Here is a 56,822-nt window from a genome sequence, read left to right on the forward strand (position 1 = left end):
GCCCCGTCGAGCTCGAGTTCACCACCGTCACCGCCTGCACCACGGACGCGAACGTCATCAACGCCACCGCGCTCAATGGACGCAAAGCAGGGAGCCGGCCTGCGCGAGACGCTGTATGGCGTTGACGATCGATCATGCCCGGTCCCCGAGTGGCGTGCCGATGCGAGAATCACCGGCACAGCGATGCTTGTAGGCGCGCTCGTTCGAATCGACCTCATCAGCCAGATTGAATCGGAATCCGAAATTATTGGCCGATGCATCGAGGTCGCAGAGCGAACTGCTATCGGCATTCTAGGAAAACTTCATCGGGAATTCACGCACCCGTGTTCGCGCCTCGATTCGCGCGATGCGCAATGAGCCTCGGCAGACGCGGCAGCGTATGCGGCCAGTGTGTCGCTTCGTGCGCGATTCGCGCGGCCATGCTGCGCAGGCTGAACTGATCCGCCGCGAGCCGCACGATGACCCTGCGCGCGATTTTCCATACATCGACATCGGGCGCGATCTCCTGTGCGACGCGCTCGATCCTTTCCGCCGCTCTCGCCAGCAACACCGCGCGCGAAGCGATGCGCCCGTGCGACGCGCTGAACATGTGCTCGGCGGGCGCCTTGCCGATCGCGCCGAACAACTGCGCGACGCCGACGCCGCGCTTCGAATGCGCCGACGCGAAGCGCTCCGCCTCACGCCGATACGTCGCCTCCACGCGCACTTCATGATGCGTCACGTTCGCCTCGGGCCGGCCGTGCTCGAGATGCGCGCGCGCGGCCGCCTTGTGATCGCCCTCCATGAGCGCATGCGACACGCCGACGATGAAGTCTTTTTCATGCGCGGCGAAGATCATCGTCGGGTTATCGGCTTCGAGGACGATCTGTCCGCGCGTTTCGCGCTCGATGCTCACGCGTGCGCCCGCCGCATCCAGCCCCGCGTGATAGAGCCCGACGCCGAGCGCCATTTCGAAGAACGCTTCGATGAAGGTCGCGAGGACATCGGCCTGATCGAGCCCGCATGACGCGAGCGTGTCGGCATCGGTCAGCGACGCCGTTTCGATCGCGCGCGTGGTCAGCACCGTATCGTTGCAATAATCCCAAAGGACTTCGGGCACGGCGAGGCGATCGTCGTCGCGCAGACGGAAGCGCAGGTAGCTCTGATCGGCCGCGCGCTGGCGCAAGTCGATCATCGCGTCGACGCTCTCGCGTGCGCGGCGCACCCATTCGACCGGATGCAACTCGCGCGCCTTCGCCGAACGCCGTTCCGCGAAACGCGCCGCCGCGAGCGCGAGATCGAGATCGTCGTCGAGTTCGGCATGCGCATCCGCGCGCAACAGCGTGACGCGCACGGGAATATCGCCGACGCGCGCCCTGTGCGTCTGCTCCGCGACGCCCGAGCGCAGCGGAACGTCGCTCAGATCCGTGAGCTCGAAACGAAGCGCGGGCGGAAATGCCGCCACGCAGGCGTCGCGAAAGCGCGCTGCATCGTAGGGCACGAAGAGTCCGTCGAGTTCGTGCAGCGCGACGCGCACCGCCGTTTCCGCGAGCGCGGGATGACGCGAGAGCGCGCCCGAAGCGTTCTCCAGCACGCGCGACAGTTGCGACAGCGCGGGCACGCCTGCCGCGAGCGGTGCGGCGCGCGCGCCGTGCGACGCGAAGAAGCGCGCGACGCGCGTCATCGCGGCGCCGTCATCGGTCAGATGGCTTTCATGAACGAACGCCCGGCCAAGCCGCCATAGCGTCGCGAGTCGTCGGACGGACAAATTCAGGCTCGCTGAAAGTGAATTGAAACCGCTGAAAGACTGCAATGCCCTCGTGCACGGCACCGTTGCTCAATTTAAACCGATTCGGCCAAACGCGCACGCGGAGAAATCGATCGAACGGTCGCGCCGGGTCTGCAATATTTACTTCGATATCCTCTGTAGTTCGCGTTTCGACTTTCGAATCAATCCGTTTCCACTCGATGCCCGCCGATTGAGACGCGTCTTACGGAATCGAAACGCCCACTCGGCTTTAATGTCGACATCACAGACAAGCCCAGACGCGAAATGAAACCTCTCCAGATAACGGTCAACGCCCAAGGCCATACGGTCATCTCTCACTCCACGTCGATCAGCGAACATTGCAAGAGCCGCGCGCGCCTGCTTTCGTCGCTCGTCAACATGGTCGCCGCGCCGGGCGGCTTCGAGCACTTCTCGGCCTTCCCCGACGAGATGAAGCGCGACATTCTGAGCCTCATGCATTCGATCGCCGAAGAGCAGTCGCCGATCATCGACGCGCTCGAGCAGCACACCGCGCAGGCGTACTACGAGCGCGGCGTGAATGCCGCGTCCGAGCATTATCGGCAGAAGGAGCCGCCGGAAACTGGCGACGTGCAGCAACCGGCTGACTACACGCAACGCTGATCCGCACACGCTTCATCGAATGAAAGCGCCCCTGCATGCGAATGCAGGGGCGCTTTGTTTTTTGCATCGGCGGAAACGCTCCGCACGACTGTATATTTTTGTCGATGCGCATTTCGGATTAATCGCAATGCGGTATCTTATAAATACCGAAGGCTACAACGTATCAATAACAAGACCGAGGCGACTTCGAGCGCCCGTGTACGAAGGCTCATAACGATAATCCAAGAGGCACCATGCAATACCCTTCCGAGCATCCGATGTCCAGGGCGATGTACATCCTTGGGCAGATCGGCGCGATCATCTGTCATGAACGCGGGCCGCGCCCGCAAACCGCGGTGCTGAACAAGATGGCATCGCGTCCGGCCGAGGGCTTCTCGATCGCCATCGCGAGCATGAACGCGCTGTGCCCGCCGCGGCGCGGACATCGACGGGCGCTGCTGCAATGGAAGCATGCAGAAATCCGGCGTCTCGCCGATATGCTGCCGGACCCGTTGCCGACCGGCGCGTCCGCGTACTCGCAAATGCCGTTCTGGGCCGGCTATTGCCAGTACTGGGAATACATGCTGAAACAGCACGTTTCGCCCGATCTCGAGTTCGACACCATTCAGCCCGAACTCGCCGATGCGTAATCGCCTTCGCCTTCGCGCATCGAGAAATAATCCCGGATCACCGCGATCATGCCGTCGAGTTCCGTCGGCTTGACGAAGTAGCCGTTGAATCCGGTGCGCTGCGCGCGCGTCAGGTCCTCCGGGTCCGTGCGGCTCGTATGCGCGATCAGCAGCATCGAGAGATCGATCGCGCGGATCGCTTCGGCGGCCTCCCAGCCGTCGCCGAGCGGCATCATCAGATCGAGCAGCACGACGCCCGGCCGCCACTTGCGCGCGAGCGACACGGCATCGAGCCCCGTGTGCACCGCGCGCACGGTGAAATCGGCGTCTTCGAATGCAAGACAGATCGCGCGCGTCGCGTCCATGTCGTCATCGGCGATGAGCACGCGCGGCTCCTCATGCCGCGTCGCCGGTAACGGAATCTGCCACAGTGCGTGCGAAGGAACAGGCTGGTAGCGTTGCATCGTCATTGGCCTCGGAATGGACGGAGATAACAGCAACGATCATTCCTTTGCAGGTGACCGGGCGTGACGCAGGCGCCATGCGAGCCGCCGACGTTACACTTCGGGAATACCCGATGGCTGTCCCGGCGCGTTGCGAGCGTCGACGATGGTGCGTCATCTCCAAACGAGAGGCTAATCGATGTTCGTCGTGTATTGGCTCGGCGGCAACCCTGATATCGAAGGCGCGGCGCGCTTCAGACGATTCGATGAAAACGCGCTCGCCGACGCGCTGCGCTTCGTGGAAGACCTTCGGCGCCGCCAGTCCGATGGCGAAGATGTCGGTTTCGTGACGCTATGCAGTGAAAACCCGCATTCGGTCGGCAAGCCGGGCGCCGCCGATCCGCCCGCCGATTACGAATGGAAAAAGCGCCGTCGCTAGCATTGTTTCCGTCGCTGCTCTTAAGCTCTCTTGTAAAAGATGCACGCTCATTCGCCGCTAAGTCTGCGCGGCGATCATGCGTCTCATCGATTCATACCGGAGACGCGCCATGTACAAGCACATTCTCGTTGCCGTAGGTACGAGCCTCAGCGAAAGCGCCCTGACGACCGCCATCACGCGCGCCCGCGACTCCAACGCGCGGCTCACTGCGCTGCATATCGTCGATCAGACGCCGTGGTGGGCGGTGCCCACCGCGGAAAGCGATCCGGACGATACGCTCGACGTCATCGACGATCACGCGCGCGCAGTCACACGCTACGCGGCGCGGCTGATCGACAGCGCGGGCATCGACGGCGTCGCGCGCAGCGTGGCGCAGCCGCTGAACGGCGTCAGCGTCGGCGAGCTGATCGCGCAGGAGGCGAAGCGAGCGGGCGCGGATCTCATCGTGCTCGGCGGCGAATCGGATACCGGCTGGCGGCACGGCGAGGCGCGTCTGCGCGACGTGGTGTGCCTGCACGCGCGCTGCGACGTGCTGATCGCCGCGCACGCGCCTGCGCCCGCGGCGTTCCACGCGGAAAAGGAAATGGAGTCGATCGAGGCGCGTTTCGCCGGTTCGCAAGGCCGGGCGAACGCGCGGGCGGCGCATCGTCAGAGCGCGCCGCGCAAGTGAGCCGCAAGCTGGACGATGCCGATCGAAATCTGCTTCTCACGTTTCGGATCGAGCCGGCCGATCGGCACGCTCGTCGATACCGCGACGCGCTTGCCCGCCGGCGTCATCCCGACATACGCCGCGAAGCACGCGAGGCCTTCGGCCACTTCCTCGCGCTCGACCGCGAGGCCGCTCGAACGAATCGCGGCGAGATCGCGTAACAGCGCCGCGCGCCGCGTGATGGTGCGCGGCGTCACCGCTTCGAGACGCTCGGGAAGACGCTCGATGACGGCTTCATCGGTCAATCCGGCGAGCAGCGCCTTACCGAGCGCGCAGCAGTGCGCGGGCAGACGCGATCCGAGATCGGACACGAGCCGCACCGGCCGATGTGCATCCTCGCGCGCCACGTACACCACCTGCACGCCGTCGAGCACGGCAAGCTGCACGACCTCGTTGTGCTTGTTGATGAACGCGCCCGCGCCTTCGCGAAACGCGGCCTGCAACTTGTCGTGGCGCACATACGCGTTGCCGAGCTCGAACAGGCCGACGCCGACCACGTAGCCATCGTCGCGCTTTTCGATCCATTGCATGCGCGCGAGCGTTTCGAGCATCAGGTAGAGCGTGCTGCGCGAAAGGCCCGTCTGTTCGGCGAGCGTCGCCGCGCGCACCGGCTTCGCGGCGATGGCAAGCGCTTCGAGAATATCGTTCGCGCGGCGCAGCGCGGGCACGTCGTAAGCTTTTTCCATACGCGTCATATTCCAACAGGTTGGATAAATAATCAACCTGATGGACACCACATGACGCGCGGGCTAGGATCGGTTTTCCTTTTTCGCCAGCCAACCGAATTCATGCAAACCGTCAACATCTCCTCCTGCCTGCCCGAAGATTTCGCCGATGCCGTGCTGATCGGCCGCGTGTGGCATCCGGCGCCGGTGAATGGTCCGTCTGTCGTCGCGGTGCGCAAGGGCGAAGTGTTCGACATCACGCGCGCCGCGCCGACCACCGCCGATCTCTTCGATCGCGACGATGCACTCGATATCGCTCGCAACGCAGAAGGCGAGCATCTCGGCAACGTTCAGGATCTGCTGCTGTCGACGCTCGACACTTCCGCCGATGGCCTGCGCCTGCTCGCGCCCTGCGACGTGCAAGCGGTGAAGGCGTGCGGCGTCACGTTCGCGGTGAGCCTGCTGGAGCGCGTGATCGAGGAGCAGGCGGGCGGCGACGCGAGCAAGGCTCAGGAAGTGCGCGACACGATCAACAAGCTGATCGGCGCGGATCTATCGAAGATCAAACCCGGCTCGGACGCCGCGATGAAGCTGAAGGCGGAACTGGAGCGGCGTGGCGCGTGGTCGCAATACATGGAAGTCGGCATCGGGCCGGATGCGGAAGTGTTCTCGAAGTCGCAACCGATGTCGTCGGTGGGTTTCGGCGCGGACGTCGGCCTGTATCCGACATCGCAATGGAACAACCCGGAGCCGGAGATCGTGCTGGCGGTGAATGCGCGCGGCGAGATCGTCGGCGCGACGCTCGGCAACGACGTGAATCTTCGCGATATCGAAGGCCGCAGCGCGCTGCTGCTCGGCAAGGCGAAGGACAACAACGCGTCGTGCGCGATCGGTCCGTTCGTGCGTCTCTTCGATGAGCGCTTCACGCTGGATTCGGTGCGCGGCACGAGCGTGTCGTTGAAGATCGAAGGCACGGACGATGGCTTCGTGCTCGAAGGCGTGAGCCACATGAGCGAAATCAGCCGCGATCCGGCCGATCTCGTGACGCAGACGCACGGCGCGCATCATCAATACCCGGACGGCTTCATGCTGTTTCTCGGGACGATGTTCTCGCCGATCAAGGATCGCGATACGAAAGGCGGCGGCTTCACGCATCATCTCGGCGATGTCGTGACCATCTCGACGCCGTCGCTCGGGGCGCTGGTCAATACGGTGCGCTTGTCGACCGAGATCGAGCCGTGGACGTTCGGCGTGCGGGCGTTGTATCGGAGTCTGGCGGCGCGGGGGGTGTTGGGGAAGGCCGACTGAGTTTGCGCTCCGGCCATCACGCAAGGTGCGCCGCAGCGCCTTACGACGCCCCGAAGCGGAACCCCTTCGCCTGTCCCTTCGTAACGAGCTGAACCGGCGTCTCCATGTACGGCGACAAATCCCCTTGCCGCCGTTTTTCCACGAGCGCCTTCACCGCCACGTCCAGACCGAACACCGCCTGCCGCGCACCGAATTGCTCGACGGTCGCAAGCAGGCGTCCATCGTCTAGCATCGGCTGCACGGCTTCGATATTGTTGTAGCCCGTCACCAGCACGCGGCCCTTCTTCCCCGCGATGCGCGCCGCATCGATCGCGCCCATCGCGATGTTGTCGTTCGCGCAGAGCAAGCCGCGCAGCGTCGGATGCGCATAGAGCATCTGCAGCGCGATGGACTTGCCGCTCGCCGACGTCCAGTCGCCGCTGTCCGAATCGGCGATGCGCACGCCCGCCGCGTTCATCGCCTCCCTGAAACCGAGCGTGCGCTGCTGCGAATTTCGATCGTTGGACGGCCCTTCGATGATGCCGACTTCGTCGCCCGCGGCGAGCTTCGACGCGAGATAAGCGCCGACGAGCTTCGCACCGCGCCGGCTGTCCGGCCCGACGAACGGAATCGTGAGGTTCGCCGCGTCCTGCGCGGCTTCGTCGAAGGGATTGTCGATCGCGATCACGATGATGCCCGCCGCAATCGCTTTCGCGGACACCGGCAGCAGCGCCTTCGAGTCCACCGGCGCGATGACGATCGCGTTCGTCTTTGCATCGATCAAGGTTTCGACGATGTGGATCTGACCGGCGACGTCGTTGTCCGTGGTCGTGCCGTGCGTCGTGAGATCGAGTTGCGACGCGTAATGCCGCTGGTAGTTGCGCGCGCCGTCGATCATCGACGCGACGAACGGATCGTTCAGCGACTTCAGCACCAGCGCGACCGTCGCCTTGTCGGATGCCGCGCGCGTATCGCGCACACGCGCGAAGCCGCACGCGCTCAGGGCGCAGGCGGCAAGCAGGCGTCGGCGGACAAGGCTCGTCATAAATCTTATTTTCGAGACGTTTGAGAACGTCTCATTGTAGACGCACGGGCCTAAGGGCCGAATGCAGCCTTCTCAGCGCGCCGCCGCTTCCACGAGCGCGGCCACGCCGCTGACGGGCTTCATCAGATCGGCGTCGAGGCCGTGACGCGCGCGCAGATAGTCCGTTGCGTTATAGGAAAGCCAGGCGCGGCCATCGGCGTCTTCCCATGCCAGAACCTTGAGCGGCAAGTCGAGCGCGGCGGTCGGCACGGCCTGCATCAGCGGCGTGCCCGCCTGCGGATTGCCGAACACGAGCAACTGGCTCGGCGGCATCGTGAGACCGGCGCGCGCGGCGTCGCCACTGAAGTCGACGCGCGCGAACAGCGTCAATCCACGCGCGCGGATCAACGCTTCGAGCTTGTCGGCGGTCGCGACCGCGCCGTGCGCGCTCGCAATCGTGACGACGCCGTTGTCCGCGGCATCGAGGCTCATTGCCTGCTCCACGCCACCGCGACGAACGCCGTGCACAGCGCTTCCATGCCGAGCGCGTCTTCATCGTCGAAGCGATTCGGCACGGGGCTATCGACGTCCCATACGCCGATCAGCGTGCCGTCGTTCGCGACGAGCGGCACGACGATCTCCGAGCGCGACGCCGAATCGCAGGCGATATGGCCGGGAAACGCATCGACATCCGGTACGACCTGCGTGCGCCGGTCGCGCGCCGCCGTGCCGCACACGCCGCGCCCGATCGCAATGCGCACACACGCCGGCTTGCCCTGAAACGGCCCGACGACGAGCTCGGTTCCATCGAAGAGATAAAAGCCCGCCCAGTTCAGATCGGGCAGCGTGTGATAAACGAGCGACGAAAAATTCGCGGCATTGGCGATGAAGTCGGTTTCATCGGCGATAAGCGCGCGGGTTTGCTGCAGCAAGTCGTCGTACTGCGCGGCCTTGCTGGCGTGCGTGGCTTGGGAGAGCGAGAACATGGCGAGGCGCGGAGGAAGGATCAAAAAGTGTCGCTGACGATAGCACAACGCTTCTTCACGCGCTTTCGCGGCAAACGCCCGCCGAAAGCGCATCGCAAGGCATCGGCATGCTTCCTGGCAATGCGGAATTCCATCGCCTAGTGTGGAAGGCGCAACGTTCACGTCGTCCTCAGCGGACGCCTAAAAACGTGCCTCGGGATTTCCCTGCTTTACTTCGTCGCGTCTTCGGTCTTAAATAAATCAACTTGATTTAATTAATACACGGCGGCAAGACCGCTTCGAAACGGAGGCAGCGCGTGAAATCTCCAAGCGGCAGAGGAAGCAACTCCGCGAACGTCCGCCGGTACAACGAGCGTGTGCTCCTGCAAGCGCTGCGCCGCGCCGAACCGGCTTCGAAGGCGGAACTCGCGCGTCACGCGAATCTGACGAGCACGGCGGTCGGCAGCATCGTCGAATCGCTGGAAAATGCGGGCCTGATCGAGTACACCGGACGGCGGCTCGACGGCCAGCGCGGCCAGCCCGCGTCGCTCATCCGGCTCGATCCGCGCGGCGCGTTCGGCATCGGCGTGCGGCTGGATCGCACGGGCATCGAGACGGTGCTCGTCAATTTCGCCGGCGATGTGCTCGCCCGCAGCGCCCTCGACGCCGTGCTGCCGCATCCGTCCGAAGTCCTGGAAATCGTGCGGCGCGATATCGAGAGCATGCTCGGCCTGCTTTCCGCGACCGAGCGCGAACGGCTGACGGGCGTGGGCATCGCGCAGCCCTTCAATCTCGGTTCGTGGCTGCGCGAACTCGGCCTTCCCGCCGAAACCTTCCGCGCCTGGGACGAAACCGATTTCGCCGGGATGCTCGGCAACGCGCTGTCGCTGCCGGTTTTCAGTGAGAACGACGGCAATGCCGCCGCCACCGCCGAACTCTTCTACGGCCACGGCCGCCGCTGCGACGACTTCGTCTATCTCTTTCTCGGCTCGGCGATCGGCGGCGGCATCGCGATCAACGGCGACTGTCTGCGCGGCGCGTCGGGCAACGCGGGCGATATCGGCGTGATTCCGGTGCCGCCGAGCCGCCTGCCGTCCGCGCCGCAGCCCTCCGGCCCGTGGGACATTCTGCTGTCGCGCGCGTCGCTGAACGCGCTCGTGCGCCATCTCAATTACAGCGGCGCGGCAGCAGACAACCGCGTCGATTTGCAGGCGTGCATCGAGCGGCGTCTTCCGGCCGTCGACGAATGGATCGACGACTGCATCGAAGCGCTCGCGCCCGCCTTGCGCGCGACGCTCTGCGTGCTCGACGTGCCGATGGTCGTGATCGATTCCGACATCGACGGCGGCCTGCTCGACAAGCTCGTCAAACGTCTTTCGGCGACGCTCGCCGCCAACGCGCCCGAAGCGCGCGGAACGCCAACGCTCGTGCGCGGCACTTTCGGCCCGGATGCGGGCGCGATCGGCGCCGCCACGCTGCCGATGTTCTTCAACTTCTCACCGCGCGCCGTCATCCGTCACGCGGGCCTCAAATCGCAGGAGGTGCACCATGCCGCATGATGTTTCGACCCGACCGCCATTGCTCGAAATGCGCGGCATCAGCAAAACCTTTCCGGGCGTGCGCGCGCTCAACGACGTGCGCCTTTCGGTCTATCCCGGCGAAGTGCATTCGCTGATGGGCGAAAACGGCGCGGGCAAGTCCACGCTGATGAAAATCCTGTCGGGCGCGTATCAGGCCGATGCGGGCGGCGAGATTCTCATCGACGGCAAGATCGTCGCCATCGACGGACCGCTTGCCGCGCGCGCGCTCGGCGTCGCCGTGATCTATCAGGAACTGAGTCTCGCGCCGAATCTTTCCGTCGCGGAAAACATTTATGCGGGGCGCGAACTGCGTCGCGGAAGACTGGTCGACCGCTCGGGTATGGAGCGCGGCTGCGAGGATGTGCTCAAGCGCCTCGGCGCTGCGTTCAAACCGCATACGCTCGTCGGCGATCTGTCGATCGCGGAGCGGCAGCTCGTCGAAATCGCGCGGGCCGTGCACGCGAAGGCGCGCATCCTCGTGATGGACGAACCGACGACGCCGCTCTCGTCGCGCGAAACCGACCGTCTGTTCGAACTCGTGCGGCAACTGCGCTCGGAAGGCATCGCGATCATCTACATCAGTCACCGCATGGCTGAGATCTACGAACTGAGCGACCGCGTATCGGTGCTGCGCGACGGCTCGTATGTCGGCACGCTGATGCGCGATGAACTGTCCGCCGAAAGCCTCGTGAAGATGATGGTCGGCCGCGATATCTCCGGCTTCTACAAGAAGGAGCACGCGCCCTACGATCCGGGCAACGTGGTGCTGTCCGTGCGCGATATCGCCGACAGCAATCGCGTCAAAGGATGCAGCCTCGATCTGCACAAGGGCGAAGTGCTCGGCATCGCGGGACTCGTCGGCGCGGGGCGCACGGAACTCGCGCGCCTGATCTTCGGCGCTGAAGAAAAGACGCGCGGCGAAGTGTCGATGCACGGCAAGCCGGTCAGGCTGCGCACGCCGCGCGACGCGATCGATGCCGGTCTCGTCTATCTGACCGAAGACCGCAAGGGACAAGGCCTCTTCCTCGACATGAGCGTGCGCGACAACATCAACATCACGATCGCCGGCCGCGACGCGAAAGCGGGCGTGATGGATCTCGCGCGCGGCAACACGCGGGCGAAGGACGCGATCGCCGCGCTCACGATCCGCGTGCCGAACATGCGCGTGAATGTCGGCGCGCTGTCGGGCGGCAATCAGCAGAAAGTGCTGCTGTCGCGCCTGCTCGAAACCAAGCCGGAAGTGCTGATCCTCGACGAACCGACGCGCGGCGTCGATATCGGCGCGAAATCGGAGATTTATCGAATCATCAACGATCTGGCGCGCTCGGGCGTCGGCGTGATCGTCATCTCGAGCGAGCTGCCGGAAGTGATCGGCGTGGCGGACCGCGTGCTCGTGATGCGCGAAGGAGAAATCGCGGGCGAACTCGGCGGCCATTCCGGCAAGCCGATTTCACAGGAAGGAATCATCGAACTGGCGACGGGCTCGAAGGTCGCGCTGGCGGCTTGACGAAAAGCATATCTGGAGAGAGACATGGCTAACACGACGAAACACCACGAAACGGGCAGCGCCCCGGTTGCAAAGGCGGAGAGCACGGCCCAACGTCAGACGCGCATCGAGCACAAGGAACGCATGCAGGTGCTGATGCGCACCGCGGGCATGCTGCCGGTGCTGATCCTGCTGTGCATCGGCTTCGGCATCGTGACCGACGGCTTTTTCAGCTTCCAGAATCTGTCGATCGTCACGCAGCAGGCATCGATCAATATCGTGCTGGCAGCGGGCATGACGTTCGTGATTCTGACGGGCGGCATCGATCTTTCGGTCGGCTCGATTCTGTCGGCGGGAGCGGTCGCGGCACTGCTTGCATCGAATATTCCGGGCTGGGGATGGCTCGGCATCCCGGCCGCGCTCGCTGTGGGTCTGGGCTTCGGCGTCATCAACGGCCTCTTGATCGCGCTGTTGAAACTGCCGCCTTTCATCGTGACGCTCGGCTCGCTCACCGCGGTGCGCGGCATCGCGCGGCTGATTGGACACGACACGACGATCTTCAATCCGCAACTGCCGTTCGCGTTCATCGGCAACGACACGCTCTTCGGCGTGCCCTGGCTCGTGATCATCGCGCTGCTGGTCGTGCTCGTGTCGTGGTTCATCCTGCGCCGCACGGTGCTCGGCCTGCGCATCTATTCGGTCGGCGGCAATCCGGAAGCGGCGCGTCTGTCGGGCATCAAGGTGTGGGGCATCGAGCTTTTCGTCTACGCGATTTCCGGTCTGCTGGCGGGTCTCGGCGCGGTAATGTCGGCGGCGCGTCTCTATGCGGCGAACGGGCTGCAACTCGGCCAGTCCTATGAACTCGACGCCATCGCCGCGGTGATTCTCGGCGGCACGAGCTTCGTCGGCGGCGTGGGCTCGATCGTCGGCACGCTGGTCGGCGCGCTCATCATCGCGGTATTGAGCAACGGCCTCGTGCTGCTCGGCGTATCGGATATCTGGCAGTACATCATCAAGGGCCTCGTGATCATCGGCGCGGTGGCGCTCGATCGTTATCGTCAACGCGGTTCGGCTCGCACGTAATCGGCTATTCGGGCGCATTCGGGTCCGCTTGCGCCCGCCCTCAAAAAAAGGACCAACCGGAGACAACAACATGCGCAAACACAATAAGCTTTTCGCCAGCGTCGCCCTCGCAATCGGGTTCACGATGTCGCTATCCGCCCACGCCGCCGACAAGCAGTTGAAGTCCATCGGCATCACGGTCGGCTCGCTCGGCAATCCGTATTTCGTGACGATCTCGAAGGGCGCGGAAGCGAAGGCCAAGTCGATCAATCCGAACGCGAAGGTCACGGCGGTATCGTCGGATTACGACATGAACAAGCAGTTCACGCAGATCGACAACTTCATCTCGGCGCACGTCGACATGATCCTCTTGAACGCCGTCGATCCGAAGGCGATCGAGCCGGCGGTGAAGAAGGCGCAGAAGGCGGGCATCGTCGTGGTGGCGGTGGACGTGGCGGCAGCGGGCGCCGACGCCACCGTGCAGACCAACAACGTGCAGGCCGGCGAAATCTCCTGCGATTTCCTGGCGAAAAAGCTCAACGGCAAAGGCAACGTGGTGATCGAGAACGGGCCGCAGGTATCGGCGGTCATCGATCGCGTGAACGGCTGCAAGAGCGTGCTCGCGAAGAATCCCGGCATCAAGGTCCTGTCCGACGATCAGGACGCCAAGGGCTCGCGCGAAGGCGGCATGAACGCGATGCAAGGTTATCTCACGCGTTTCCCGAAGCTCGACGGCGTGTTCGCGATCAACGATCCGCAAGCGATCGGCACGGACCTCGCGGCGAAGCAACTGCATCGCAACAATATCGTGATTACGTCGGTGGATGGCGCGCCGGATATCGAGACCGCGCTGAAGAGCGACACGCTGGTGCAGGCGTCCGCGAGTCAAGACCCGTGGGCGATGGCGCAGCAAGCGGTGAGCGTCGGCTACGACATCATGAACGGCAAGAAGCCGGCCAACGCGGTCATTCTGTTGCCCTCGACGCTCGTCACGCGCGAGAACGTCGGCAGCTACAAGGGCTGGTCGTCGCCGCGCTGAGCATCGTGATCGCTATTTGATCGGCAGTACGAGGAGCGCGCTCGGCTTGTCCGGCGCGCTCGACCGGTCGACGACGATGAGCCGTTTCCTCGCGACATCCACCGCGACGCCGCGCGGCGATTCCAGATCACTAGCAATGACGCTCGGCCGGCCCCGCTTCGAAATGCTGCATACGGCGTGCGCGCCGCACTTCGTGTAGAGCGTGCCGTCGGGCGACGCGGCCATCAGGTCGGGCGCGTCGATGGTCGCGAAGACATCGCTGGCGGGCACGGGCGCGTTCGCCGCGCGCGCCGCCTGCAAATCCACTTTGTAGATGCGGTTCGCGGCCTGATCGCTGATATAGAGCATGTCCGCGACCTCCGCGAGTCCGACCGGCTTCTGCAAACCGGTGACGATATCGCGCTCGATCACCTGCCGCGGGGCCGTTCCGCGCGTGATCACGCTCACGCCGCCCGTCGCAGGCGCGCTGCCTTCCTTCACGAACCAGCTCGACAGAAACGTGCCGCCATCGAGCACGAGCAGGCCCAGCCGCCGCCGCGCCGCATTCGTGTCCGACGCGAGCGCGATCTGACCGCTCGGCGCGACATCGAACACTGCGCTCGCAGCGCCGAACCCGAAGCGCTCGACGAGCAGGTGTCCGTTCGGCGCGAACGCGATCTGGCTCAAGCCCGTGCGCTCGCCTTCGGCTGCCGGAATGCGCGCGTACAGCGAAAAATCGCTGTCGCCGATATTCGACGCCATCACGATGCCGTTGGTCTTGTCGTCGGTGACGAACACCGCGCCGTCCGCATCGCGCACGGCGACACCGTTCGGCGCGCCCGCGAGCGGCGCCTTGCGGGCGCTCGTGCCCGGCGCGAGCGAGCCGCACGCCGCGAGGAACATCGACATTGCAAATGCCGCCATCAGCCGCCGCTTCATGCGCATCTCCCGTCGATAACGCTACACATCGTAATCCAGGCGCGTATACAACGCGCGCGACCTTCCTCGCGACGATGCCGACTCGAATAATTTGACGCCCTCTTGAAATCAGCCTATAACCATCCATATGGATGGTAACGGGAGGGTTAGATGGCAAAAGAGGCAGTCGATCGATCACGCGGCAGCGAGACCGAAAAAATCACGATCAACCTGGGTCCGGTGGATCTGGGCCAGATCGATCTGCTCGTGGAAGAAGGTTTTTACTCGAATCGCACGGATCTGATTCGTACGGCGATCCGCAATCAGTTGTCGGTTCACGCGCCGGCCGTCAAGGAAACGGTGACGCGCCGCGAATTCGTCCTGGGCCTTCAGCACTTTTCGAAACACGACCTCGAAGCGGCGGTCGCGGCCAACCAGCGGCTCAAGATTCAGGTGCTCGGATTGGCCAGCATTGCCACTGACGTCTCTCCCGAACTCGCGCTGGCAGCGATCGACTCGATTCTGGTTCGAGGCGCGCTCCATGCATCACCGGCGGTCAAGGCTGCGCTCGCGGATCGAATCCGTTAGCGCCCTGACTCTTTGCCCGACAACGGAACGAACATGAAACTCAACGAAGGCTTTCTGGACTCGATGAAAGAGGCGTTCGCACTCTTTCGCAACAACGATCCCGCCGCGGCAGCGGAGATCGTGAAGCGCGCCATGCGCGGCGAGCGCACGGACGTGACGACAACACGCTTCGCCGACGTCTTGCAACCGCTGCAACCCTGGCGCCAAGCACATACGACGCAAGCCGAACCCGACGTGCAGGATCGCGGGCATTTCAGCATGCGAAGCTACGCCAGCGCCGCTGGCCAGCGAAACTACAAGGTCTACGTGCCGAGTCATGACGGCAGCGATCCCTTGCCACTCATCGTCATGCTGCATGGCTGCACGCAGGACGCGGACGATTTCGCAGCCGGCACGCGAATGAACGCGCTCGCCGAGAAGCACGGCTTTATCGTCGTCTATCCGATTCAGCCTCAAGGCGCAAATACGTCGAAGTGCTGGAACTGGTTCAGGCGTGGCGATCAGCAGCGCGATCAGGGCGAGCCCGCGTTGATCGCGGGCATCACTCGCGAGGTCATGGCGAGTCATCGCGTCGATCCGAACCGTGTCTTCGTGGCTGGCCTTTCCGCCGGCGGCGCGATGGCGGCAATCGTCGCGCAGACGTATCCCGATCTGTACGCGGCGGCCGGTGTTCATTCGGGTCTGCCGGTTGGATGCGCACACGATTTGCCGTCCGCGCTGGCAGCGATGCGCGGTGGCAAGAAGGCGCGAAAGGCCGGGCGCGCGGGCACGCACGATAGCCAGACGCCCCGCTGTCCGCTGATCGTATTTCACGGGGATGCCGACGCGACCGTCCATCCCGCCAACGCCAGTGAACTCGTACAGGGATTCACCGAACGTGCATCGTCCGGTCATGCCGGCGCACGGAAGCACACGGTCCGGCACATGACGTCTCGCGCAGGCGTGGACGCCGAACTTTGGACCATCCACGGCGCGCCTCACGCGTGGGCCGGCGGCTCGTCGAGCGGAAGCTATACCGATCCATCCGGACCCGACGCCAGTGCGGAAATGGTGCGATTCTTCCTCGCACACTCTCGCCGTCATTGAGCGTTCCAGTCGGCGCTGTCACTGCGGCACAGGCGGCGCCGACGAATGCTTGACTACTTTTGTCAGAATTGATAAAGTCGCGTTTGGAAGTATCCAAGAAGTTCGATTGCTGCTCATCAATATTCCGTTCTGTCTCGCGGTATTCGTTGTCCACTCCCTCCTTGCTGCTTCTTCAGTTCCTTTGCGGAACGCACTTTCTATTCAAATTTTTTTTCAAGGATTCCAGATGGATACCGGTATCGTCAAATGGTTCAACGACACCAAGGGCTTTGGCTTCATCACGCCCGATAATGGCGGCGACGATCTTTTCGCCCACTTCTCCGAAATTCGCGCCGATGGTTTCAAGACCCTGGCCGAAAACCAGAAAGTAAGCTTCGAAACGAAGCGCGGTCCGAAGGGACTGCAAGCTGCAAACATCAAGCCGCTCTGATCGTTGCAGAACACTGGGCTCCAATCGCGGAGCCCGGTCCGTGCGGGCCCACTCGGCGCCCGCACGCCACGTGGTCGAAATCTCACCACTCTATGCGGAAAACGCTGCGCGCGTTCCCGCCGTCTCTCGCTCGAGAGCACGCCTACACAAACCAAAAAATATAATGCAAAAGACACTCTTCCAAGATTATCGCGGTTATTCCGTGCGTCCTTCGGCACACCGCCTGCCCGACGGTTATTTCTCAGCAGATCTGCTGCTTGAGCGATCCAACGCTCTCGCTGAAAAGATGCAATATCGGTTTTACTCGCTCGGCTATTTCGACAAGGAAATCGAAGCCACCAATTTCTCCCGGGAGTGGGCAGAAGACTGGATCAACAGCAAGGGATAGATCCCGGGCTTTGACGGCTCTTCGCTGCGACTCGCCAGTTATGGCGGGAAACATGTCCATCATGCGCGGACGAAGAAGCCATCGGGCGCACCGTAGTGTAGTCTCGGATATAACGCCCGATGAAGCGAGACCGACCTATGCTGCCCAGCCATGCAACCATGCCGTCACCAAGCCCAGCTATTTCCGGCCCGTGCGTCGTCATCGAGATCGGCGGCATGGTGCAACGACCGCTCACGCTGGATGTCGCCGCGTTGCGCGAATTCCCGCGCGCGAGCATCGAGCCGTTCGATCTGGTGTGCTTTTCGACGGGACGCTACATTCGCCCGATGGGAAGCTATCGCGGCGTGCAGTTGCGCGTGCTGCTCGAGGCAGCCGGCGTGCGACGTCCCGACAACACGGATTTCAAGCGCACCGTGTTCCTCGCGCATGCGCACGATGGCTATGCCGTGACCTTCTCGTGGCACGAGCTTTTCAATACGCCGATCGGCGAGAAGGTGATCGTCGCGTACGAGTGTGAGGATCGGGAACTCGGCATCGCGGATGGTTTGCCGGTGCTCGTTTCGGGCGCGGACAACGTCCACGCGCCGCGCCACATGAAGCGCCTCGTTCGCGTCGATGCCCACGTGCTCGGGCAGTCACATCGATGAACTCGACAGCGCGTGCGCTGCTGGATCGTGCGATCGATTCGAATTCGCCCGATTCCGTGCTGTTCGCGCGGCTCATAGGCGCGCGCATCGAACAGGGCGATTTGCCTTTGCTCGGGCTCGACGCCGGCGCGCTCGCCAATCTGATCGGCCGGCACTTTCCCGGCGCGACGTTCGAACATTTCCTGCATCTCACGCCACGCACGGCATTCACGCGCGATCTGCACGCGCTCCTGATGTGGCACGACCGAACGACGACGCGGCATCGCGATGACGCGCACGGTCTCGCGACGATCATTTGCGCGGCGTCGCTGCGCCCCGATCATCTGTGGCGCGATCTCGGTCTCTCCGGCCGCGACGACGTCACCGATATGCTCACACGTCACTATCCCGCGCTCGTCGCGCGCAACGTCACGAACATGCGCTGGAAGAAGTTTCTGGCGGCGGAAGTCGCGCACGCGCGCGGCGAGGCGCCGACGTGCGCGCCGGGCTGTCCCGGATGCGAGGATTACGCTTTCTGCTATCCGGGCAACCGCTGACGCGTCCGCCCGTGAGAGGAAACGTCCGACCGTTTTCGTTCGTGTATTCTCTCTGGCATGGCGACGACCCACAAAACAACGGCAAGCGCGAAGGAGACGAACGCGGCGGATACGGCAAGCCAGCCGGCCCAGGTGCGTTTTCGCATGCGCGTCACGAAAGGCGAGACCATCGCGATCGGTCCGGGCAAGATTTCGCTGCTGGAAGCGGTGCGCAAGCACGGCTCGATATCGGCGGCGGCGCGCAGCCTCGACATGTCGTACCGGCGCGCGTGGCTGCTCATCGACGAGCTCAACCGCTCGCTCGAATCGCCCGCGACGATCTCGGAGCAAGGCGGCCCAAGCGGCGGCGGCTGTGTGCTGACACCTGTCGGCGAGAGCATCATCCGGCTTTATCGCGAGGTCGAAGCGCAGGCGCAAGCCGCGTGCGCCACGCAGATCGAATCGCTCACGAAGCTGCTCAAGTCCTAGCCTCTAGCCATGCCGTAAGCAGAACGCGGACGGCGGCGGCCCGCTCACGCGCCTGTGCTGCGTGCTCGCGGTGAGCCGCGCGACGAACTCCACGAAACTCGCGACGCTCGCGGTGCGCAGCGGCGAGTACTCCACGCCGTGCCGCTCGCAGACCCGCTTCAGCATGTTCATCGAATCATGATCGATGCAGTCGACGGGAAAGAGCACGACATCCGCGTTCGGCAGCGCGGCGGCAAGCAAGCCCTTGCGATCCTCGATGCCGCCGTCATGCACGATCAGCTCGCCGCCCGCCGCGCCGACCAGCGACTTCAGCACCGCATTCGAATTCGGCCTTCCGCCGACATAGACGATCCGCCTGCCGCTCACCCATTCGACGGCACGACGACGCGCGTCAGGCTGATCGGCGGCATCGAGCGTCGCGCGTTCCAGCGCCGCGCATTCGGCCTGGACGACCTTCAGCAGCGCGTGCGCTTCGCCGAGCTTGTTGCGCAACGCCCGCGTCTCGTCCTCTTCCTGCTGCGCGCGCTGCTCGGCGGCTTCGCGGCGGCTCGTATGCAGCGCGAGGCGGCGCTCGGCATCGTCGGCTTTTTCGCGCAGGCGTTCGACTTCGGCTTCGAGTTGCGCGGTCGTCGCATCGGGCTTGCGATCGATGTGCAGCGCCTGCTCGCGAATCTGTCTGACCGACGCATCGCGCTCGCCGCTCAGTTCAACAAGACGCGCCTGCTGCCGGTCGACCTTGTCCTTGAGCGCCTGATTCTCCGCTTCGAGCGCGACCAGCCGACGGATATCCGCGCGATTCGCCGCGCCGACCAGATGCGACAGCATGTGCAACTCGCCGAACGCCGACTGGCGCACGTCGATGGTCGCGTGCGGATGCGACATCAGCGCCCAGTACGCGGGCGGGATATCGCCGGACTTCAGCGCTTCGTTCCACAGATCGAGCAGCGCCGCCGGATCGCGCGCGGCGTCGAAGCGGCGAATCGCGCCCGCGTAACGCTCGTCGAGCGCCTTGTCGAGCGCCTTCGCGCCCGCGCCGCCCGCGATCGCCAGTTCCACCGCCGCGTGGTGAATCTCCAGATCGCTCGCGTGATAGCGATCGAGGTCGGTGAACTTCGGCACGAGCTTGCGCAATTCGCCCGTCGAAAGACAGGTGCCGATGATCGAGCAATGCAGATGCGGATCCAGTTCCGCGAGACGCGCGCGGCGGCGCGACGTGCGCAAGTCGGCTTCGGTCGGCTGGCAGCATGTGTCGCGATGCGCGTGTGCGCTCGTGCGGGCGAGTTGAAACGGAGGGCTCTGCATGATGACCTCGTGCTCGATCGGCTGGCTCGTAATATACCACTGAATATAACGATACCGAAAAGCCGGATCGGCGCACGAAGCCCATGGACAGGGCGTATCCTACGACTTCGGCGCGCCGGCCGGCCGGTCAAGGCCGTCCGTCCATAAGGCGCGCTTCGCCCAACGTTTCCCGATCGTTTCCAGTCGCGAGAAATCGCTCACAAGGAGAATCTGAATGGCCAGGATTGAAGTCAAGGTTCCGCAGCTTTCCGAATCCGTCACCGAAGCGACGATGTTGCCGTGGAAGAAGAAAGCGGGCGACGCCGTGACGCAAGACGAAATCCTCGTCGAACTGGAAACGGACAAGGTGGTGCTCGAAGTGCCCGCGCCTTCCGCCGGCACACTCGCGGAAGTGGTCAAGAAGCAAGGCGATATCGTGCATGCGGACGAAGTGCTCGCGATCATCGATACGGAGGCGAAGGCGTCGGCCGCGGCGCCTGCGCCTGCTCCTGAAAAGCCTGCTGTCCAGGCCGCGCAACCTGCGGCAGCGCCATCGCCCGCTGCACAGACATCCACCGGCAAAGCCGATTTCGATGTCATCGTGATCGGCTCCGGTCCCGGCGGCTATATCGCGGCGATCCGCGCCGCGCAGCTCGGACGCAAAGTCGCGTGCGTCGAGGAATGGATCAATCACGCGGGCAAGCCGAAGCTCGGCGGCACGTGTCTGAACGTCGGCTGCATTCCGTCGAAGGCGCTGCTCGCGTCGTCGGAGAAATTCGAGAGCGCGAAGCTGCACTTCGCCGATCACGGCATCGGCGGTATCGACAACCTTTCCGTCGACGTCACCAAAATGGTCGGGCGCAAGGAAGCCATCGTCGAGAAGATCACGGGCGGCGTCGAATTCCTGTTCCGCAAGAACAAGATCACCTGGCTCAAAGGACACGGCAAGCTCGCGGGCAAGGACGGCGGCAACTTCAGGATCGATGTCAACGGCGAAACGCATACCGCGCAACACGTGATCATCGCGACGGGATCGAAGGCGCGGCATCTGCCGAATGTGCCCGTGGACAACAGAATCGTCTCCGACAACGAAGGCGCGCTCGCTTTCGATGCCGTGCCGAAGAAGCTCGCGGTGATCGGCGCGGGCGTGATCGGGCTGGAACTCGGGTCCGTGTGGCGCAGGCTCGGCGCGGAAGTGACGATTCTCGAAGCGTTGCCCGAATTTCTCGGAACGACGGATACGGCGCTGCAAAAGGAAGCCGCGAAGCTCTTCAAGAAGCAAGGCCTGACGATTCACCTCGGCGTGAAGATCGACGGCGTGAAGACGACGGATTCGAGCGTCTCTATTTCCTACCAGGACAAGGACGGCAACGCGCAGACGCTCGATGCGGATCGCCTGATCGTGTCGATCGGCCGCGTGCCGAACACGGACGATCTCGGGCTCGATTCAATCGGTCTGTCGGCGGACGAGCGCGGCTTCATTCCCGTCGACGGCCATTGCGCGACGAAAGTGCCGAATGTCTACGCGATAGGCGATGTCGTGCGCGGCCCGATGCTCGCACACAAAGCCGAGGACGAAGGCGTGCTGGTGGCGGAGATCATCGACGGGCAGAAGCCGCATATCGACTACAACTGCATTCCGTGGGTGATCTATACGCATCCGGAGATCGCGTGGGTTGGGCAGACGGAGCAGGCGCTGAAGGCCGAAGGACGCGAAGTCAGGGCCGGCCAGTTCCCGATGATGGCGAATGGCCGGGCATTGGGCATCGGCGAGACGGACGGCTTCATCAAGGTCATCGCCGACGCGAAAACCGACGAGATTCTCGGCGTGCACATCATCTCGGCGAACGCTTCCGATCTGATCGCGGAAGCCGTGGTCGCGATGGAGTTCAAGGCGGCGAGCGAGGATATCGGGCGGATCTGTCATCCGCATCCTTCGTTGTCGGAGGTGATGCGGGAGGCGGCGCTTGCGGTCGACAAGCGGGCGTTGAATATCTAAACCCGCCTCGGCATCCAGAGCCGCGACTAGCGAGCAGAGCCGATCACCATCGAGTCGATGGGAATCGGCTTGCGGCGCGGGTTGCCTTCGACTTCGTTTTGTTTAGGCTGGCCGGCTGCGCGCACGCGCAGACGTGATGTCCGCCGTTAATCACCGACCGCATCGCGCAATTGCGCCAGCGACGCGCGCTGCTTGCCATTGGCATCGAAGTTATCGTCGGCGAGCCATCGTTCGAATGCCTTGCGAATACGCGGCCAGTCCCGGTCGATGATCGCGTACCACGCCGTATCGCGATTGCGTCCCTTGTAGACGATCGCCTGCCTGAAAATGCCTTCGAATTCGAAGCCGAGCCGAAGTGCCGTCTTGCGCGACGGCGCGTTCAGGCTGTCGCATTTCCATTCGTAGCGCCGGTAGCCCAGGTCATCGAATGCGTAGCGCATCAGCAGATACTGCGCTTCCGTCGAGATGCGCGTTTGCTTGAGCAAGGGCGAGAACGTGACGCTGCCCACTTCGATGACACCATGCACAGGCTCGATGCGCATCAGCGCGAGCGTGCCGACCGCCTTGCCGCTCTCCAAATCGATGACGGTGTAATGCAGCGGATCGGCGGACGCCGCGGCCTTCGTCAGATAGTCGCGAAAGGCATCGAACTCCGTGAACGGCCCGACGAAGAGATAGGTCCAGTCGCTGCCATCCGATGCCTTGCCATAGGCTTCGAAGAGATCGGCCGCGTGGCGCTCGACATCGACCGGTTCGAGACGGCAATGCTTCCCGTCGATGCCGATGCGCGCAGGCCGCTCACGCGCTTTCCACTCGCTCACCGGCTCGCCGATGGGCTGTTGATACTCGTTGGTTCTCGTCATGCGTCACGAACTCCGTTGCGTGAGGGGCGTCGCGGCATCACACCGGATAACCGCGCGATCGAGCATACAGCACGCTCGATTGCGGATCGTTGAGCACGCTCTCATACAACTCGAGATAGGAAGCGACCATCGCATCGCGATTGAAGCGCGCGGCGTAGGCGCGCAACCGTTCGTGAACGCCCGGGTCCTCCAGCAGTGCCACCGCTTCATGCAGCTTGCCGATGATCGTAGCGGGCCGCGCCATTTCGAACACGAGATTCGTGCGCGGCTCGATCACTTCGGGAATGCCGCCAGTATCCGCCGCCACGACGGGCACGCCATGCGAGTACGCTTCCACCGTCACGCGTCCGAAGGGCTCGTTCCAGATCGACGGCACCACGAGCACATCGATCATGCGGTAGAATTCGTCGGACTTGACGCGGCCGAGATACTCGACGCGCGGATCGTCGTATCTCGCCTTGAGCGAATCGAGATAAGCCGCATCGCCCGCGCCGCCGACGGCGAGCGTCCACTGCAGGGTATCGTCGGCGAGCAGTTGTTCGAGCAGAAGCTCGAGCCCTTTCTCCTGCGACACGCGCCCGAGCACGCCGAGCCGCACGGGACCGCCCTCATAACGGCGCAAGCGTTGCGGCGGGGCCGAACCTTCGGACGGTTCGGAGCAGTTATGAATGACGGCCGTGTGCGCCGCCTGCGGGAAATAGCCGCTATCGAGATGCTTTTGCAGCGCGAAGCGGCTCACGCCCACCGCCACCGACACGCGCGACGACGCAGCGCGCTTGGGTATCGCATAGACGGAACAGACGCCGCACTGACGCGTGCATGCTTTGCCGCGCGTGTACATGAGCGCGTTGGGGCACATCAGGTAATAGTCGCGCACGGTATGCACGATCGGCACGCCGGCATTGTTCGCGAGACGCCAGATATCGATGGAGAGACAGGACAGATTGCTCGTGCTGATGACGTCGGGCTTTTCCTGCTCGATGATGCTCTGGAGCTTGCGCGACATCATCACGTTATGCACGTCGATGGCATGCCAGATCAGCTTCGCGACGCGCCCGCGTTTCTGCCGCTGATGCGGCCAATAGAGATTCACGGAGCGCAGACGATGAATCTTCACGCCATTCATTTCCTCGACGCGATCGACGCCCGTGCCGGTCGCGCAGACCACGCACACGTCCATGCCCGCCTTCACCAGTCCTTCCGCGAGCAATCGCGTCGATACCTCGGCCCCTCCGGGTTCATCCGGAAAGTAGAGTGTGTTCGCTATGAGTATCTTCACGAATTCCCCGTTTCATGCCGCGCCCCTTGCTATTGTTTCCGAAGCGGCGCGACTGGGGCGTGACAGTGCGCTGCTACGACGGCCCGTTGAAAAAACGCATATGTATACGCGCTCCAGCGATTTGCGTTGATCGCTTACCAGTCTAGAACGCGACGATAACCTTTGAAAGGCAGAGCGATAACAGCAATCTTCATACTTGACGTCTATCCGGGCGACTAACTATTTGAGACCTGCGGTTTTCATCGCACAGTTAATTGAACCACGTTCAGCAATGTTCTGGCGACACTGAAAATTGAAACAAGCGTATCTCTTTCATCGGTCAAAAATGGAGTCGATCAGGCGATTGTTTCGAATAAGTTGTTTGTGTTGGTTATCGAACAATGTACTCACCACTGCATGCTTTATTCTGTCTGACCAAATCATTCGGGTGCGACTTTGCGCCGGTCCGCAGCGCCATTTACGGCAGCGAGCAGATCGTCCGGGTGAACCATCAACTCGCGTACCTGGCGCAGCGCCGGGTACTGATCGAGCACTGCCCGCCATTGAGGCGACTGCAGCATCGCGTTCCAGACCGGTTCGAGATCTTCCACGTCCGTCAGCGTGCCGGCGTATTCGAGGCTGGCCGGCGCTGTCATGAGCCGCATGCGGCATGCGGCGCTGAGTGGACGCAACGCGGTGTCGTCGGATGCATCGCAGCAATACAGCACCGTCTGCTCCAACGCGGCATCGTCGGTGCGTAGCGCGCTCAGCGACGCGCCGCGAAGATGCACCGTGCCTTCACGCGTCTCGAACGCGTAGGCGGCATCTTCATCGGCACGAGCGAGCAGGCGCAGTCCGCGCAACAAGCGCCCGAAGTCGGTCGTGGCTGCATCGACTGAGGCCTTCGCTTCGACCAGTAGGCAAACATCCCAGGCAGGCGCCGCATCGGGCGTTTGCGCGCGCCGCAGCAGGGCCGCGTCCCATTCTGTTTTGGCACGCGCGTGACCGGCGGCAAGCGAAGCCGGCACGCGCATCGAAGTCACGACGCGGTATGACGCTGGCTGCCCGTCCTCTTCGTCGAGCCGTTGCGCCAGCGCCTCCATTGCTCGCGCCGCCGATGCCTCCGCGTCCGCGCCACGCCGCTGCGCCTCGACCCCTTGCGCCACAGCCGCCGCGCTGCCGGGACGCGGCCCGTTCCGGTCCCACAGCGACCGATAGCGCCGCACGAGTTCATCCGGTTCCAGTGCTTCGAGACGGAGCAAGTGCTCCAGCGCGGCACTGTCGCGCAATTGCGTCAAAGCGCGCAGGAATGACGCATCGCTTGTAATTTCCGGCTCATCCAGAAGACATCGGACCGTGTTGCAAATTTCGGACGCCGAGATCGAGGACGCCATAGCGAACAGCCGTGCAAACGCTTCTCGTTGCGCGACTGTTCGCATGCGTTCCTGCTTGCGCGGATGCGCGATCGCGGTAATGGCCGCACGAACCAGACGCCAGTCCTGCCCGGCCTGCGCGGACAACGCCGCATACTCGCCCACCTGCGCTGCCTGCTGCCGAAGCACCACGGCCTGAAACGCCGGATCGCCGGCATCCGGGCGCATCGCGTCCCGGATCATGCGCGCGAGCGCTTCGATGAAGCGGCGCTTCAACGCGTCATCGGGTGCATCTCCGCTTTCGATTACCTTGCGAGTCTCTTCGATCACGAGCGCGAGCGCCGTTGGCGCACTGACGTCCTGCGTCCGCGCGACGATGGCGTCGAGCGACGGCAAGCGATAGCGGCGCCCGACGGCGCGCAGCGTGTCCGCGAGCAGCCGCGACGAGGGCATAGACATTACGTTTTCCTGTCGATCGAGTCCGTGTATTTCCTGCAACGATAGCTTGCGAACGGACGTCGACTTTAATACGTCGTTTAATGATCTCGCAAAGAGCGAGTTGACCGACGAATTGTCAGCCGTTCTCCGATAACCACTGCGGGTCCATAGCAACATGCGCGTGCGGGCGAGAAGAAGATTCATTTACCTGACAGCGGCCGCATGCGTGGCCGGCGCGGCAAGCGCGGCGGGCGTGTTTGCATCGCGCGCGCGTGAGCATGAAGGCGAAGCGGCCGACGGCGTCGCCTATGGAAAGTTGCCCCGTCAACGGCTCGATGTCTATGCGCCCGCATCGCATGACGCGGCGAATCGCCCTGTCGTCGTGTATTTCTACGGCGGCGCATGGCAAAGCGGTCATCGCACGGATGCGCGCGGCGTCGCGCAAGCGCTGGCCGCGCGCGGCATCGTGACGGTCGTGCCGGATTACCGCATCTATCCGGAGACCGTGTTCCCCGGCTTTCTCGACGACGCCGCCGCCGCCGTGTACTGGACGCGTCTGCACGCGCGCGAATTCGGCGGCAATCCGCGGCGCATCTTCGTGATGGGACATTCATCCGGCGCGCACATCGCGGCCATGCTCGCGACCGATCCGCGCTATCTGGCCGCGCGGGGCATGTCGAAGACTTCGCTCTCGGGCATGATCGGCCTCGCGGGCCCCTACGCCGCCTTCCAGACGACCGACCCGCACATGGACGAGATCTTTCCGGCGGCATTGCGCTCGCAAGCGCTGCCTCTCACGTTTCTGAGCGGAGACGAGCCGCCGATGCTGCTAGCCGCCGGCACCGCCGATACTGATGTCGATCCGCGCAACAGCGTGCGTTTCGCCGATGCCTTGCGTGCGCATCACGATAGCGTCGTGCTGAAAAGCTATGCGGGTTATGGGCACGGCACGATCGTCGAGTCGTTCTCGGCGAAGCAGTCTGCGTCCTCGCCCGTTCTCGCCGACGTCACCGCTTTCATCAATGCACACGGAGCGCGCTGAACGGGCTCATATAATGAAGCCCTCTGCCCGTTGCCCGTTTCTTTCATGCTCGTTCGTGCGCTCACTCGTGAAGACGCTCAGGCGTTCCAGTCGCTTCGGCTTTCGGCGCTGACGCTGTCGCCTGCTTCGTTCGCGTCGAGTTACGAGGACGAAAAGCATCGCTCTCCCGATGATGTCATCGACAGAGTGATACAGACGGAAAATCAGGCGGTCTTCGGCGCGTTTGCGGAAGATCAGTTAGTTGGCGTCGTGGGCGTGCGTCGCGATCTTTTTCCGCAGCATCGGCACAAGGCCCACGTCTGGGGCATGTACGTTGCGCCGGGCTATCGCGGAGCGGGCGTGAGCAAGATGCTGATGAGCGAAGCCATCGGCTTCGCGAAGAACATGCAGGGTGTCACGCAGGTGCATCTCGCCGTTGCGGCCGCCAACGACGTTGCCATCCGGCTCTACCGATCGTTAGGCTTCGAAGAATCCGGCCTCGCCGACGACACGTTCGACGATGATCTGTGCATGTGCCTGCGCTTCACACACTCGGGCTGATCAGGCAGCTACTATCTTGTGCACGTTGGCCGCATAGACCCATTCACGCGCCTGACGCTCGATGAGATCCGTGAAAGCAGGCGGACCGCTGCAATAGATCTGCGTGTCGGCGCGAGCGGGACTCATGGCGTGCGCGCTTTTTTCAGCGAACAGATCGTGCGACAGGTCGAAATAGTGATAGACCTTTCCGTGCCTTCGAAGCGCGTCGATTTCATCGCGCAGCGTTTCGCGATCTGCCAGTCGCGCGAAATTATGCACTTCGAATCTTTGTCCAGCCGATGCAAGACGTTGCGCGATTCCGACGATCGATGCCGCCCCTGTCGCATCCGCGAAAAGAATGGATCGCGCGCTGCGCTCGCGCATCGTCCGTGGGTTTTTTAGCGAGCTGAAGCGGCTTTCGTCTCGTTCATTCACGATGACGGGAATCGGGTTGTCGCGCATGTCTTCTCCAATGAAACGTGCATCTTCTGCAATCGGAAGATGTATCGATGAACTGATCGGAAAGTCGGCTTAGTTCGAGAGTAGGGTGGACTGAAATCGCGGGCAAGGCACTGGCGCCGAATACCAGTCATATAGTCGTGCCGATATTCCCGGCGTATCCATGACAATCATTTGATTGTATTCAGCGATCGGCCTTACGATAGTTCCACGGCTCAGTTGAACCGAGCGAGGAGAGGATCGTGAATGATTTTCTGATTGCTTTCGGCACGCTCTGGGTAGTCATCTGCGCGTACGCCATTCTGGCGTACAACATCAAGGCAGGCGACGCCGACGCAGAAAGCCCGATGCCTTCATACGTATCGTCCGCGTCGTTGAATCCTCATCCGCGCGAAGAGAGGCGAAACTCGCGGCATCGATTACATCGGTGTGCGAGGCGATCGCCAGCGGTCAGCCGTTCTTCGCGCAGATGATGGCCTACGATTGCCCTTGTTCGCGCACGATGTATTCGGCGTACCAATCCGGCCAGTTCTCATCGTGCTTGCCGGTCAGCTTCTCGTGCTCGCCATGCGCGGCGGCGGCACGTCGAAGTGCGCCTGCGAGTTCTATCGGCGAGCTGAATGTCGTTTGATGGCTGTCGACTCTTCCGGGAAACCGCGTAGTCACTTCCTGAAAAACCCATTCGTTTCCATCGGGATCGTTGAACGCGGCGAAGGAAGCGTAGGTCGCCCGATCCGGATGCGGCCCGCTCACGCGTCCCTCTTCGTCCGCGTGATGGAAGACCCCGCCGATGTCATGAAAAACTTCGCTCACGGCGACGTCACGCTCGATGAGCGCGGCGCGCGCCGCCACCACATCGGAGACGATGAGATGCAGGCCCTTCGCCGTGCCGGGCTCCTGCGACGTGACGCCCGTGCCGAACAGCACGGAGCAATGCGAGCCCGGCGGCGTGAAATGCACGACGCGAAACTTGTCGTCCTTTGCGATATCGACATCGAGCCGCCAGCCCAGTTGCGCATAGAACTGCTTCGCGCGATCGACGTCCGCCACGGGAACGACGACCACCTCCAGCTTCATGTCGACCGTTTGCGCTTTTCCCTCTTCCGATTGTCCAGTGCTCATCGCGGGCTCCTTTCGAAAGTTGCCTCATCTAGTCTCGGAAACGCAGTTGTCGTCGTCAAGGTAAACGACAGGTAACGGCCCGCACGGGCGGCGAAAGCGCTCTTTACGGCGGTTGCTTAAAAATAGATCACTCAGCACAGCCCGAAGCTCGATCAGATTTCCCTCACACCCATCTCAAAATAAACATACCGCCCGGTCGGTTTATTAATAGAATGGCTGCTCCCTGACAGTCTCACGCTCCGATGCAACGCGTGAACGACCCGTCGAAAAGACAAGAAGAATTCGCAGCGACTATCCATCCTTTCCGGAGACACATGCATGGACGAACAGCAATTGGAGACGCTTCGCCACCACCCCGACTTCAGACGCCTGGTCGCAACAAAAACGCGGCTCGCCTGGACGCTCACCGCCGTCATGCTGACGGCCTATTTCAGCTTCGTGCTTCTTCTCGCGTTTTCTCCCTCGACACTCGCGCTGCGCATCGGCGCGGGCACCGTGACGCTCGGTATTCCGGTGGCCGTCGCGTTCATCCTGCTCGCGTTCGCCCTGACCGCCGTCTACGTGCTGAGGGCCAACGGCTCCATCGACGCGCTGAACGATTCCCTGAAGGAGCATCACGCATGAAGAAGCAACTTTCGATGATTCCCGCCGCGCTCGCGGCGCTCGTCCTTTCGCTCGAGCCGGCCCTCGCCGCCGATGCGATTCAGGGTCCGGTCACCGCGCGCCCGCTCAACTGGAGCGCGATCTCGATGTTCTTCGTCTTCGTTCTCCTGACGCTGTGCATCACGCGCTGGGCCGCGAAGCGCACCCGCTCCGCCTCCGACTTCTATGCGGCGGGCGGCGGACTGACGGGCTTCCAGAACGGTCTCGCGATCGCGGGCGACATGGTGTCAGCGGCGTCGTTTCTCGGCATCTCCGCGATGATCTTCGACAAGGGTTACGACGGCATGATCTACGCGCTCGGCGTCGTGGCGGGCTGGCCGATCATCCTCTTTCTCATCGCCGAACGGCTGCGCAATCTCGGAAAATACACCTTCGCCGATGTCGTGTCGTACCGGCTCGCGCAACGCCCGGTGCGCATCGCCGCCGCGTGCGGCACGCTAACCGTGGCGATCATGTACCTCGTCGCGCAGATGGTGGGCGCGGGCAAGCTCATCCAGCTTCTCTTCGGCACGAGCTATATGTCGGCCGTCATGCTGGTGGGCTGTCTCATGGTGCTGTACGTGATGTTCGGCGGCATGCTCGCGACGACCTGGGTGCAGATCATCAAGGCCGCGCTGCTGCTCGGCGGCGCGACCTTCATGGCGATCATGGTGCTCGCGTATTTCGGCTTCGATCTGGAAGCGCTCTTCTCGGGCGCGGTCAACGCGCATGCGAAAGGCCAGTCGATCATGGCGCCGGGCGGCCTCGTCTCGAATCCGGTGGATGCCGTCTCGCTCGCGGTCGGCATGATGTTCGGCACGGCCGGCCTGCCGCACATCCTGATGCGCTTCTTCACCGTCGCCAACGCGAAAGAGGCGCGCAAGTCGGTACTCTACGCGACGGGCTTCATCGGCTATTTCTATCTGCTGATTCTGCTGCTCGGCTTCGGCGCGATCGTGATCGTCGGCACCAACGGAAATTTCCACGACACGGCCGGCAAGATCATCGGCGGCAGCAACATGGTCGCCGTGCATCTCGCGGGCGCGGTGGGCGGCAACCTGTTCCTCGGCTTCATTTCGGCAGTGGCTTTCGCGACAGTGCTCGCGGTCGTGGCCGGCCTCGCGCTCTCGGGTGCGTCGGCGGTTTCGCACGACCTGTACGCGAACGCATTCCGCAAGGGCGACGTCACCGAAGCGCAGGAGATCCGCGTCTCGAAGCTCGCCACGCTCGTGATCGGCGTGCTGGCGATTCTGCTCGGCGTCATCTTCGAGCATCAGAACATCGCGTTCCTGTCGGGCCTCGTGCTGGCGATCGCGGCATCGGCGAACTTTCCGGTGCTGTTCCTTTCGATGTTCTGGAAGGGGCTCACGACGCGCGGCGCGGTGGCGGGCATGCTCACCGGGCTCTTGTCCGCGATCGTGCTGCTCGTGCTCGGGCCGACCGTCTGGATGCAGATCCTCAAGCACGATCACGCGATTTTCCCGTACGCGAATCCCGCTCTCTTCTCGATGACGCTGGCGTTCGCTTCCGCATGGCTGTTCTCGGTGCTCGATTCGTCGGCGCGGGGACAGCGCGAGAAGCAACTCTATCTCGGTCAGTTCATCCGATCGATGACCGGCATCGGCGCGGCTGGCGCGACCAGCAAGCACTGAACCGGCGCTCGTTGCACTCGCCGCAGGCACGCTCGCCGCAGCGTGCCTGCGGCATTTTTTTTGGCTGTGCGATGCACGCGCCGCCCCATTCAAGTTCCCGCATTTCCTGCCGACATAAGCACGGAGGGCACGTCACTCGATGACGCCGCCATCGACGTCGAAATCGCCCGCGCCCGCGCGTCCATGCTCATGTCACTTTCATCCCGGCAGGATCTTCCATCGAATCGCGTGCGCGGAAACGCCGGGCGCAATGCGGACGCGAACCGTGCGCGCGCGCTGGCGGAACCCGTCGCGCTCGGCATCCTCTGCTATCTGCTCGCGCGGCCGGTCGCGCATCTGGAAAGCGCCGAAACGCTCGCCGCGATTGCGTGGCCGGCGCCGGCGATCGCCATCGCGATCCTCTGGCCGATGGCGCCGCGACGCTGGCCCTTTCATCTGCTCGCGGTGTTCATCGCGATTGCCTGCACCGGCGATTTCAGCGCCGCGTCGTGGCGCAGCGATCTCGGCTTTTGCGTCCTGAACGTGCTCGAAGTGGCGCTTTGCGCGTGGCTCGGCCGGCGCTACGTCGACGCGGGCGGCACTATCGTCACGACCGCGAGCCTGATGCGCTTTCTCTTGCTGCTGCCGCTCGCCGCCATCGGCACGACATCGATGCTCGGCGCGACGCTCGCCAGCGATCTGAGTCACGACGGCTGGTGGCGCGAATGGAGCACGCTTTTCGTTGGCAACGGCGTCGCGGTGCTAGTGCTCGTGCCCGCCGTGCTCGCGTGGCGCACACGCGCGTCGGAGAGCGCGGGCACGACGCGCCATGCAGAGCCGCTGATCGCGCTCGCGTGCAGCGTCGCGGTCGCCGCGCTGCTGGCCGCGGCCGCGGCGCTGCATGTGTCGGAGCAGGTGCAGCGCGCGGTGGTCTCGCTGTTGCTCGCGGCCATCGCGATTCATGGCGGCCTCGCCGCCGCCGCGACGACCGTCGGCACCGCCGCCGTGTTCGGCGTCGCCCTGACGCTGATGAAGCTCGGGCCGTATCGCTACGAAAACGCAGAAAGCGCGTGGCACTTGCAGATCGACATGGCCGGGCTCGCGATCCTCACGTTCTTCGTCGCGGTCGCCGTGCGCGAACGCAGGCAGTTCGCGCTGCGGCTCGAACGGGCGCGCCGCATGGAATCGCTCGGGCTGCTCGCGGGCGGCGTCGCGCACGACTTCAAGAACATCCTCGCCGCCGTCGATGGCTACGCCGAAATCGCGCACGACCGTCTCGCCGACGATTCCGCCGCGCGCAGGCCGCTGCGCGAAGTGCGGGCCGCATCGGCGCGCGGCTATGAGCTGACCGAGGAAATCCTGCTGGCCGCGCGCCGCGGCGACCGGGTGCGCGAAACGCTCGATCTGATGTCGATCGTGCGCGAAAGCGTGGCGCTCGCGCGTCCGCTGTGCCGCAACGGAGTGGTCATCGAACTGGAAGCGGCCGATTCGCGTCTGCTCGTCGCGGCGCACGGCGGCCAGCTCGTGCGGGCCGTGCTGAACCTGTCGAGCAATGCGAGCCTCGCTGCGCGCTCGCGCGTGGTGCTGCGCGCCGGCAGCGCGGCGTCGCTGGACGAGCCGCTCGCCATCGGCGACGCACCGCCGGGCGCCATCGCATGGGTCGGTGTCGAAGACGACGGCCCCGGCATTCCCGCCGAACATCTCCAGCATCTCTTCGAGCCGTTTTTCTCCGCACGCGCGAAAGGCGGCGGATCGGGCCTCGGCCTCGCCATCGTCGCGGGCGTGGCCTGCGAGCATCAGGGCGGCATCGCGATCCGCACCGGCCCGGAGGGCACGCGCTTTCGTCTCGTGCTGCCGCTGGTGTCGAAGGCGGCGGCAGCGCCGGGCGAACCGCTGGAACCCGCGCAACCGATCGGCGACGGCGAGCACGTCATGCTTATCGACGCCGACGCCGCATCGCGCGAACGCTGCGAGGACTGGCTCGCCGAACTGGGCTTCGAGCCGCTCGGCTACGCCGACGCGCACGAAGCGCTCGACGATGCCGCCCGCATCGGCGACGACCTCGCGCTCGTTCTCGCCGACCCCGCCAGCCTCCCGGCGGACCACGCCCAGTTCACCGCGCGCCTGCGCGAACATGCGCCGCGCGCACGCGTCGTCGCGCTGTCCCGACCATTCGATCGTGAGGCCGTCGCATCGGCCCTGAAGGACTCGTCATGACTTTGCAGCCGCAACACAGCATCCTCGTCGTCGACGACGACCACTCGATGCGCATCCTGCTGATCGAATATCTCTCCGGGCACGGCTATCACGCCGACGGCGCCGCGAGCGCGCAGGAAGCCATCGGCGTATTCGCCGCGAAACGCTACGACCTCGTGCTGCTCGATCTGGGCCTGCCCGATGGCGACGGCACCGAGCTCGCGCGGCGCTGGCGCGAGGAGGCGCAGGTGCCGATCATGTACATCACGGGCCGCAAGGACGAAGCCGATCTCGTGATGGGGCTGGAACTCGGCGCCGATGACTACATCGTCAAGCCGTTCTCGCTGCGCGAAGTGCTCGCGCGCATGCGCGCCGTGATGCGCCGCGTGGGCGCGACCTCGGCCGCGCCGCTCACGCGCGGCAAGCTGCCGAACGCGTATCGCTTCGCGGGCTGGACGCTGAATCTGAATACGCGCCGCCTCTCGTCGGCGGAACAGTCGGCGGTGCCGCTCACCAATTCGGAGTTCAATCTGCTGGTCACGTTCCTGAGTTCGCCGGGGCGTATCATCACGCGCGAAAAGCTGCTCGAAAGCACGCGCGCGTTCGATGACATCTATGATCGCGCCATCGACGTGCAGATTCTGCGGCTGCGTCGCAAGATCGAGATCGATCCGAAGAAGCCGACGCTGCTGCGCACCGAGCGCGGCGCGGGCTATATCTTCGACACCGATATCGAACATCTGTGGACCTGAGCGCGTCCCCCCTACTTTCAAGCCAGCAAAGACACGCCGTGAACGATTTCAAGAGCCTTGGTACGCAACCCATCAGCGAGGCGCAGCCCTGCGGCGCCGACGTCCGCGACGATCCCGACTTCGAGCTGCTGCAAAACGAAATCGCCAAGCTGACCAATCCTGCCGCGAGCGGTTCGCCGGACTGGGAGCAGGTCGTGCGATTGTCGTCGGCGTTGCTGGCGAACAAGGGCAAGGACATGCTCGTCGCGAGTTATCTGACGGGCGCGCTGCTGATCACGCGCGGGCTCGCGGGCCTGAACGACGGCGCGCAAATGCTCGACGGCTTGCTCGCGACGCACTGGGAGCAGCTTTATCCGCCGGTCGCGCGGCTGCGGGCGCGGCGCAATGCGATTCAATGGCTGATCGATCGCGTGCGCGCGCACGGCGAGGAGCACGACTGGTCGAGCTGGCCGCCTCAGGACGCCGCGCTCGTCGATGGCTTGCGCGCGGCGCTCGCGGGCATCGATAGCGTGCTTGCCGAAAAGGACGACGACGCGCCTTCGATGCAGCCGTTGCGCGCGTTGTTGGGAACGGTGCAGGTTGCGGAGCCTGTCGTTGTCGAGCCTGTTATTCCCGAGCCTTCGGTTGAGCCGGAACCGGTCGCGGCGTCAACGCCGACGCCAGTGCCTAAGCCTGCATCGGCACCCGCGCCCGCGCTACAAACCGAAGCCGTCGATTCATCCGATACCGCCAGCCGCGCCACCGACGAAGCGCTCGAACGCCTCGCCGCCATCGGCAACTGGTACGCGCAGAACGAACCGTCGAGCGCGCTCGGCTTCCGGCTGAGGCGCGTGGGCGTCTGGGCGGGGATCGAGCGCGCGCCGTTCGCCAACGGTTCCGACACACAGCTTCCCGGTCCGATCCCGCAACTCGCGGACGCGCTGCGCGCGTTGCAATCGCGCGCGGCGAGTGCGGACATCGTCGCGTTTGCCGAGACGCAAGTGCTGACGTATCCGTTCTGGCTCGATCTGAATCACGCCGCCGCGACGGCGCTCGCGCAACTCGGCGATGCGTGGAGCGGCGCGCGCCGCGAGGTCTGCAACGAGACCGCGAAGTTCGTGTCGCGCATGGAAGGCATCGAGCGATTGAAGTTCGCCAACGGCGTGCCGTTCGCGAATGCCGACACCGTGCAATGGCTCGGCACGCTGGCATCGTCCGGTGGCGATGCCGGCGCGGCCGCCGCCGCGCCCGATCCGCTCGCCGCGGTGCTCGCGCGTGCGCGGGCATTGGCAGCCGACAACGACCTGCGCGCCGCCGCGCAATGTCTGCAGGACGCCATCGGCAAAACCGCCGCTGTCGGCGCGCGCCTGCGTTTGCGCACCGCTTTGTGCGACCTGCTGCTGGAGCACCGTCCGGGCGCGCGCCTCGATGCGTTCGCGCGCGCGCTGGTGGAAGAAATCGACCGCTACGGCGTGGCGGCGTGGGACCCGGACTTGACCGCCGACGCGCTGCGCGCCGCCTACGCGATTCTGAGCCGCAACGATCAGAACGAAGCGGAAACGGCCGCGCTGCTGGCGAGAATCGCACCGCTGGACGTGGCCATCGCGGTGCGGCTGATTACCTGATCAGAGGCCGGTCATCATCATCGGCGATGACTGGCCGCGCCAGCATGCGCCGATCGTCGCCGGCAAGCCCAGTTCGGCGAGGCTCACCGGATTGCCCGCGACCGTCGGGATGATGGCAGGCAGCGGCGGCATGCCGGGCGTCATCACCGCGAGCTGATCGACGATATTCATCTGCTGACGCTGCGCCTGCGCGTCCTGAATCTGCTGCTTCTGCTGCGCGGTCGTCTTTTGCAACGTCTCGTAGGATTCGATGCTGCGCGCGGCGCCGGTCACCTGATCGCCGCCCGTCACCGAGAAGCTCACGGTCAGCGACGTCACATTGAGCGCCTTCAACGCGGACTCGCTCGCCGGAAAATCGGCGGGCGTGAACTGGCGCTGGCCATCCGCGAAATCCTGCAGGAAAGACGCGACGCCGAGCGGCCCCGCGTAGTTGCGGTTCAAGGTCAGATTGCCGATCTTGATTGACAGACGCGCATCGCCGCATTGTCCCGCCGCCCACGCGAAGCTCGTGCTGACCGGGAAGTTGTAGTTGTTCAGCGTCTGCACGCCCGCCGCGCATTGCACCGTGAGAATGGTCGCGTAGGGCTTCGCCTGCGCATCGGCGTTGACGTTGGTCGGCTGCGCGGTGAGCGTCAGCGGCACGGTCAGCGCGCGGGCGGCATCGGCTTGCTGCTTGGCCATCGCGAGCGTGCGATCGAGCTGGTCGAGCTGCTGTTGCGCGTCGAGTTGCGCCTTTTGCGCCTGAAGCTGCTGCGCCTGCTTTTCGGCGGCACTGCGCGCGGCCGATTGCTGTTGCGCGAGCTGGCGTCCGAACGCGCCGTTGAGCATCGGCACGAAGGTCGATGTGAACGGCACGCTGAAGCCCTGCGTCTCGACGATGTCATAGCGGCTCGCATTGCGCGCGAGGAACGGCTTGGCCGCGCCATCGGCGAACGCCCACACCGCGCCCTTCGCGCCGAAGAGTTGATCGATGGCCGCGCCCTTGTCGGTCGCGCCTTGCAGCGGAAACACGACGCCCGATTCCCAGCCGCGCTGCAAATCGCACGATGCCTGCTGCTCGATGTACGCCGCGAGAAAATCGAACGGACCGCGGATCAGACGCCACGTGAGCGCGTCGGAGCCATCGCCGGTGCCGATCAGCGTGCGCAGCTTCGAGAACGGCTGCAGCGCGTTCATCATCTCGGAAGGCTGCGGCTGCGCGCTCGTCGCGAACTGCGCGAAATCCGCCGCGAGCTGATAGTTCTTGCCGCTGCCCGCGCTGCTGTCGACGGCGAGCTTGTTCAGGCCGGCGAGATAGAGCGTGAGCGCATCGACGGCGCCGAGGTTGTTGGTCACCGCCTGGCTGCCGCGCTGCGGCGCACCCGAGAGCACGTCCTTGATCGCCGTTGCGCCGACCGCATTGATCGCGCCCGCCATCTTGACGGCCTGATTGGCCGCGCCCATGCGCGTCGCCTGCTCGCGCACCTGCTGGAACTGCCGTGCAAGCGCGATCCAGCCGGGCAGCGCCGCATCGGCACGCTCGCCGCCGAATTCCTCGTCGATGCGCGCAATCAGCCGGAAATACGGGCTCGCCGGCCCGCTGACGATGCCGAGCGCCGAGCGCCAGCCCGCTTCGCCCGAGTACGGCGCGGCATTGCCCGCGAACGCCTCGACGAAGTTCTGCCACGCGATCACGCGCTGGCCGCGATACCAGTCGTCGAAGGCGGCGCGTCGATTGTCGAATTGCGCCCGGTCGCTGACGGCGGCGCGAATCTGTTTCGTGAGATCGTCGAGCGCCTTGCGGCCGGGAATCGTGTACACCGCGGGAACGGTCGCGCCCGTCGCGCTCACAGCGCTCGCGCCCGTCACGCTGCCGTTGGCCGTCTGCATGCTGGCATTCGCCGCCTGCGCGCTGCCGCCCCAGAAATCAGAGGCGCGCACCGGCGCGACATCGCCGCCATCGGGCACGAGTCCGACGAGCCAGGTCATCTGCGGATCGGCGGCGACGGCCTGATCGAGCAGCGCGCGCTGGTTCTTCAGACGCTCCTGCAGATAGCCCGCATCCTGCGGCGACCACGCGAGATACGAGATCGTGAGCGGATTGAGCTGATCGTTCAGTTGCGCGGGATAGAGCGTCGTCGCGACCGGTTGCGGCATCGCTTCGAGTGTCGCGCGATCCGCCCCGCCGATGCGCGCACGCAGCAATGCAATCGAACGCGCGAGATTCAGGATATGCCCCGCCTGCCCCGACGATGCCGCCAGCGCCATTTGCTGGCTCTGGTCCGCGGCGGGCTGAATCGCCTGCCTGTACTGCTGCAGGAAAACGTCATGCAGACGCGCTTCGAGCGTCGCGAGCCCCGCGCCGTTGCCGAGCAGTCCCGACATCCAGCGCCGGTCGTTTTGCGCGACCTGCGTCAGCACGTCGTTGGAATAGGTGAGCGCGGCGGCGTCGTGGAACAGGTTGCCGTTCAGCGCGATCTTGTCGGGACGCGCGCTCTGCACGAGTGCGAGCGTCTGCCGGTTGCCCGCGAACGACACCGACAGCAGGATGCCGAACATCGCGAGCAGCAGCACCCACGCGACGACGCCCACGCTCTGCGTGACGCGCCGCCAGTGATGCACGAGCACGGTCGGCTTCGCCGCGTTGCGGTCCTGCGGCAGGATGCGGCCGAAGAAGTCATGCAGGAACACGCCTGCCGTATCCCCCGCATGCGCCGGCGACGGCGGCAGGAGCGTGCTCATCAGCGCGGACATCGCGCCGCCTTCCTGTTGTCCGCTGCTGAAGAAGATACCGCGCAACAGCGGGCGTTCGAGATACGGGCTGTCGGCGAGACAGGTGCCGAGGAACATCGCGAGGCCGCTGCGCAACTGTTCCAGTTCGTTCGGGAACATCAGCAGTTCGGGCGATGGCTGCGCATCGCGCGAGACGAGCGCGAGCCGCAGCGCCTGCAAGCGTGCGCCGATGGAATCGAACGCACGCGCGACGAATGCGCTCTCACCCGTTTCGCTCTCTTCGGCGAGATAGCCCATCGCCTGACCGAGCGCATCGGCGGGCAGCGTCTTCGCCCATTCCTCGAAGCCGTAGAGACGGTCGCACTTCGTGACCAGCACGTACACCGGAAAGCGCTTGCCGAACATGCGGATCAACTGCTCGATGCGCGCCCGCACGATACGGCCTTCATCGGTGAACGTATCGGCGTTCGGGGCCATGAGCCGGTCGGCGCTGACCGCGAGCACGAGCCCGTCGAGCCCTTCGCGCGGCCGATAGCGTCCCAGCAGATCGAGGCCCACTTCCCATTCGCGCCGATCCTGCTCGATGTCTTCCGCCTGCACATAGCGTCCCGCGCAATCGATCACCACGGCGCGGTCGAAATACCACCAGTCGCAATTGGCCGTCTGCCCGATGTTCGCCTGCTGGCTGATCTTCTGGATCGGCGACGACAGCCGCGCGCGCGTGAGCGCCGTGGTCTTGCCGGTGCCCGATTGCCCGATCACCATGAACCACGGCAGCGCGTAGAGCGGATCGCCCTGGCTGCGCAGATTCGACTGGCGCAGCGTGGCGACGGCGGCCTTCCACTTGCGCTTCAAAAGCGTTTCCGCCGATGCGACCGGCGCTTCGACATGCAGCGCCGCGCTCTGCGCCGCGAGGCGGCTGCGCGATCGCATCATCACGATCATGCGGCGCGCGAACGCGACGAAGCAATACAGCGCGAACACGCCGACGAAAATCGCGAGCGCGACCCACAGCGGCCAGCCGAAATAGAGGACGACGCCCCAGCTGATCAGTCCGACGACGATCAGGGTCAACAGCCACAGCAATGCGATGCCCAGCGTTTTCATAGATGGATCTGCGCGAGAAGCGACTCGACGGACTGCGCGACGACGGTGTGATACACGCCGTAGAGCAGCGCCAGCAGGAACAGCGGCAACACGATGGCGGTCAGCTTGCCGCGCGTGAAGCGCGTCGTGAAGCGCGCGCGTGCGGTTTGCGTGCGCGCGGCGGTTTCATCGCCTGCCGTGTGATAGCCGTCCGGAAACAGGAACGCGCGCGCCGACGCGCCGAGCTGATCGGCGTCGGGCAGCAGCATCGCGAGATTGGTGCGGCGGATGTCGGTGAGCGTCTTCTGGTTGCGGTCGTACGCATAGCGCCCGCCGAAGCCGAGCGCGAGACACAGATAGAACACCTCGCGCACCTGCAATTGCGCGGGCGTCAACTGCGCGAGACGGTCGTAGAACACCACGCCCGCGTTGCTCACGTTCGAATAGCGCCGCTGCAAAAGATGCCGCTGCCATTGCGCCGCGCCTTCCCATTGCGTCGTGAGCAGAAGTTCGTCGGCCCATGCGTTGAAGGCGAACAGCGCTTCGTCGATATCGGCTTGCGGGATGCCCGCGTCGTGCGCGCGCAGCCGCGCGGCCGCGATCGCGCTGTCGAGTTGCGCGGTGAGGCTCGCGGCATCGCCCGAAGGCGAGCGGGCAAACGCGCGGACCTGCGCGAAGAGCGGAATGAGGGTATCGGCGAGTGTCATGCTATCTCCGCAGCACGACGATTTCGGCGCGCAGATCTTGCGGCGCGTCCGGCCATTGCAGCGCGATATTCTCGTCGCGCTCGACCGCATCCCACAGCTCGCTCACCTGCTCGATCCGGAAATAGTTCGACGACGCGCGCCGCGGCATGCCTTGCGGCGCGTTCGCCATGTGAATGAGTTCGAGGCCCGGCAGCGCGTGCGCGACGAGCCGCGTGACATCGGCGGCATTGGCGAGACGCGCCTCGTGCAGCGCGCCGTCGACGACCTGCGCCGCCGTCTGCTCCGTGCGCAGCACGAGATAGAAGCGATTGCGCCGGTCGAAGAATGCGCGCGGCAGATCGCCCGCGTACATGCCGTCGCGATAATCGAGCACCGCGAGATGCTCCGGCCCGATCGCGATCTCGCCGAGCAGAAAGCCGATCAGCGCCTGCGCGCGCGAAAAGCACTCGTAGAGCGCGGTGTGATCGTAGGCGGGCAGTCCCGGCGTGCCGTCGGCGGCCTCGCCGAGCATGTCGAAACGCTCCGAAAACGCGCTCAATTCGCCGACGAGACTGCGCAATTCGCCATAGACATGCCACGGATGCACGGTCGGCGTCTGCGTCAGATGCACGAGCCGGGGCGCAGCGCGCGACAGCGTGCGCATCGCGAGCAGCAGCATCATGTAGCCGGGATCGAACTCGGCTTTTTGCAGCTCGCGCGGATTCTTGAATTCCTGCAGATGATGCGCGCGGCCGACGACATCGTCGCGAATCTCGCGCACGATGCGCAGCAGCGTGTCGGAGCCGGCGAGCGCGTAGCCCGGCGCAATGAAGCGCTCCGACAGCGTCACCGTGTCGCCGATGCGCGTGAGCTGCGCAATCGGAATCAGATCGTACTGGCCGAGATTGGCCGTCTCGCCTTCGAAGAACACCTTCAGCACATGCAGCAGCGTATGCACCGGCGCGGCGGGGCCGTTCGAATGCAGATCGGGGACTTCGGCGGGGCGTTCGAGCGTCGCGTAGCGGGTCGATGCGGCGGCGGCGTCATCGGCCGATGCGCACAGCGACACGTTATTGCCTTCCGCGGCGAACTTGCGCACGCCGAGATAGACCGTGAGGGCGCGGCCATCGCCGATGGAACCCGCATCGAACGAACGCGGCGCGAGCACCGCGTTGCCGGGAAATTCCACATACGTGCGGTCGGGAAACACCAGCTTCGCCGAACGCACTTCGATGGTCTGGCTCGCGATGGCGCCCGTCGCGATATCGAGCGCGCCCGCGCCCCAGAAATGCGGCAGGCCGGCCTCCACGACGGGCTTTTCGCGGAACTGCTCGTGCAGCGACGCCAGCTGAAAGTGCTGGGGCTGCATGAACATGCCCTGATGCCAGTAAATGCCCTTGTTGTGTTCCATACGATGCGGATCGATGTGCTGGGTTGGCGCTTAATTGGCGAGCTTGCGCAAGGGCGTGTCCTGCGGACTGGCCGCGCTGACGACACCGCTCGTGGCGCCCGATCCGTTCGGGTTCGCCGCCGCGTTGCCGCTCAGACGGACTTCCTTGCCGCCGCCTTCGAGCTGCTGCGCGCGCGCGAGCGTGGCGGCATCGGGGGCGCCGGGCTGCACTTCGGCGTTCAGAATGCCCTGCGCGCCGAGGTTGAGCTTCACGACGAGCGGTCCGGGTAGCTTGGTGTGCGTGCGGAAGATGAAGCCCGAGGTCTTCGTGACGACGGGCACGTCGAACTGGCGCGCCGCATTGGCCACGCCGAACTGCGCGTAGCCCGCGACCATGCCGATCGAACGTGTGTTCTGCGCGCGATCGAGGATCAGATACGAATGCTGGCCGGGCGCCACCACATAGCGCGAGAACTGCGCGAAGGTTTGCGGCACTTTGCCCGTCGCCATCGTTTCGGCGAGCGCGTTAGGATCGGCGGCGAGATTGCGAAAGGCCTGCGCATCGCCGGTTTCGTAGATGCCGAGCAACAGCGTGTGCGACTGGCCGTCGTATTGATTGAGGCCCGCGTCGGCGGTGATTTCGAAGATCACCGCATCGGTGGCGTAGCTCCAGGCGACATCGGCGAGCGGGTCTTTCGGCGGTGCGCTGCCGCAGGCCGACAACGCCAGCGCCAGCGCGGACGCCAACGTGAGGCACGCGAGCGAGCGCCAGCGCGTCACGCGCGCACGAGTTTCGATGCATTTCGCTACAGCCATTGCCGGTGCCTCATTCGGTTGCCGTCGAGTCTTTTGCTCCTGTGGCACATTGTCCGGACTTTGCGGCAGGCTCATACGGCGAACAGCGGTGATTTCCCGGCCTTATTCGAGGTCTGCGGCTGCGTCAGATCAACGGCAGAATCGTCGCGCTGGCTTCGCTGCCTTCGGTGTACGGCATGAAGAGAATCGATTCGGGCGTGCCCCTGACGCGCGCGTAGTAGGTCTCGTCCGCGCCGAGCGGGTTGCGCACCGCCCATGCGGTGAATTCGCGCTCGCCGACCTGCAGCGTCAGTCCTTCCTGCGCGTACTCGAGCACGGTTTTCTCGGGCAGCTTGCCGCGCGGGCCGACCGCCTGAAAATCGATCTTCGCGTTGCCGCCATGCACGCCGAACACGACGCCGCTCCACTCGCCCTCGCGCGGTCCGATCGCGAACCACTGGCCGAGCTGCTCCTCGCCGACCACTTCGAAGCGATAGTCCTGCGGCTCGCCCGCCTTCGCGAGATTCGCGCGCGCGACGATCTTCGCCGGCCACGCCGGATTGTTTTCGACGAGCACGGTCGCATTCCCGAGCAACGCCGGCATGCCGTCGACACCCGCCGCGCCCGACAGCACGACCGGGAAGCCCAGCCCGCGCGCCTCGCGCAGACTCGTCGCGAACGCCGACAGCCCGTAGCGCACGGACGTTTTCGCGAGCGCGGCGTCATCGGCGAGGATGAGCCAGAGATCGGCGCGCGCGGCGTTCAGCGCATCGAGACCGGCGCGCCATGCGAGCTTTTCGGGTTCATCGACCCAGAAATGGCCTTGCGTCGCCAGGCCGTAGCGTTTGAGCAGTTGCGACAACGCGGTGACGCGCGCGGCGTCCTTGTCCTTGTCGAACGCGGTGATCCAGACAGTTTTCATGACGATCGTTCCTTTCGTTTCAGCTCATGACCATCACGATGGCCTGACTCGGCGCGAGCACCGCGCCGACCATGTTGCCCTCGTTGTGCTGGGTCGGATCGGAGAGCCGCACGGCGGGCGCGCCTTCGAGCTTGACGGTGAGGCTGCCCATCATGAACTGGACCTTGCCCATCATCTTTCCCGACACCACACCGCCCGCGACGCCCGCCTCGTCGCCCGACGACAACGGAATCTCCGACGACTTCGTGAGCGCGGGCATGCCGCCGATCAGCACTTTGATCGTCGCGGGATTGCCCATCGGCGGCATGCCGATGTTCGGATACGGAATCGGAATCGGCGGCGCGGGGGGCGCGGGCGTCTTGCATACGTCGGGCATCGCCATGCACTGGCCGCCCGCTTTGGTCACTGCGAACATGTCGGCTCCTATCCGAGATCGATCTTGTCGGCGTCGATCTTCACCTGGCCCTCGGCCAGAATCGTCGCGTGGCGCGCGGACAGGTGCATGCGCTCTTCCACCTGCATGCGCACGCGGCCGGCGCGCGTTTCGTCGGCGTTGTCGATCCAGCGGACGCTGTCGCGCGCGCGCTGGATCAGGCGTCCGACCGTGCTCGTCATCTGCTGCGCGACCGTGCTGATCGTGCCGAAACCGGCGTGCACGTGCTGGATCGCCGCTTCCACGCGCTGAAATTTCATCTCGCCGCGCACGCCCGTCATCGCGATTTCGGCGGCGTGCATCGTCAGGCTGCGTTCGGCTTTCAGGTCGACGCTCGCGGCTTCGACGCGCAACGCGCCGTCGTCCGTGTGCAGGGAAACATCGCCCGGCAGCACGAGCGCCGCGCCCGAGCGCTGCGCGCGCGCGAGCACCGCGAGCACGTACGAAATCGCATTCGGCCCGCCCGCCGCGACGAGCACGGTGTCGCCGCATTCCGGCTCGATCAGGCAGCTTTCGGCGCGCAACGCACGCAGCGGCGCGCGGCCGGCGGCGTCGAAGAGAAACCAGCGATCGGCGCGGCCGGTGACGGTCGCATAGGCGAGGTCGATGGCCGGATCGTCGCCGGGACGGGCGATCGTGACGAGCGTGCGGTTCATGGCCGTGTTTCCTTGGATGTTGTTCATGTCAGATGCGCGGCTGCCATTGTTCGGCGCGCGCGAGAACGGGATCGGTGCGGCGCGCGCCATCGAACGATGCGCCGCTCAATTGCGCGCCCTGCTCGATCAGCGCGTGGAGATTCGAGCCGCCGAAGTCGACGCGCGTGCAATCGGCGGCGGTGAGATCGGCGTGCGAAAGATCGCAGAACGTGAAGCGCGCGGTCTTCAGCGACGCGCGCTGCCACGCGCTCGCCGTCAGCACCGACTGATTCCAGCCCGATTGATCGGCGCGCGCCGCCCCGAAGTTCGCTTCGCTCGCGTTGACCATTTCGCAGATCGCGCCGGTCAGATCCGCGCGCTCGAAACTCGCGTTCAGGAAAGCCGCGAACGTCGCGCGAACGCCGCGCAACGACGCGTCCTTCAATTGCGCGCCGATGAAACTCGTTCGATCGACCGCGACGCCGGACAGATCGGCCTTGCAGAGCGATGCGCCGTCGAGAATCGTCATCGCGAGATTGCAGGTGCGCAAATCCTGGCCGCTCAGGTCGCAGCCGCAAAGATAAGCCTGCGCCAGCGATGCGCCCGCGATACGCGCGGTCTTCAGGTCGGCGTCGATGGCGGTGAAGCGTTGCAGGTTCGCGCCGCTGAAATCGGTGTTGGCGTACAGGCAGCCGTGCGCGTCGGCGCGCTGGAAGCTCGCGTGCGCGAACGACGCGCCGCCGAAGTCGCAGCGATCGAACGCCGCGAACGCGCAATCCGCCTGACGCGCGCTCGCGCCGGTGAAGTCGACGTTGGAAAAGCGCGTCTTTTGCGCTTTCAGACCGTCGAGCTTCGCGCCCGCGAACGATACGTCCTGCAGATCGGCATCGGCGAAGTTGGCGCGTTCGAGATTCGCGCCTTCGAGCGCGACGTTTTGCAGCCGGCACCCGGCCCAGTCGATGTCCGGCAAATGTGCGCCGGACAGATCGGCGTCGGCGAGCACGCGGGTCGCGGCGAGCGTCGCGCGGGCGTCGTCGGCGCTCATGCGCGCGCGGTGGGCGGAAGTCGTCGTGCTCATAGGACGGGCGGCCTGAATTGAAGAATAGTGCGATCGATGTTCGAGCCTTCGAGACTCGCGATAGTCGGCTGCGTGCCGTCGAAATCGACGCCGTAGAGGTTCGCGTGACGCAGGCGCGTGCCCTTCAGGTTCGCCTGACGCAACGAGCCGGTGAACAGGTTGACGGCATCGAGATCGGCGCCGGCGAGGTCGGCCTTGTCGAAGCGCGCGCCCTTCGCCGACGATGCGCCGAAACGCGCCGCCTGAGCCTGTGCATGGCTGAAATCGGCATGATCGAGGACCGCGCGTTCGAAGTTCGCGCGACGAATCTGCACGCCATCCCACGCGGCGCGATTCAGGCGCGCGCGCGTGAAGCGGGCGTCGTCGAAAGACGTTTTCGCGTCGGCGCGGGCGTGGCTCAGGTCGGCGTCGGTGAAGTTCGTTTGTTGCGCCTGCGCGCCATAGAACTCCGCCTGCGCACAGGCCGACGCGGTGAAATCGCTGCCCGCGAGAACGCTGCCGCTGAAGCTCGCCGCGACGAGTTCCGCGCCGTTGAATTTTGCGCCGGTCAGGTCGGCATCGGTGAAACTGGCGCGCGTGGCGCGGCACGACGAGGCATCCATGCTGGCGAGCTTCGCCTGATCGAAGATCGCGCCGCGAAGATCAGCATTGCTCAATTTCGACGCCGAAAAGTCCGCGCCCGTGAAGTCGCCTTCGACGAGCTGCGCGCCGCGCAAGTCGGCTTTGGCGAACGTGCTCGCCGCCGCGCTCGACTTCGTGAACTGGGCGCGCTGCAAGTCGGCATCGCTGAAATCGGCGGCGGGCAGCAGTGCTTTCGAGAAGTTCGCGTCGGCGAGACGGCTGCCCGCGAACGACGTTTTGTCGAGAATCGCGCCGGAGAAATCCGCGCCGCTCAAATCGAGCTTCGACAAATCGACGCTGCTCAGATCGCAATTCGCGAGGCTTTCGCGTGCGGCGTGGCGTGCGATCACGTCGTCGCGCGTGAGCGGCATATGCGCCGGTGCGGCGGCCTCGATCTTCGGCTTGGCGAGGGATGGCGCTTCGAGCTTCGGCGCGGCCGGAATGACGAGCGCATCGAGCGGCAACAGCGCGAGCGCCGCCGATTCGCCCGCGACCGGCGCCGCCACTTCCACGCCCGGCTGCATGTACTGCAAAAGGTCAGCCTGGGTCAGGCCGTGCTGCTGAACTAGAGCGCGCGTCTGCGCGTTCAGATCGTCGATCATCGCGCCGACTTGGGCGAACGTGGGCGCGGGCGCTTCGGCGGGCGTCGACATGTATCTGGCGACATCCGCGTCGCTCAGTTTGTGCTGCGCCATCAGCGCGTGCGTCTGCGCGTTCAGTTCCTCGACCATCTTGCCGAGATCCGAAATCTTCGGCGCGGGTTCGGCGGGAAGATCGGCGGCCTTCATGTACGGCGCGATATCGGCGTCGCTGAGTCGATACTTTTGCATCAGCGCGCGCGTTTCGACGTCGAGATCGCCGGCGAGCGAATTCACCTGCGCGAGATGCGCGTCGATTTGCGCCGATTGTTCCGCCGCTGCCACCGCGCTCGCATCGACGACAGCGGGGACCGCAGCGGCTTGAGCCGGTGCGGGCGCGACAGGCGCGGCGGCCATGCTTTTCGCCTTCACCGCCGTCGCGATTTCAGCGCGAAACACGTCGCGATAATGCTCGAACGAAAGCGCCGCTGCGCTCATCGGTTCCCAGACGGCCTTGACGTGCAGCATGTCGCTCGCGTCGCTGTCGGTGGAACGCGCGAGCGCGCGGTACAGCACTATGCCGCATTCCAGCTCCGGAAAGAGCCACACGGTTTCGGCGCGCGTGTCGACTTCGCGCAGCGTGTCGCCTTCGGGCGTGCGCACGTTGACGAAGCAGCGCGCGCGCAGTCCCGGCAACGCGCCCTGCTGCGTGCGCTGGCGGGGATGCATGTTGTCGATCTCGAAACGCTCGTCGCCCGCAAAATAGCCCGGCAAGCGCTGATCCTGCGCCGCCGTCATGAACCATTCGGGTCGCGTGTCGTCCGGAAGATGCGGCCAGCCGCTCTTCAGCCAGCGATCGTCGCAGGTGCCGAGATGTTGCTGGCGCAAGGGCGCGGCGCTGTCGAAACCCCAGAAACCGGCGGGCGCGGCGCGATCGCCACGGCGCACGATGCGCGACGTCTCGCTCTCGACGTTCGGCAGCGGAAACACGTCTTTCGCAACTTCCGCAAAGCCCTTGCCGCGCGGGTTGTCGGCGCATTGCGCGCCGCCGAACGCCGTCGCCGGTTCGATCGGCATGCGCGCGTACGGCTTCGGCGCGCAAATGCGGCCGAGCGCGTCGAACTGCCGGTCGCCCGTGACGACGAGCGCTTTCGACAAGGCGCCGATCTTCATGCGCACGCGCTGTTCCGCGATCTGCGTGCCTTCGGGCGCGCAGGCCGCGCCGTAGACCTTGAATTCGCCCGCGGGCTTCGGATAGCCCTCGTCGAGAATCGCGTCCTTGCCGAGCGCCTGCATCACGAGCGGCCACATTTCGTGTTCGGGGATGAGCGCATCGGCGCCCGTCTTGCCGAAGCGGAAGCATGCCATCACGCCGATCGCGAGCGAATCGACGCGGGCGAGGCGCAGGCTGCGGTACAGCAGCGCCATGTCGGGCGGAGTGAGAATTTTCATCGCGTCATCCGAGGCGGATCACTTCGCCCGAAATGGCGATGGTCGGCGCATCCACGTTCACCTGCACCGCGGTGACCTCGACCTTGTTTTCCGCAGTCAACTGAATGCCCATGCCGTCCAGCACCAGGTCGCTCGAGCTGATGAGCGCGAGCATGTTCGTCGTGCTGAGCTCGATACTGGCGCTCTTCATCTGCATCGTGTCGGGCGCGGTCGTCAGCGTTGCACCATCCGAACCGATGCTCACGGCCGCTCCGCTGATGTCGACGCTCGTTTCGCCCTCGATCTCCACGGTGAGCGCTTCCACCGTGACGGCTGCATCGGTCTTGACCGCGACCAGCGATGCGCCGTTGACGTTGATCGTCGGCGCGTTCACTTCGACGAGCAACGGTGTGATCTGCACGTTATTGACCGGCGCGGGCGCCGGTGCCGCTACCTTCACCGACAGGTTGATGCCCGTGCTGTCCGCCTTGATCTCGCTCGTGTACGTGGCGGCGGCGTCGGCGGCGGCGAACGCTTTGGCGCCCGAGTAGAGCAGGCCGTGCGCGATCACGCCGCCGACCATGCCGCCCGCGACCATCGGAAACATGGTCTTGTAGCCGTCGCTGACCCACGGACCGATCTTGCCGGCGCCGCCGTTGTCGTCGTCTGCCTTGCCGAGCATGCCGGCCGCCGCGGCGGCCGTCGCCAGATTCGCCGCGACGTTGAACGCCGTCGCCAGCTGGATCTTCTTCTTGGCGGCATCGAACGCGACTTTCGCCGCCGGGTCCTGGCCGCCGCTGATCGTCACGCTGTCGGTGCCTTTCAGCTTGTTCTGTTCCTTGAGCGAAAGCGAATCGCCGTCGTGCAGCGAAATGCTCTGGCCTTTCTTCCACGACACGTCCGACGTCCACGCGAAGCTCGTGCTCGCCGCCATCGAAAACGTGGTGTTGACGGCCGCGCTCGCCGTGAAGCCCGCCCCGAGCGAAACCGTCGTGCTCGGTCCCGCCGAATACTTGTTGCTCGCACCGACGGTGATGCTTTCCGAACTGCCCGCCGTGCTGCTCCACAGGCTGCCGCCGCCTTGCGGATTGGTCGAGCCGATGCCGATCGAGCTGTTGTGAAACGGCGAATGCAGCCAGATGGCTTCCTTGCCCGCGCTGTCGCCGAGGTACAGATGATTGCCGCCCGCGGTCTTGATCTCGTTCGCGTGCGCGTTCGCCTGCGTGACGATATTCGCATTCTCCGAATTCGCCAAGCTGCCGACGATCACCGGCTGATCCGGATCGCCGTCGATGAACGACAGCAGCACTTCCGCGTCCTTGTGCAGCGGGAAATGCATGCCGTGGTCCGTGCCCGCGTAGGGCGTCGCCATGCGCAGCCGCGCCGAGCTCTTGTTCGCGTTCTTGTCGGTCTTGTCGAACGGCAACTGCACCTTGTACTGGCCGTACTCGTCGAGCTCGGCGTACTGGCCGTCGCCTTCGCTGTCGATGGTCGCGTTCATCGTGCCCGCGACGCGCGGCTTGGCCGTCACGCGCTCGGGGCGGAACTGCGTCGCGGCCGGAATCGCGCGGAAGCTGTTGCGATAGACGATCTCGCCGCCGCGCGCGCCGTCGCTGTACGGGCTCGACACGCCGTTGAGCAGCGCGCCCGCCTGCGAGCCTTCGTGATGCACTTCGGTCACGAGATAGCGGCCGTTGAAGTCATCGCGATAATGCTGCGCGAGCGTGAAGAAGTAGCCGCTGCGCAGGCCGAGCGCGGTGCCTTCGCCGGAATAGGCCTTGCCGCCGCAGACGAGTTCCTGCGCGCGCAGCTTCGCGTAGCGGTCGCCTTCCTGCTGATCGCGGAAGTTTTCGCCGTAGAGCATGACTTCGCCGATGCCGGAATCCGACACGGTCGCGCGCGCCTTCAACTGCACCGCCGCCTTGCGATAGTTGTAGTCCTGCAGCACGACTTCATGCGGGAGCGGCTTCTGACGGCACACGAAATTGCGCACCGAATCGGCGGCGAGCCCGGTGTCGAGCGAATCGTCGGGACGGTATGCGACCGGCAGCGACGCCGCATCGTGCATGATCTTGTCGTCGATCACGACGAGCTTGTCCACGCCCGTGCTGTGATCGAAGTAGTAATAGACGCCCTCCTTCTCCAGCCAGCGCGACACGAAGTCGAGATACGTCTCCTGATACTGGCAGACGAACGTGCGCGGCCGGTACGCGCCGGTCAGCCTGAACTCGTAGTCGGCGGAATTCAGGCGGCCGTTTTCGAGCACCGCGCGCACGGTGTCGGTGATCGGCCGCTCGTCGAGATAGACCTCGGAGATGCGAAAGAGCGACAGGCGCCACAGGCGCGGCACCAGCACGGCGCGATAGAACACGTAGCCATCCGCGCGATGCAGTTGCTCGAATTCCGCGAGGATGCCGTGATACGGCGCGCGAATGCCGCCTTCCGGGCCGTAGATCGTGAACGACGCGCGATGGCTCAGCATCGTGTCGAAATCGATCGACGCATCGTCCGAGACCAGCGTGAGGACGAAGCGGAACGGCTGCGAGATCGATTCGAAGCCCTCCATCTCGACGACCGCGAACTTGTCCGCGCCGAACGCTTCGGACGTGAAATCGAAGCGCTTGTTGGCGAGGATGCGGTCGGCCAGTGAGTTCATGCTGATTCTCCGTACGGGTGATGCCTGTTATGTTCGCGGCGCTCGGTCACCGCGCGATTTCAACTGCGTTACGTTTGAAACATCACGCCTGCGCGTTCGGGAACGACACGGCGAAATCGCCGCTCTCGTTGACGTCGAGCGCGACTTCCGGCAGCACCGCGCCTTCGCCCATGCGCGTGAGAATTTCCTGCGACATCAACGGCAGCACCGTGCCGCGCAGAATGAAATCGATATTGCGTGCGCCCGTCTCCACTTCCGTGCAGCGCGCGGCGATCTGCGCGACGACGGCGTCGGTGTAAGTGAAGCGCATCTTGTTGTTGTGCGCGACGCGCCGCACGATCTTGTCGAGCTTGAGGCGCACGATGCCCGCGAGCGCGTCGGTGGCGAGCGCGAAGTACGGAATCACGGTCATGCGCGCGAGCAGCGCGGGCTTGAAGTGATTCGACAGGATCGGCCTGACTGCTGACAGCAGCGTCGCCGCGTCGGGCTTGTCTTCGCCCGCGGTCATTTCGGTGATGACATCGGTCGCGAGGTTCGACGTCAGAAAGATCACCGTGTTCGAGAAGTCGATTTCCTTGCCCTCGCCGTCCGACAACATGCCCTTGTCGAACACCTGATAGAACAGGTTCATCACGTCGAGATGCGCCTTTTCCACTTCGTCGAGCAGCACGACCGAATACGGGCGCTGACGCACGGCTTCGGTCAGCACGCCGCCCTCGCCGTAGCCGACGTATCCCGGCGGCGAACCGATCAGGCGGCTCACGTTGTGCTTCTCCTGGAACTCGCTCATGTTGATGACGGTGGTCGACTTTTCATCGCCGAACAGAATGTCCGCCACCGACAGCGCCGTCTCCGTCTTGCCCACGCCCGACGGCCCCGCGAGCAGGAACACGCCCATCGGCTGATCCGGGTCCTTCAGGCCCGACTTCGCGGTCTTCAGCACTTCGGCGATCTGCTCCATCGCGTGGTCCTGGCCACGGATGCGCGCCTTCAGCGTGTCGGCCATGCGCATCACGCTTTGCGCCTGATCGCGCAGCATCTTGCCGGCCGGAATGCCGGTCCAGTCCGAGATCACGCGCGCGACCACGTCCGGATCGACGTCGATGTGAACCAGCGGCTGATCGCCCTGCGCGGCCTTGAACGCTTCAGCAGCGGCGGCGATTTCCTGCGACAGCGCTTGCAGCGTGTCTTCCGGCACGCCGCTCGACTTCGCTTCGTGACGCGCGGCGCGTGCATCGAGCAGAACGCGGGCAGCGTCGCGCTGCTTTTGCCAGAAGGCGCGCAAGTCTTCGGCTTGCGCTGCGAGCTTCGGCAGCTCTTCATCGATCTCGCGAAGACGCGCCAGATCGACGGGCTGCTGATTGTCCGCATCGCGTTCGAGGCCGTTCTTCTCGCGCTGCAACGCCTGAATGCGGCGCTCGGTGTTTTCGAGCACATCGGGCTTCGCGCTTTGCAGCACCTTGACGCGCGCGCACGCGGTATCGAGCAGATCGACGGCCTTGTCCGGCAACTGGCGGCCCATGATGTAACGGCTCGACAACTCCGCCGCCGCGACGATCGCGTCATCGCGCAGCACGACCTTGTGCACGTCCTCGTACTTCTCTTTCAGGCCCCGCAGGATCAGCACGGCGGTATCGAGATCGGGTTCGTCGAGCTTGACGAGCTGGAAGCGCCGCGCAAGCGCCGCGTCCTTTTCGAAGTACTTTTTGTACTCGGCCCATGTGGTCGCAGCGATCGTGCGCAGTTCGCCGCGCGCGAGCGCCGGCTTCAGCAGATTGGCCGCGTCCGACGTGCCCGCCTGACCGCCCGCGCCGATCAGCGTGTGCGCTTCGTCGATGAACAGAATGATCGGTTTCGCCGACGCCTTCACTTCGGTGATGACGCCCTTCAGCCGGTTCTCGAACTCGCCCTTCACGCTCGCGCCCGCTTGCAGCAGGCCCATGTCGAGGCCGAGGATCGTCACGTCTTTCAGCGAATCGGGCACGTCGCCTTCCACGACGCGCAGCGCCAGTCCTTCGACCACCGCCGTCTTGCCGACGCCCGGATCACCGACGCAGATCGGGTTGTTCTTGCGGCGGCGCGCGAGGATATCGACCATCTGGCGAATTTCGGCGTCGCGGCCGAACACCGGATCGAGCTTGCCGGCGCGCGCCTTCTCGGTGAAGTTCTCGCAGAAGCGCGCGATCGCGCTGCCGTCGCCGGTTGCGGGCGCGGAGGCATCGCTTTCGCCCTGGCCACCCGCGTCGCGCGTGACCGCTTCGACGGAGCCGCCGCAGACGGCATCGAACGAACGCAACAGCGTTTCGCGGTTCAACGCGCGCAGCGGTGCGGCGTATTCGCCGGTCGCGTAGTAGGTCGGGCGCGCGAGGAACGCGAGCAACACCGCGCCCGAACGGATGCGCGGCTCCTGCATGTCCACCGATGCGATCAGCCACGCGTCCTGCAGCAATTCGAGCAGCAGCGGCGAGAACGCGGGACGCCCCGCGTTGCCCGTCTTCATCTGTTCGAGCGAGAGGTTGATCGAACGCTGGACCAGCGCCGCTTCGACGTCCTGCTGTCGCAGGAGCAGCGCGATATCGGCCTGATGATCGTCGAACAGCTTGACGAGCATGTGTTCGACGGTGATTTCATAATGACCGCGCGATACGCACAGCCCGACGCCGTCTTCGAGCGCCTGTTTGCAGAAGCCGTTGAGGCGGCCCACGAGGGGCTTCAGTTCGACCAGCAGCATGTTTGTTTTCCTCTTAGTCTTTCCAGCAACGGCCAGCAAATGGTTAAAGAGCGTATTTGACGCAGGTCGGCGAAGCGGCTTCGCCGGGATTCAGCCACGTATCGAAACCGAGCCGCGACCACGCCCCGCGGCCCGTGCGCGCGGCGCCGGCTTCGTCGTGACGCAGTTCGAGTTCGACTTCCACGTCGAGCGGATCGGTCAGATAGAAGCGCGTGAAAAAGGACAGACGCGCATGCGCGCTTCCGCCCGGCAACATCTGATGGAAAAGCGTTTGCGGAATGTCGGCGAACTCGATGCGAATCGCGCCTTCGTAGTCGTCGATCTCGGAGCCGAGCCACGTGTCTTCACCGAGGCAACTCTGTTGTTGCCCGAGCTGCCAGCGTTGATCGCCTGGAATCGGCACCGCGCGCGGCACGCCGCACACGACCTTGACCTGCGCGGGCGCGAAGGCATCGGCGAGCAGCGTCTTCAGGCCGAGCGCGGAATGCGGACGCTGATTGAAAAGCCCTGCATAGCGCAGCAGTTCGGCGCTGCCCGGCAACAGACCGACGCGCAGATCCGGATCGTGCAGCCCGACGAACGCATACAGCTGATTGAGCGACGCCTCCTGCCGGTCCTCGACGATGCGCTGCTCGACGCGGTATTTCGCCCACGCATCGAAGAGCAGCGGATACATCGCGTAATGCACGATGTCCAGAAAATCGCGCGTGACGTGATGGCCTTCGCGCTCTTCTTCGAACAGGTCTTCGGTGTAATACGTCGGCAGCGGCGACGCCACGCCGTACAGCCCGAAGAAGTTCGCCGTGATGCGATAGCCGCCTTCCGCCGTTTCCTCGATACGGTCGATATCGTTCTCGGGAAACCCGAGCCCGAGCCGCGGCCGCACCCGCAGGTTCTCCTGATTCAGCCCCGTGTGCCGGTCGTAGAGACGCAGCAGGCGGATCGCCTGGAAGTAGGAGTACTTCTCACCGTTGGTGAGAAGCAGCGCCTTTACAGCATCGGTTGTTGCCCGAGTCTCGGCGGCCATTTGAATACGGTTCCGGAAAGCGTGTCTTCGAGCTCGACACGCGTATAGGAATTGATGCCGGCGTAATCGCCGAGGAAGCGTTCGAGCATGCAGCCGAACAGATACAGATCGCCGATTCCGGCGTAATGGTCCTCACGGCAACGGATGCGGATCGACTGGCCGCGCTGCATGCCGCCGCGCCCGACGAGACGCGTCTCGCGCGTGGCCGTCACATCGACGATGCCTTCGATCCGGCGCCGGTTCGACAGCTCCTGCCCTTGCCGCCCGTTGAAGACGTAGAGGCCGAGCAGCTTGCGCAGGTTGTCCGCGTTCGCGAGCGACAGCAGATTCAGCGACACATGCGAGAGCAGGCACCACAGCAGTTCCTCGCCCGCTGGCGGGTCCTGCGCGGGCGTGATCGCGCGGATATTGGTGAAGCTCATCTGATCGGGTGACGTGCTCGTCGGCACGTTGATATCGCCCGGTTTCAGGCCTTCGGGCAACGCGCGGTTCGTGCAGGTGACGCGAATCGAGAGCGTCTCCGGCAGCGGCGTTTCCGAGGGCGGATAGTTGAGCGACAGATACACGTCGCTGCCGCGCTCGACATTCGCGCTCTTCAGCGTCGTGCGATAGCTGAGCTGCGCGCCGCGTCCGTCGTGGCGGAACATCGAGAACGGCTGATAGACGCGTTCCTGCGCGCGGCCTTGCTGATAGCCGAGCACCTGATCGACGGAATAAATCTGGTAATGACGACGATCGCGGCCTTCGGGATTCACACGATATTCGGTCGCGCGATGATCGTGCGTGATCGGATCGGCGACATGGGCGAACACGTTGATCGCCGGCACGACGTTGAGCATGAAGCTGTCGCCGGTGATGTCGGGCATCCAGTCGTGCAGCGCATCGAGCGTCATCACGATGCTGAAGCTCGTGCCTTTCGCATTCGCGGTCCAGCGCTTCAACCCGGCGATATCGACGAACAGGAACTTCTCCGGCTGCGTGAAGAATTCCTGGATCGTGCGGTAGCCGCTGAGCGCGTGGCTCGGATAGCTGAGCAGATCGGCGTCGAAACCGCTCGCGCGCAGGTTCTTCGCGCCGAGAGAAAGACGTTCGCCGCCGCCGCTGGAAATACGCACGTCGGTGACGTGGTTCATCAACAGCAACAGCAGCTTCGATGCATCGACATGACCGCCGCTCAGGAACAGGCGGATCGAGTCGCCGTTCCATTGCGCGATGTTGAGACCGCCTTCCATCTCGAAGTCGATCATCAGCACGGGCGCCGCGCCCGCGTGACTCAGCAGGTTCACTTCGGCGATGCGCAGCGGCTCGACATCGAGATCGCACGTGGTGCGAAAACGGCACGACGTGCCGTCCACCGGCACCGAGGCGAGTTCGGTGCCCGCGGCCACGCGCGGCGTCTGCGCACGCGGACCTTTCGCGGCGAAGCTGACGAGCGTCGATGCCGGCACCGGACGCAGATAATGCGGAAACAGCAGATTGGTGAGTTCCTGAACGAACTCGGGCAACTGGTCGTCGAGCTTCTGGCGCGTGAGGCCCGTGAGAAATGCGACGCCTTCGAGCAGGCGCTCGACATCCGGGTCGGCGGACGTGCCCGAAAGCATCGGCGCGATCGCCGGATTCGCGCGCGCGAACTCGGATGCCAGGCCTTTCAGCTTGTTCAGCTCATCCTGATAGTATCGATTGAACATGCGTGAGCAAGGTTGACAGCGTGATTTCAGCCGACGCTGACGCGGCCATTCGCGCCCACGGTCGTCGATATGCGCAACGGAATTTCGCGGTCGTCCACTTCGAGCGAGCCTTCGAGCGAGAAGCGGATCGCCAGCACGTCGGTCTCCTCGCGATTGAGCGTCACGCGCGGCGACTTGATGCGCGGCTCGTAGCGCACGACCATGCGACGGATCTCCTCTTCGATCTCGCGCGTGGAACCCATCGCGGTGGTGCCGGCAAGGTTCGTGAAATCGGGCACCCCGAACTGCGGGTCGATCTGCACGCTGCCTTGCCGGGTGTTGAGCAGGCGGCTCAGGTGGCTCATCACCGAGTTGACGAGAACATCCACCTGCGTCTCGTTGGTGCGCGCTTCACCCGCACCCCATCTCGCGATTCGCTCCAGCAGCCGACGCTCTCTC

The 56,822-nt window shown here is 64.6% G+C and carries 51 protein-coding genes and 1 pseudogene (2 of these 52 cut by a window edge); 24 read left to right on the top strand and 28 right to left on the bottom strand.

All coding sequences use genetic code 11. The annotated features are described in order from the left end of the window. Together AWB74_RS14715 and AWB74_RS14725 are read right to left on the bottom strand one after the other, a co-directional pair. On the bottom strand, window positions 1-58 hold the 5' end (the start) of the coding sequence (locus AWB74_RS14715) for a beta strand repeat-containing protein (protein WP_143749228.1). Its footprint begins 1,736 nt before the window's first position; the window shows 58 of its 1,794 coding nt (coding positions 1-58); the start codon lies at window positions 56-58; the stop codon falls past the left edge of the window. Between the two features lie 255 nt (window positions 59-313). Then, entirely contained in the window at window positions 314-1,747 is a 1,434-nt protein-coding gene (locus AWB74_RS14725; RefSeq protein WP_061147477.1) for an AarF/UbiB family protein, read from the bottom strand. Window positions 1,748-2,032: 285 nt separating this feature from the next. On the opposite strand from AWB74_RS14725, the gene AWB74_RS14730 reads away from it, so the two are divergent. Together AWB74_RS14730 and AWB74_RS14735 are read left to right on the top strand one after the other, a co-directional pair. Beyond that, complete coding sequence (locus AWB74_RS14730; protein WP_061147478.1) at window positions 2,033-2,389, top strand: hypothetical protein; 357 nt, start codon at window positions 2,033-2,035, stop codon at window positions 2,387-2,389. A 233-nt stretch (window positions 2,390-2,622) separates the two neighbouring features. Then, window positions 2,623-3,018, top strand: a complete 396-nt coding sequence (locus AWB74_RS14735; RefSeq protein WP_061147479.1) for a hypothetical protein — start codon at window positions 2,623-2,625, stop codon at window positions 3,016-3,018. On the opposite strand, the gene AWB74_RS14740 is transcribed toward AWB74_RS14735, so the two are convergent. Further along, window positions 2,994-3,461 (bottom strand): response regulator, encoded by a 468-nt coding sequence (locus AWB74_RS14740; protein ID WP_061147543.1) that lies wholly within the window; start codon window positions 3,459-3,461, stop codon window positions 2,994-2,996. The two genes, AWB74_RS14735 and AWB74_RS14740, sit on opposite strands and share 25 nt — an antisense overlap. Before the next feature lie 178 nt (window positions 3,462-3,639). Between AWB74_RS14740 and AWB74_RS14745 the strand changes: the two genes are divergently transcribed. Together AWB74_RS14745 and AWB74_RS14750 are read left to right on the top strand one after the other, a co-directional pair. Beyond that, window positions 3,640-3,879 (top strand): hypothetical protein, encoded by a 240-nt coding sequence (locus tag AWB74_RS14745; protein ID WP_061147480.1) that lies wholly within the window; start codon window positions 3,640-3,642, stop codon window positions 3,877-3,879. A 109-nt stretch (window positions 3,880-3,988) separates the two neighbouring features. Then, window positions 3,989-4,549: a universal stress protein gene (locus AWB74_RS14750; RefSeq protein WP_061147481.1), complete on the top strand. Its 561-nt coding sequence runs from the start codon at window positions 3,989-3,991 to the stop codon at window positions 4,547-4,549. Here AWB74_RS14750 and AWB74_RS14755 read toward each other — a convergent pair. Beyond that, complete coding sequence (locus tag AWB74_RS14755) at window positions 4,528-5,274, bottom strand: IclR family transcriptional regulator (RefSeq protein ID WP_061147482.1); 747 nt, start codon at window positions 5,272-5,274, stop codon at window positions 4,528-4,530. The genes AWB74_RS14750 and AWB74_RS14755 overlap by 22 nt on opposite strands. A gap of 102 nt (window positions 5,275-5,376) precedes the next feature. Here AWB74_RS14755 and AWB74_RS14760 point away from each other — a divergent pair, with 102 nt between their 5' ends. Next, the gene (locus AWB74_RS14760; protein ID WP_061147483.1) at window positions 5,377-6,561 is read left to right on the top strand and encodes a fumarylacetoacetate hydrolase family protein; all 1,185 of its coding nucleotides are present in this window, start codon (window positions 5,377-5,379) and stop codon (window positions 6,559-6,561) included. A gap of 40 nt (window positions 6,562-6,601) precedes the next feature. On the opposite strand, the gene AWB74_RS14765 is transcribed toward AWB74_RS14760, so the two are convergent. The 3 genes from AWB74_RS14765 to AWB74_RS14775 all read right to left on the bottom strand — a co-directional run bounded on the left by AWB74_RS14765 (window position 6,602) and on the right by AWB74_RS14775 (window position 8,550). Then, window positions 6,602-7,585 carry a substrate-binding domain-containing protein gene (locus AWB74_RS14765; RefSeq protein ID WP_061147484.1) on the bottom strand — a complete coding sequence of 328 codons (984 nt, stop codon included), beginning with the start codon at window positions 7,583-7,585 and terminating at the stop codon, window positions 6,602-6,604. A gap of 72 nt (window positions 7,586-7,657) precedes the next feature. Next, entirely contained in the window at window positions 7,658-8,056 is a 399-nt protein-coding gene (locus AWB74_RS14770; RefSeq protein ID WP_061147485.1) for a DUF302 domain-containing protein, read from the bottom strand. Next, on the bottom strand, window positions 8,053-8,550 hold the full coding sequence (locus AWB74_RS14775) for a GAF domain-containing protein (protein ID WP_061147544.1): 498 nt from the start codon (window positions 8,548-8,550) through the stop codon (window positions 8,053-8,055). Before AWB74_RS14775 ends, AWB74_RS14770 begins: the two co-directional genes overlap by 4 nt. A 296-nt stretch (window positions 8,551-8,846) precedes the next feature. Here AWB74_RS14775 and AWB74_RS14780 point away from each other — a divergent pair, with 296 nt between their 5' ends. The 4 genes from AWB74_RS14780 to AWB74_RS14795 all read left to right on the top strand — a co-directional run bounded on the left by AWB74_RS14780 (window position 8,847) and on the right by AWB74_RS14795 (window position 13,696). After that, a complete protein-coding gene (locus AWB74_RS14780) occupies window positions 8,847-10,088 on the top strand; it encodes an ROK family transcriptional regulator (RefSeq protein WP_061147486.1) in 1,242 nt (413 codons plus the stop codon). Next, on the top strand, window positions 10,078-11,616 hold the full coding sequence (locus tag AWB74_RS14785; RefSeq protein WP_061147487.1) for a sugar ABC transporter ATP-binding protein: 1,539 nt from the start codon (window positions 10,078-10,080) through the stop codon (window positions 11,614-11,616). Before AWB74_RS14780 ends, AWB74_RS14785 begins: the two co-directional genes overlap by 11 nt. A 24-nt stretch (window positions 11,617-11,640) precedes the next feature. Further along, window positions 11,641-12,678: an ABC transporter permease subunit gene (locus AWB74_RS14790; protein WP_061147488.1), complete on the top strand. Its 1,038-nt coding sequence runs from the start codon at window positions 11,641-11,643 to the stop codon at window positions 12,676-12,678. Window positions 12,679-12,802: 124 nt separating this feature from the next. Continuing rightward, window positions 12,803-13,696 carry an ABC transporter substrate-binding protein gene (locus tag AWB74_RS14795; RefSeq protein ID WP_087039021.1) on the top strand — a complete coding sequence of 298 codons (894 nt, stop codon included), beginning with the start codon at window positions 12,803-12,805 and terminating at the stop codon, window positions 13,694-13,696. A gap of 12 nt (window positions 13,697-13,708) precedes the next feature. Here AWB74_RS14795 and AWB74_RS14800 read toward each other — a convergent pair whose 3' ends face one another. After that, window positions 13,709-14,614: an NHL repeat-containing protein gene (locus AWB74_RS14800; protein WP_235024574.1), complete on the bottom strand. Its 906-nt coding sequence runs from the start codon at window positions 14,612-14,614 to the stop codon at window positions 13,709-13,711. Window positions 14,615-14,764: 150 nt separating this feature from the next. On the opposite strand from AWB74_RS14800, the gene AWB74_RS14805 reads away from it, so the two are divergent. The 7 genes from AWB74_RS14805 (at window position 14,765) to AWB74_RS14835 (ending at window position 18,736) form a co-directional block, all read left to right on the top strand. After that, window positions 14,765-15,181, top strand: coding sequence for a hypothetical protein (locus tag AWB74_RS14805; RefSeq protein WP_061147491.1), 417 nt, complete (start codon window positions 14,765-14,767; stop codon window positions 15,179-15,181). A gap of 33 nt (window positions 15,182-15,214) precedes the next feature. Then, entirely contained in the window at window positions 15,215-16,267 is a 1,053-nt protein-coding gene (locus tag AWB74_RS14810; RefSeq protein WP_061147545.1) for an extracellular catalytic domain type 1 short-chain-length polyhydroxyalkanoate depolymerase, read from the top strand. Window positions 16,268-16,493: 226 nt separating this feature from the next. Further along, window positions 16,494-16,697 (top strand): cold-shock protein, encoded by a 204-nt coding sequence (locus AWB74_RS14815; protein WP_061125902.1) that lies wholly within the window; start codon window positions 16,494-16,496, stop codon window positions 16,695-16,697. 163 nt (window positions 16,698-16,860) lie between these two features. After that, window positions 16,861-17,085: a hypothetical protein gene (locus AWB74_RS14820; RefSeq protein WP_061147492.1), complete on the top strand. Its 225-nt coding sequence runs from the start codon at window positions 16,861-16,863 to the stop codon at window positions 17,083-17,085. Window positions 17,086-17,243: 158 nt separating this feature from the next. After that, the gene (locus AWB74_RS14825) at window positions 17,244-17,732 is read left to right on the top strand and encodes a molybdopterin-dependent oxidoreductase (protein WP_087039022.1); all 489 of its coding nucleotides are present in this window, start codon (window positions 17,244-17,246) and stop codon (window positions 17,730-17,732) included. Further along, window positions 17,729-18,268: a nitrogen fixation protein NifQ gene (locus AWB74_RS14830; RefSeq protein WP_061147494.1), complete on the top strand. Its 540-nt coding sequence runs from the start codon at window positions 17,729-17,731 to the stop codon at window positions 18,266-18,268. The genes AWB74_RS14825 and AWB74_RS14830 overlap by 4 nt, the downstream gene beginning before the upstream one ends. A gap of 57 nt (window positions 18,269-18,325) precedes the next feature. After that, window positions 18,326-18,736 (top strand): winged helix-turn-helix domain-containing protein, encoded by a 411-nt coding sequence (locus AWB74_RS14835; protein WP_087039008.1) that lies wholly within the window; start codon window positions 18,326-18,328, stop codon window positions 18,734-18,736. 3 nt (window positions 18,737-18,739) lie between these two features. Here AWB74_RS14835 and AWB74_RS14840 read toward each other — a convergent pair whose 3' ends face one another. After that, the gene (locus AWB74_RS14840; RefSeq protein WP_061147496.1) at window positions 18,740-20,038 is read right to left on the bottom strand and encodes a DUF2325 domain-containing protein; all 1,299 of its coding nucleotides are present in this window, start codon (window positions 20,036-20,038) and stop codon (window positions 18,740-18,742) included. Between the two features lie 214 nt (window positions 20,039-20,252). Between AWB74_RS14840 and lpdA the strand changes: the two genes are divergently transcribed. Continuing rightward, the gene (lpdA, locus tag AWB74_RS14845; RefSeq protein ID WP_087039009.1) at window positions 20,253-22,016 is read left to right on the top strand and encodes a dihydrolipoyl dehydrogenase; all 1,764 of its coding nucleotides are present in this window, start codon (window positions 20,253-20,255) and stop codon (window positions 22,014-22,016) included. A gap of 158 nt (window positions 22,017-22,174) precedes the next feature. Here the strand turns inward: lpdA and AWB74_RS14850 are convergent. The 3 genes and pseudogenes from AWB74_RS14850 to AWB74_RS14860 form a co-directional block, all read right to left on the bottom strand. Then, window positions 22,175-22,879, bottom strand: a pseudogene (locus tag AWB74_RS14850) (GNAT family N-acetyltransferase); the annotation flags it as partial. Between the two features lie 37 nt (window positions 22,880-22,916). Continuing rightward, the gene (locus AWB74_RS14855) at window positions 22,917-24,158 is read right to left on the bottom strand and encodes a glycosyltransferase family 4 protein (RefSeq protein ID WP_061147498.1); all 1,242 of its coding nucleotides are present in this window, start codon (window positions 24,156-24,158) and stop codon (window positions 22,917-22,919) included. A 419-nt stretch (window positions 24,159-24,577) separates the two neighbouring features. After that, window positions 24,578-25,969, bottom strand: a complete 1,392-nt coding sequence (locus AWB74_RS14860) for a hypothetical protein (protein ID WP_061147499.1) — start codon at window positions 25,967-25,969, stop codon at window positions 24,578-24,580. Window positions 25,970-26,174: 205 nt separating this feature from the next. Between AWB74_RS14860 and AWB74_RS14865 the strand changes: the two genes are divergently transcribed. Both AWB74_RS14865 and AWB74_RS14870 read left to right on the top strand, forming a co-directional pair. Further along, window positions 26,175-26,990 carry an alpha/beta hydrolase gene (locus AWB74_RS14865; RefSeq protein ID WP_235024576.1) on the top strand — a complete coding sequence of 272 codons (816 nt, stop codon included), beginning with the start codon at window positions 26,175-26,177 and terminating at the stop codon, window positions 26,988-26,990. A 45-nt stretch (window positions 26,991-27,035) separates the two neighbouring features. Continuing rightward, window positions 27,036-27,530 (top strand): GNAT family N-acetyltransferase, encoded by a 495-nt coding sequence (locus tag AWB74_RS14870; protein ID WP_061147501.1) that lies wholly within the window; start codon window positions 27,036-27,038, stop codon window positions 27,528-27,530. Here the strand turns inward: AWB74_RS14870 and AWB74_RS14875 are convergent, their stop codons facing one another. Then, window positions 27,531-27,971 (bottom strand): ferredoxin reductase domain-containing protein, encoded by a 441-nt coding sequence (locus AWB74_RS14875; RefSeq protein ID WP_235024577.1) that lies wholly within the window; start codon window positions 27,969-27,971, stop codon window positions 27,531-27,533. A gap of 474 nt (window positions 27,972-28,445) precedes the next feature. Further along, entirely contained in the window at window positions 28,446-29,090 is a 645-nt protein-coding gene (locus tag AWB74_RS14880) for a VOC family protein (RefSeq protein WP_061147502.1), read from the bottom strand. A 318-nt stretch (window positions 29,091-29,408) separates the two neighbouring features. On the opposite strand from AWB74_RS14880, the gene AWB74_RS14885 reads away from it, so the two are divergent. The 5 genes from AWB74_RS14885 (at window position 29,409) to tssA (ending at window position 35,915) form a co-directional block, all read left to right on the top strand. Next, window positions 29,409-29,714 (top strand): DUF485 domain-containing protein, encoded by a 306-nt coding sequence (locus AWB74_RS14885; protein WP_061147503.1) that lies wholly within the window; start codon window positions 29,409-29,411, stop codon window positions 29,712-29,714. Window positions 29,715-29,728: 14 nt separating this feature from the next. Continuing rightward, window positions 29,729-31,384, top strand: coding sequence for a cation acetate symporter (locus AWB74_RS14890; RefSeq protein ID WP_407642444.1), 1,656 nt, complete (start codon window positions 29,729-29,731; stop codon window positions 31,382-31,384). A 189-nt stretch (window positions 31,385-31,573) separates the two neighbouring features. Next, entirely contained in the window at window positions 31,574-33,580 is a 2,007-nt protein-coding gene (locus tag AWB74_RS14895) for an ATP-binding protein (RefSeq protein ID WP_235024578.1), read from the top strand. Continuing rightward, complete coding sequence (locus tag AWB74_RS14900; protein WP_061147505.1) at window positions 33,577-34,311, top strand: response regulator transcription factor; 735 nt, start codon at window positions 33,577-33,579, stop codon at window positions 34,309-34,311. Before AWB74_RS14895 ends, AWB74_RS14900 begins: the two co-directional genes overlap by 4 nt. Window positions 34,312-34,349: 38 nt before the next feature. Then, window positions 34,350-35,915, top strand: a complete 1,566-nt coding sequence (gene tssA / locus AWB74_RS14905; protein ID WP_061147506.1) for a type VI secretion system protein TssA — start codon at window positions 34,350-34,352, stop codon at window positions 35,913-35,915. Here the strand turns inward: tssA and AWB74_RS14910 are convergent, their stop codons facing one another. From AWB74_RS14910 to tssE, 14 genes are all read right to left on the bottom strand, one after another. Next, the gene (locus tag AWB74_RS14910; protein ID WP_061147507.1) at window positions 35,916-39,734 is read right to left on the bottom strand and encodes a type VI secretion protein IcmF/TssM N-terminal domain-containing protein; all 3,819 of its coding nucleotides are present in this window, start codon (window positions 39,732-39,734) and stop codon (window positions 35,916-35,918) included. It abuts the gene before it with no gap. Continuing rightward, window positions 39,731-40,420 (bottom strand): DotU family type IV/VI secretion system protein, encoded by a 690-nt coding sequence (locus tag AWB74_RS14915; RefSeq protein WP_061147508.1) that lies wholly within the window; start codon window positions 40,418-40,420, stop codon window positions 39,731-39,733. Before AWB74_RS14915 ends, AWB74_RS14910 begins: the two co-directional genes overlap by 4 nt. Before the next feature lies 1 nt (window position 40,421). Next, window positions 40,422-41,810, bottom strand: a complete 1,389-nt coding sequence (gene tssK / locus AWB74_RS14920; RefSeq protein WP_061147509.1) for a type VI secretion system baseplate subunit TssK — start codon at window positions 41,808-41,810, stop codon at window positions 40,422-40,424. 30 nt (window positions 41,811-41,840) lie between these two features. Next, window positions 41,841-42,605 carry a type VI secretion lipoprotein TssJ gene (locus AWB74_RS14925; protein ID WP_235024579.1) on the bottom strand — a complete coding sequence of 255 codons (765 nt, stop codon included), beginning with the start codon at window positions 42,603-42,605 and terminating at the stop codon, window positions 41,841-41,843. Between the two features lie 124 nt (window positions 42,606-42,729). After that, window positions 42,730-43,506 (bottom strand): hypothetical protein, encoded by a 777-nt coding sequence (locus tag AWB74_RS14930; protein WP_061147511.1) that lies wholly within the window; start codon window positions 43,504-43,506, stop codon window positions 42,730-42,732. Window positions 43,507-43,525: 19 nt separating this feature from the next. Next, the gene (locus AWB74_RS14935) at window positions 43,526-43,921 is read right to left on the bottom strand and encodes a DUF4150 domain-containing protein (protein WP_061147512.1); all 396 of its coding nucleotides are present in this window, start codon (window positions 43,919-43,921) and stop codon (window positions 43,526-43,528) included. 8 nt (window positions 43,922-43,929) lie between these two features. Beyond that, window positions 43,930-44,595: a DUF3540 domain-containing protein gene (locus tag AWB74_RS14940; RefSeq protein WP_235024580.1), complete on the bottom strand. Its 666-nt coding sequence runs from the start codon at window positions 44,593-44,595 to the stop codon at window positions 43,930-43,932. A gap of 28 nt (window positions 44,596-44,623) precedes the next feature. Next, on the bottom strand, window positions 44,624-45,652 hold the full coding sequence (locus AWB74_RS14945) for a pentapeptide repeat-containing protein (RefSeq protein WP_235024581.1): 1,029 nt from the start codon (window positions 45,650-45,652) through the stop codon (window positions 44,624-44,626). Next, complete coding sequence (locus AWB74_RS14950; protein ID WP_061147513.1) at window positions 45,649-48,303, bottom strand: DUF2169 family type VI secretion system accessory protein; 2,655 nt, start codon at window positions 48,301-48,303, stop codon at window positions 45,649-45,651. The genes AWB74_RS14945 and AWB74_RS14950 overlap by 4 nt, the downstream gene beginning before the upstream one ends. 4 nt (window positions 48,304-48,307) lie before the next feature. Further along, window positions 48,308-50,938 (bottom strand): type VI secretion system Vgr family protein, encoded by a 2,631-nt coding sequence (locus AWB74_RS14955; protein WP_061147514.1) that lies wholly within the window; start codon window positions 50,936-50,938, stop codon window positions 48,308-48,310. An 82-nt stretch (window positions 50,939-51,020) separates the two neighbouring features. After that, window positions 51,021-53,669 carry a type VI secretion system ATPase TssH gene (gene tssH / locus AWB74_RS14960; protein ID WP_061147515.1) on the bottom strand — a complete coding sequence of 883 codons (2,649 nt, stop codon included), beginning with the start codon at window positions 53,667-53,669 and terminating at the stop codon, window positions 51,021-51,023. Window positions 53,670-53,712: 43 nt separating this feature from the next. Continuing rightward, the gene (gene tssG, locus AWB74_RS14965) at window positions 53,713-54,696 is read right to left on the bottom strand and encodes a type VI secretion system baseplate subunit TssG (RefSeq protein ID WP_061147516.1); all 984 of its coding nucleotides are present in this window, start codon (window positions 54,694-54,696) and stop codon (window positions 53,713-53,715) included. Continuing rightward, window positions 54,660-56,384 (bottom strand): type VI secretion system baseplate subunit TssF, encoded by a 1,725-nt coding sequence (gene tssF, locus AWB74_RS14970; RefSeq protein ID WP_061147517.1) that lies wholly within the window; start codon window positions 56,382-56,384, stop codon window positions 54,660-54,662. The genes tssG and tssF overlap by 37 nt, the downstream gene beginning before the upstream one ends. 26 nt (window positions 56,385-56,410) lie before the next feature. Then, window positions 56,411-56,822, bottom strand: partial view of a type VI secretion system baseplate subunit TssE gene (tssE, locus tag AWB74_RS14975; protein WP_061147518.1) — the 3' portion only. 2 nt of this gene lie beyond the right edge of the window; 412 of the gene's 414 nt are visible here — the last part of the coding sequence; its start codon straddles the right edge of the window (only 1 of its three bases is visible, at window position 56,822); its stop codon occupies window positions 56,411-56,413.

This window comes from Caballeronia arvi, from assembly GCF_001544695.2.
GTDB classification, from domain to species: domain Bacteria; phylum Pseudomonadota; class Gammaproteobacteria; order Burkholderiales; family Burkholderiaceae; genus Caballeronia; species Caballeronia arvi.

Excerpts from the sequence above, each read along its gene's own strand:
- AWB74_RS14730 (WP_061147478.1), top strand. The coding sequence starts at position 2,033 with ATGAAACCTCTCCAGATAACGGTCAACGCCCAAGGCCATACGGTCATC.
- AWB74_RS14735 (WP_061147479.1), top strand. The coding sequence starts at position 2,623 with ATGCAATACCCTTCCGAGCATCCGATGTCCAGGGCGATGTACATCCTT.
- AWB74_RS14740 (WP_061147543.1), bottom strand. The coding sequence starts at position 3,461 with ATGCAACGCTACCAGCCTGTTCCTTCGCACGCACTGTGGCAGATTCCG.
- AWB74_RS14745 (WP_061147480.1), top strand. The coding sequence starts at position 3,640 with ATGTTCGTCGTGTATTGGCTCGGCGGCAACCCTGATATCGAAGGCGCG.
- AWB74_RS14750 (WP_061147481.1), top strand. The coding sequence starts at position 3,989 with ATGTACAAGCACATTCTCGTTGCCGTAGGTACGAGCCTCAGCGAAAGC.
- AWB74_RS14755 (WP_061147482.1), bottom strand. The coding sequence starts at position 5,274 with ATGGAAAAAGCTTACGACGTGCCCGCGCTGCGCCGCGCGAACGATATT.
- AWB74_RS14760 (WP_061147483.1), top strand. The coding sequence starts at position 5,377 with ATGCAAACCGTCAACATCTCCTCCTGCCTGCCCGAAGATTTCGCCGAT.
- AWB74_RS14765 (WP_061147484.1), bottom strand. The coding sequence starts at position 7,585 with ATGACGAGCCTTGTCCGCCGACGCCTGCTTGCCGCCTGCGCCCTGAGC.
- AWB74_RS14770 (WP_061147485.1), bottom strand. The coding sequence starts at position 8,056 with ATGAGCCTCGATGCCGCGGACAACGGCGTCGTCACGATTGCGAGCGCG.
- AWB74_RS14775 (WP_061147544.1), bottom strand. The coding sequence starts at position 8,550 with ATGTTCTCGCTCTCCCAAGCCACGCACGCCAGCAAGGCCGCGCAGTAC.
- AWB74_RS14785 (WP_061147487.1), top strand. The coding sequence starts at position 10,078 with ATGCCGCATGATGTTTCGACCCGACCGCCATTGCTCGAAATGCGCGGC.
- AWB74_RS14790 (WP_061147488.1), top strand. The coding sequence starts at position 11,641 with ATGGCTAACACGACGAAACACCACGAAACGGGCAGCGCCCCGGTTGCA.
- AWB74_RS14795 (WP_087039021.1), top strand. The coding sequence starts at position 12,803 with ATGTCGCTATCCGCCCACGCCGCCGACAAGCAGTTGAAGTCCATCGGC.
- AWB74_RS14800 (WP_235024574.1), bottom strand. The coding sequence starts at position 14,614 with ATGAAGCGGCGGCTGATGGCGGCATTTGCAATGTCGATGTTCCTCGCG.
- AWB74_RS14805 (WP_061147491.1), top strand. The coding sequence starts at position 14,765 with ATGGCAAAAGAGGCAGTCGATCGATCACGCGGCAGCGAGACCGAAAAA.
- AWB74_RS14810 (WP_061147545.1), top strand. The coding sequence starts at position 15,215 with ATGAAACTCAACGAAGGCTTTCTGGACTCGATGAAAGAGGCGTTCGCA.
- AWB74_RS14815 (WP_061125902.1), top strand. The coding sequence starts at position 16,494 with ATGGATACCGGTATCGTCAAATGGTTCAACGACACCAAGGGCTTTGGC.
- AWB74_RS14820 (WP_061147492.1), top strand. The coding sequence starts at position 16,861 with ATGCAAAAGACACTCTTCCAAGATTATCGCGGTTATTCCGTGCGTCCT.
- AWB74_RS14825 (WP_087039022.1), top strand. The coding sequence starts at position 17,244 with ATGCCGTCACCAAGCCCAGCTATTTCCGGCCCGTGCGTCGTCATCGAG.
- AWB74_RS14830 (WP_061147494.1), top strand. The coding sequence starts at position 17,729 with ATGAACTCGACAGCGCGTGCGCTGCTGGATCGTGCGATCGATTCGAAT.
- AWB74_RS14835 (WP_087039008.1), top strand. The coding sequence starts at position 18,326 with ATGGCGACGACCCACAAAACAACGGCAAGCGCGAAGGAGACGAACGCG.
- AWB74_RS14840 (WP_061147496.1), bottom strand. The coding sequence starts at position 20,038 with ATGCAGAGCCCTCCGTTTCAACTCGCCCGCACGAGCGCACACGCGCAT.
- lpdA (WP_087039009.1), top strand. The coding sequence starts at position 20,253 with ATGGCCAGGATTGAAGTCAAGGTTCCGCAGCTTTCCGAATCCGTCACC.
- AWB74_RS14860 (WP_061147499.1), bottom strand. The coding sequence starts at position 25,969 with ATGTCTATGCCCTCGTCGCGGCTGCTCGCGGACACGCTGCGCGCCGTC.
- AWB74_RS14870 (WP_061147501.1), top strand. The coding sequence starts at position 27,036 with ATGCTCGTTCGTGCGCTCACTCGTGAAGACGCTCAGGCGTTCCAGTCG.
- AWB74_RS14875 (WP_235024577.1), bottom strand. The coding sequence starts at position 27,971 with ATGCGCGACAACCCGATTCCCGTCATCGTGAATGAACGAGACGAAAGC.
- AWB74_RS14880 (WP_061147502.1), bottom strand. The coding sequence starts at position 29,090 with ATGAGCACTGGACAATCGGAAGAGGGAAAAGCGCAAACGGTCGACATG.
- AWB74_RS14885 (WP_061147503.1), top strand. The coding sequence starts at position 29,409 with ATGGACGAACAGCAATTGGAGACGCTTCGCCACCACCCCGACTTCAGA.
- AWB74_RS14890 (WP_407642444.1), top strand. The coding sequence starts at position 29,729 with ATGATTCCCGCCGCGCTCGCGGCGCTCGTCCTTTCGCTCGAGCCGGCC.
- AWB74_RS14895 (WP_235024578.1), top strand. The coding sequence starts at position 31,574 with ATGTCACTTTCATCCCGGCAGGATCTTCCATCGAATCGCGTGCGCGGA.
- AWB74_RS14900 (WP_061147505.1), top strand. The coding sequence starts at position 33,577 with ATGACTTTGCAGCCGCAACACAGCATCCTCGTCGTCGACGACGACCAC.
- AWB74_RS14910 (WP_061147507.1), bottom strand. The coding sequence starts at position 39,734 with ATGAAAACGCTGGGCATCGCATTGCTGTGGCTGTTGACCCTGATCGTC.
- AWB74_RS14915 (WP_061147508.1), bottom strand. The coding sequence starts at position 40,420 with ATGACACTCGCCGATACCCTCATTCCGCTCTTCGCGCAGGTCCGCGCG.
- tssK (WP_061147509.1), bottom strand. The coding sequence starts at position 41,810 with ATGGAACACAACAAGGGCATTTACTGGCATCAGGGCATGTTCATGCAG.
- AWB74_RS14925 (WP_235024579.1), bottom strand. The coding sequence starts at position 42,605 with ATGGCTGTAGCGAAATGCATCGAAACTCGTGCGCGCGTGACGCGCTGG.
- AWB74_RS14930 (WP_061147511.1), bottom strand. The coding sequence starts at position 43,506 with ATGAAAACTGTCTGGATCACCGCGTTCGACAAGGACAAGGACGCCGCG.
- AWB74_RS14935 (WP_061147512.1), bottom strand. The coding sequence starts at position 43,921 with ATGTTCGCAGTGACCAAAGCGGGCGGCCAGTGCATGGCGATGCCCGAC.
- AWB74_RS14940 (WP_235024580.1), bottom strand. The coding sequence starts at position 44,595 with ATGAACCGCACGCTCGTCACGATCGCCCGTCCCGGCGACGATCCGGCC.
- AWB74_RS14945 (WP_235024581.1), bottom strand. The coding sequence starts at position 45,652 with ATGAGCACGACGACTTCCGCCCACCGCGCGCGCATGAGCGCCGACGAC.
- AWB74_RS14950 (WP_061147513.1), bottom strand. The coding sequence starts at position 48,303 with ATGAAAATTCTCACTCCGCCCGACATGGCGCTGCTGTACCGCAGCCTG.
- AWB74_RS14955 (WP_061147514.1), bottom strand. The coding sequence starts at position 50,938 with ATGAACTCACTGGCCGACCGCATCCTCGCCAACAAGCGCTTCGATTTC.
- tssH (WP_061147515.1), bottom strand. The coding sequence starts at position 53,669 with ATGCTGCTGGTCGAACTGAAGCCCCTCGTGGGCCGCCTCAACGGCTTC.
- tssG (WP_061147516.1), bottom strand. The coding sequence starts at position 54,696 with ATGGCCGCCGAGACTCGGGCAACAACCGATGCTGTAAAGGCGCTGCTT.
- tssF (WP_061147517.1), bottom strand. The coding sequence starts at position 56,384 with ATGTTCAATCGATACTATCAGGATGAGCTGAACAAGCTGAAAGGCCTG.